53 protein-coding genes, 1 tRNA gene, 1 pseudogene and 1 riboswitch (1 of these 56 running past the window's edge) are annotated in these 57,671 nt (G+C 59.3%); of the genes and pseudogenes, 34 read left to right on the top strand and 21 right to left on the bottom strand.

Annotation, left to right across the window (positions count from 1 at the left end):
• Positions 1-438: 438 nt before the first annotated feature.
• From FHT87_RS23215 to FHT87_RS23295, 17 genes are all read left to right on the top strand, one after another.
• Positions 439-777 carry a hypothetical protein gene (locus FHT87_RS23215; protein ID WP_183735112.1) on the top strand — a complete coding sequence of 113 codons (339 nt, stop codon included), beginning with the start codon at positions 439-441 and terminating at the stop codon, positions 775-777.
• A 135-nt stretch (positions 778-912) separates the two neighbouring features.
• Positions 913-1,119 (top strand): hypothetical protein, encoded by a 207-nt coding sequence (locus tag FHT87_RS23220; RefSeq protein ID WP_183735113.1) that lies wholly within the window; start codon positions 913-915, stop codon positions 1,117-1,119.
• 165 nt (positions 1,120-1,284) lie between these two features.
• Positions 1,285-2,091 carry a pseudouridine synthase gene (locus FHT87_RS23225; protein ID WP_183805095.1) on the top strand — a complete coding sequence of 269 codons (807 nt, stop codon included), beginning with the start codon at positions 1,285-1,287 and terminating at the stop codon, positions 2,089-2,091.
• Positions 2,092-2,102: 11 nt separating this feature from the next.
• Positions 2,103-2,786 carry a phosphoribosyltransferase gene (locus FHT87_RS23230; protein WP_183805403.1) on the top strand — a complete coding sequence of 228 codons (684 nt, stop codon included), beginning with the start codon at positions 2,103-2,105 and terminating at the stop codon, positions 2,784-2,786.
• 108 nt (positions 2,787-2,894) lie between these two features.
• Positions 2,895-4,637, top strand: coding sequence for an SLC13 family permease (locus FHT87_RS23235; protein ID WP_183805097.1), 1,743 nt, complete (start codon positions 2,895-2,897; stop codon positions 4,635-4,637).
• Positions 4,638-4,715: 78 nt separating this feature from the next.
• Positions 4,716-5,660: a phosphoribosylaminoimidazolesuccinocarboxamide synthase gene (locus FHT87_RS23240; RefSeq protein ID WP_183805099.1), complete on the top strand. Its 945-nt coding sequence runs from the start codon at positions 4,716-4,718 to the stop codon at positions 5,658-5,660.
• Positions 5,661-5,854: 194 nt separating this feature from the next.
• On the top strand, positions 5,855-6,457 hold the full coding sequence (locus tag FHT87_RS23245) for a TetR family transcriptional regulator (RefSeq protein ID WP_183735117.1): 603 nt from the start codon (positions 5,855-5,857) through the stop codon (positions 6,455-6,457).
• A 151-nt stretch (positions 6,458-6,608) separates the two neighbouring features.
• Positions 6,609-7,814 carry an efflux RND transporter periplasmic adaptor subunit gene (locus FHT87_RS23250; RefSeq protein ID WP_183805101.1) on the top strand — a complete coding sequence of 402 codons (1,206 nt, stop codon included), beginning with the start codon at positions 6,609-6,611 and terminating at the stop codon, positions 7,812-7,814.
• A 50-nt stretch (positions 7,815-7,864) separates the two neighbouring features.
• Positions 7,865-10,975 carry an efflux RND transporter permease subunit gene (locus tag FHT87_RS23255; protein ID WP_183805103.1) on the top strand — a complete coding sequence of 1,037 codons (3,111 nt, stop codon included), beginning with the start codon at positions 7,865-7,867 and terminating at the stop codon, positions 10,973-10,975.
• A 154-nt stretch (positions 10,976-11,129) separates the two neighbouring features.
• On the top strand, positions 11,130-12,557 hold the full coding sequence (locus FHT87_RS23260; RefSeq protein WP_183805105.1) for an efflux transporter outer membrane subunit: 1,428 nt from the start codon (positions 11,130-11,132) through the stop codon (positions 12,555-12,557).
• A gap of 167 nt (positions 12,558-12,724) precedes the next feature.
• Positions 12,725-13,768, top strand: a complete 1,044-nt coding sequence (locus tag FHT87_RS23265; RefSeq protein ID WP_183735121.1) for a LacI family DNA-binding transcriptional regulator — start codon at positions 12,725-12,727, stop codon at positions 13,766-13,768.
• A 1-nt stretch (position 13,769) separates the two neighbouring features.
• Complete coding sequence (locus FHT87_RS23270; protein ID WP_183805107.1) at positions 13,770-14,792, top strand: ABC transporter substrate-binding protein; 1,023 nt, start codon at positions 13,770-13,772, stop codon at positions 14,790-14,792.
• 65 nt (positions 14,793-14,857) lie between these two features.
• Positions 14,858-15,685: an ABC transporter permease gene (locus FHT87_RS23275; protein WP_183735123.1), complete on the top strand. Its 828-nt coding sequence runs from the start codon at positions 14,858-14,860 to the stop codon at positions 15,683-15,685.
• A complete protein-coding gene (locus tag FHT87_RS23280) occupies positions 15,682-16,461 on the top strand; it encodes an ABC transporter permease (protein ID WP_183735124.1) in 780 nt (259 codons plus the stop codon). Before FHT87_RS23275 ends, FHT87_RS23280 begins: the two co-directional genes overlap by 4 nt.
• Positions 16,454-17,479, top strand: a complete 1,026-nt coding sequence (locus tag FHT87_RS23285; protein ID WP_183805108.1) for an ABC transporter ATP-binding protein — start codon at positions 16,454-16,456, stop codon at positions 17,477-17,479. Before FHT87_RS23280 ends, FHT87_RS23285 begins: the two co-directional genes overlap by 8 nt.
• Before the next feature lie 4 nt (positions 17,480-17,483).
• Entirely contained in the window at positions 17,484-18,404 is a 921-nt protein-coding gene (locus FHT87_RS23290) for a nucleoside hydrolase (RefSeq protein ID WP_183735126.1), read from the top strand.
• Positions 18,401-20,188 (top strand): adenine deaminase, encoded by a 1,788-nt coding sequence (locus FHT87_RS23295; RefSeq protein WP_183805110.1) that lies wholly within the window; start codon positions 18,401-18,403, stop codon positions 20,186-20,188. The genes FHT87_RS23290 and FHT87_RS23295 overlap by 4 nt, the downstream gene beginning before the upstream one ends.
• Positions 20,189-20,194: 6 nt before the next feature.
• On the opposite strand, the gene FHT87_RS23300 is transcribed toward FHT87_RS23295, so the two are convergent.
• From FHT87_RS23300 to FHT87_RS23330, 7 genes are all read right to left on the bottom strand, one after another.
• Entirely contained in the window at positions 20,195-21,370 is a 1,176-nt protein-coding gene (locus FHT87_RS23300) for a M20 aminoacylase family protein (RefSeq protein ID WP_183805112.1), read from the bottom strand.
• A gap of 93 nt (positions 21,371-21,463) precedes the next feature.
• The gene (locus tag FHT87_RS23305; RefSeq protein ID WP_183735129.1) at positions 21,464-22,969 is read right to left on the bottom strand and encodes a tripartite tricarboxylate transporter permease; all 1,506 of its coding nucleotides are present in this window, start codon (positions 22,967-22,969) and stop codon (positions 21,464-21,466) included.
• Between the two features lie 9 nt (positions 22,970-22,978).
• Complete coding sequence (locus FHT87_RS23310) at positions 22,979-23,440, bottom strand: tripartite tricarboxylate transporter TctB family protein (protein ID WP_183735130.1); 462 nt, start codon at positions 23,438-23,440, stop codon at positions 22,979-22,981.
• Between the two features lie 97 nt (positions 23,441-23,537).
• A complete protein-coding gene (locus FHT87_RS23315) occupies positions 23,538-24,521 on the bottom strand; it encodes a tripartite tricarboxylate transporter substrate-binding protein (protein ID WP_183735131.1) in 984 nt (327 codons plus the stop codon).
• Between the two features lie 167 nt (positions 24,522-24,688).
• Positions 24,689-24,841 carry a hypothetical protein gene (locus tag FHT87_RS23320; RefSeq protein WP_183805427.1) on the bottom strand — a complete coding sequence of 51 codons (153 nt, stop codon included), beginning with the start codon at positions 24,839-24,841 and terminating at the stop codon, positions 24,689-24,691.
• 48 nt (positions 24,842-24,889) lie between these two features.
• A complete protein-coding gene (locus tag FHT87_RS23325) occupies positions 24,890-26,245 on the bottom strand; it encodes a sigma-54 dependent transcriptional regulator (RefSeq protein ID WP_183805114.1) in 1,356 nt (451 codons plus the stop codon).
• Complete coding sequence (locus FHT87_RS23330; protein WP_246699671.1) at positions 26,242-27,975, bottom strand: sensor histidine kinase; 1,734 nt, start codon at positions 27,973-27,975, stop codon at positions 26,242-26,244. The genes FHT87_RS23325 and FHT87_RS23330 overlap by 4 nt, the downstream gene beginning before the upstream one ends.
• Before the next feature lie 251 nt (positions 27,976-28,226).
• Between FHT87_RS23330 and FHT87_RS23335 the strand changes: the two genes are divergently transcribed.
• Entirely contained in the window at positions 28,227-28,889 is a 663-nt protein-coding gene (locus FHT87_RS23335; RefSeq protein ID WP_183735133.1) for a sulfite oxidase-like oxidoreductase, read from the top strand.
• Here FHT87_RS23335 and FHT87_RS23340 read toward each other — a convergent pair.
• From FHT87_RS23340 to FHT87_RS23350, 3 genes are all read right to left on the bottom strand, one after another.
• The gene (locus FHT87_RS23340) at positions 28,874-29,479 is read right to left on the bottom strand and encodes a hypothetical protein (protein ID WP_183805118.1); all 606 of its coding nucleotides are present in this window, start codon (positions 29,477-29,479) and stop codon (positions 28,874-28,876) included. The two genes, FHT87_RS23335 and FHT87_RS23340, sit on opposite strands and share 16 nt — an antisense overlap.
• A gap of 87 nt (positions 29,480-29,566) precedes the next feature.
• Positions 29,567-30,301, bottom strand: coding sequence for a CbtA family protein (locus FHT87_RS23345; RefSeq protein ID WP_183805120.1), 735 nt, complete (start codon positions 30,299-30,301; stop codon positions 29,567-29,569).
• Between the two features lie 13 nt (positions 30,302-30,314).
• Positions 30,315-30,524: a CbtB-domain containing protein gene (locus FHT87_RS23350; protein WP_183735136.1), complete on the bottom strand. Its 210-nt coding sequence runs from the start codon at positions 30,522-30,524 to the stop codon at positions 30,315-30,317.
• A 50-nt stretch (positions 30,525-30,574) separates the two neighbouring features.
• Positions 30,575-30,649: riboswitch (cobalamin riboswitch) on the bottom strand.
• 106 nt (positions 30,650-30,755) lie between these two features.
• Here FHT87_RS23350 and FHT87_RS23355 point away from each other — a divergent pair.
• Complete coding sequence (locus tag FHT87_RS23355) at positions 30,756-31,301, top strand: histidine phosphatase family protein (RefSeq protein WP_183805121.1); 546 nt, start codon at positions 30,756-30,758, stop codon at positions 31,299-31,301.
• Between the two features lie 337 nt (positions 31,302-31,638).
• On the opposite strand, the gene FHT87_RS23360 is transcribed toward FHT87_RS23355, so the two are convergent.
• Entirely contained in the window at positions 31,639-31,992 is a 354-nt protein-coding gene (locus FHT87_RS23360; RefSeq protein ID WP_183735138.1) for a hypothetical protein, read from the bottom strand.
• A gap of 414 nt (positions 31,993-32,406) precedes the next feature.
• Between FHT87_RS23360 and FHT87_RS23365 the strand changes: the two genes are divergently transcribed.
• From FHT87_RS23365 to FHT87_RS23375, 3 genes are all read left to right on the top strand, one after another.
• Complete coding sequence (locus FHT87_RS23365) at positions 32,407-33,978, top strand: bifunctional diguanylate cyclase/phosphodiesterase (RefSeq protein ID WP_183805124.1); 1,572 nt, start codon at positions 32,407-32,409, stop codon at positions 33,976-33,978.
• Between the two features lie 178 nt (positions 33,979-34,156).
• Positions 34,157-35,332 carry an acetate/propionate family kinase gene (locus FHT87_RS23370; protein WP_183805126.1) on the top strand — a complete coding sequence of 392 codons (1,176 nt, stop codon included), beginning with the start codon at positions 34,157-34,159 and terminating at the stop codon, positions 35,330-35,332.
• 72 nt (positions 35,333-35,404) lie between these two features.
• Complete coding sequence (locus tag FHT87_RS23375; protein WP_183805128.1) at positions 35,405-37,792, top strand: phosphoketolase family protein; 2,388 nt, start codon at positions 35,405-35,407, stop codon at positions 37,790-37,792.
• A gap of 77 nt (positions 37,793-37,869) precedes the next feature.
• Here FHT87_RS23375 and FHT87_RS23380 read toward each other — a convergent pair whose 3' ends face one another.
• Positions 37,870-38,262 carry a hypothetical protein gene (locus FHT87_RS23380; protein WP_246699669.1) on the bottom strand — a complete coding sequence of 131 codons (393 nt, stop codon included), beginning with the start codon at positions 38,260-38,262 and terminating at the stop codon, positions 37,870-37,872.
• 339 nt (positions 38,263-38,601) lie between these two features.
• On the opposite strand from FHT87_RS23380, the gene FHT87_RS23385 reads away from it, so the two are divergent.
• Entirely contained in the window at positions 38,602-38,790 is a 189-nt protein-coding gene (locus FHT87_RS23385) for a hypothetical protein (RefSeq protein WP_183805428.1), read from the top strand.
• 7 nt (positions 38,791-38,797) lie between these two features.
• Here FHT87_RS23385 and FHT87_RS23390 read toward each other — a convergent pair whose 3' ends face one another.
• Together FHT87_RS23390 and FHT87_RS23395 are read right to left on the bottom strand one after the other, a co-directional pair.
• On the bottom strand, positions 38,798-39,235 hold the full coding sequence (locus tag FHT87_RS23390; protein WP_183805130.1) for a universal stress protein: 438 nt from the start codon (positions 39,233-39,235) through the stop codon (positions 38,798-38,800).
• A gap of 121 nt (positions 39,236-39,356) precedes the next feature.
• Positions 39,357-39,608: a hypothetical protein gene (locus tag FHT87_RS23395; RefSeq protein WP_183805132.1), complete on the bottom strand. Its 252-nt coding sequence runs from the start codon at positions 39,606-39,608 to the stop codon at positions 39,357-39,359.
• Between the two features lie 205 nt (positions 39,609-39,813).
• Here FHT87_RS23395 and FHT87_RS23400 point away from each other — a divergent pair, with 205 nt between their 5' ends.
• The gene (locus tag FHT87_RS23400; protein ID WP_183735144.1) at positions 39,814-40,077 is read left to right on the top strand and encodes a DUF982 domain-containing protein; all 264 of its coding nucleotides are present in this window, start codon (positions 39,814-39,816) and stop codon (positions 40,075-40,077) included.
• A gap of 967 nt (positions 40,078-41,044) precedes the next feature.
• Here the strand turns inward: FHT87_RS23400 and FHT87_RS31285 are convergent.
• A pseudogene (locus tag FHT87_RS31285) lies at positions 41,045-41,299 on the bottom strand (flagellin); the annotation flags it as partial.
• A 517-nt stretch (positions 41,300-41,816) separates the two neighbouring features.
• Here FHT87_RS31285 and FHT87_RS23410 point away from each other — a divergent pair.
• Positions 41,817-42,326 (top strand): hypothetical protein, encoded by a 510-nt coding sequence (locus FHT87_RS23410; protein ID WP_183805134.1) that lies wholly within the window; start codon positions 41,817-41,819, stop codon positions 42,324-42,326.
• Between the two features lie 164 nt (positions 42,327-42,490).
• Positions 42,491-42,664 (top strand): hypothetical protein, encoded by a 174-nt coding sequence (locus tag FHT87_RS23415; RefSeq protein WP_183805136.1) that lies wholly within the window; start codon positions 42,491-42,493, stop codon positions 42,662-42,664.
• Between the two features lie 24 nt (positions 42,665-42,688).
• Here the strand turns inward: FHT87_RS23415 and FHT87_RS23420 are convergent, their stop codons facing one another.
• Positions 42,689-44,152, bottom strand: a complete 1,464-nt coding sequence (locus FHT87_RS23420) for a P-loop NTPase fold protein (protein WP_183805138.1) — start codon at positions 44,150-44,152, stop codon at positions 42,689-42,691.
• A 296-nt stretch (positions 44,153-44,448) separates the two neighbouring features.
• Between FHT87_RS23420 and FHT87_RS23425 the strand changes: the two genes are divergently transcribed.
• From FHT87_RS23425 to FHT87_RS23440, 4 genes are all read left to right on the top strand, one after another.
• Entirely contained in the window at positions 44,449-44,880 is a 432-nt protein-coding gene (locus FHT87_RS23425) for a type II toxin-antitoxin system antitoxin SocA domain-containing protein (protein WP_183805139.1), read from the top strand.
• Complete coding sequence (locus tag FHT87_RS23430; protein ID WP_183805140.1) at positions 44,880-45,329, top strand: hypothetical protein; 450 nt, start codon at positions 44,880-44,882, stop codon at positions 45,327-45,329. Before FHT87_RS23425 ends, FHT87_RS23430 begins: the two co-directional genes overlap by 1 nt.
• Before the next feature lie 204 nt (positions 45,330-45,533).
• On the top strand, positions 45,534-45,809 hold the full coding sequence (locus FHT87_RS23435) for a hypothetical protein (RefSeq protein WP_183805141.1): 276 nt from the start codon (positions 45,534-45,536) through the stop codon (positions 45,807-45,809).
• 159 nt (positions 45,810-45,968) lie between these two features.
• The gene (locus tag FHT87_RS23440) at positions 45,969-47,351 is read left to right on the top strand and encodes a hypothetical protein (RefSeq protein WP_183805142.1); all 1,383 of its coding nucleotides are present in this window, start codon (positions 45,969-45,971) and stop codon (positions 47,349-47,351) included.
• A 163-nt stretch (positions 47,352-47,514) separates the two neighbouring features.
• Here the strand turns inward: FHT87_RS23440 and FHT87_RS23445 are convergent.
• Both FHT87_RS23445 and mnmA read right to left on the bottom strand, forming a co-directional pair.
• Positions 47,515-47,591 (bottom strand) — tRNA-Met (locus tag FHT87_RS23445).
• Positions 47,592-47,715: 124 nt separating this feature from the next.
• Complete coding sequence (gene mnmA / locus FHT87_RS23450) at positions 47,716-48,924, bottom strand: tRNA 2-thiouridine(34) synthase MnmA (RefSeq protein WP_183805143.1); 1,209 nt, start codon at positions 48,922-48,924, stop codon at positions 47,716-47,718.
• A gap of 268 nt (positions 48,925-49,192) precedes the next feature.
• Between mnmA and FHT87_RS23455 the strand changes: the two genes are divergently transcribed.
• Entirely contained in the window at positions 49,193-50,149 is a 957-nt protein-coding gene (locus FHT87_RS23455) for a DMT family transporter (protein WP_183805144.1), read from the top strand.
• A gap of 327 nt (positions 50,150-50,476) precedes the next feature.
• On the opposite strand, the gene FHT87_RS23460 is transcribed toward FHT87_RS23455, so the two are convergent.
• Positions 50,477-51,601: a TDT family transporter gene (locus FHT87_RS23460; protein ID WP_183805145.1), complete on the bottom strand. Its 1,125-nt coding sequence runs from the start codon at positions 51,599-51,601 to the stop codon at positions 50,477-50,479.
• Between the two features lie 106 nt (positions 51,602-51,707).
• On the opposite strand from FHT87_RS23460, the gene FHT87_RS23465 reads away from it, so the two are divergent.
• Together FHT87_RS23465 and FHT87_RS23470 are read left to right on the top strand one after the other, a co-directional pair.
• Entirely contained in the window at positions 51,708-52,586 is an 879-nt protein-coding gene (locus tag FHT87_RS23465) for a LysR family transcriptional regulator (RefSeq protein WP_183805146.1), read from the top strand.
• 305 nt (positions 52,587-52,891) lie between these two features.
• The gene (locus tag FHT87_RS23470; protein ID WP_183805148.1) at positions 52,892-53,890 is read left to right on the top strand and encodes a 2-hydroxyacid dehydrogenase; all 999 of its coding nucleotides are present in this window, start codon (positions 52,892-52,894) and stop codon (positions 53,888-53,890) included.
• A gap of 134 nt (positions 53,891-54,024) precedes the next feature.
• Here FHT87_RS23470 and FHT87_RS23475 read toward each other — a convergent pair whose 3' ends face one another.
• Positions 54,025-56,106: a bifunctional diguanylate cyclase/phosphodiesterase gene (locus FHT87_RS23475; protein ID WP_183805150.1), complete on the bottom strand. Its 2,082-nt coding sequence runs from the start codon at positions 56,104-56,106 to the stop codon at positions 54,025-54,027.
• Between the two features lie 273 nt (positions 56,107-56,379).
• Between FHT87_RS23475 and FHT87_RS23480 the strand changes: the two genes are divergently transcribed.
• Complete coding sequence (locus FHT87_RS23480) at positions 56,380-56,598, top strand: hypothetical protein (protein WP_183805152.1); 219 nt, start codon at positions 56,380-56,382, stop codon at positions 56,596-56,598.
• 92 nt (positions 56,599-56,690) lie between these two features.
• Here the strand turns inward: FHT87_RS23480 and serA are convergent, their stop codons facing one another.
• Positions 56,691-57,671 carry the 3' portion of a phosphoglycerate dehydrogenase gene (serA, locus tag FHT87_RS23485; RefSeq protein WP_183735154.1) on the bottom strand. Its footprint extends 615 nt past the window's final position, so the window shows 981 of its 1,596 coding nt (coding positions 616-1,596); its start codon lies beyond the right edge, outside the window; it ends in the stop codon at positions 56,691-56,693.

Consider the following 57,671-nt stretch of genomic DNA (forward strand, 5'->3'; position numbering starts at 1 on the left):
AACCAGCTACCCGCCAATCCGCTTGATTTCTTCAGAACGAGGAACTTCGTCGCCAGCAGCGCCGCCGCCCTCGTCAGTGACTGGGCTTATAATCCCACCCCACCAAAACAGTCAACACATCCAATCCAACTTTTTTGACATTTTTGTAACAGGTTGATTCGACAAAGGATTTTCCAGTAGAAAGTTATCCACAGGCCGCCCTTTGGGACAAAATTCCCGAACAATCTTTTACCAGGCGATAAAAAATCATCAGGAACCCCTTCAAAAAACGAGGAAAGGTCGCGAAAAACAGTGCCTTGGCCAATTTTATGGTTAACGCAGAATAAACGCCGGCCCCATCACCACCGTCAAACAACCGTCATATCGGATTGTCGCGAAAGACTCGGAACCTAACGCGGTTTTTCGTGTTTCCCTCCCCATTGAAGGAAGGAGACAGACATGGCCGCCAATACCGATGATCTCAGAACATCCGTCAGCAAGGACATTGCCGCCCTCCAGCAGGAGGTGTCCCGCCTGCAGAAGATGATTTCCGCGCAAGGCGCCGAGGCCTATTACGAAGTGCGCGACCGCGCGGGCAAGGCTTATGACGACGCTCTTCCTCGCGCAAAAAACGCTGTTGCTCAGATCCGGGCGGAAGGTGCAGCGGTTGCCGGCACCGCTCGCGAGCACCCTGCAGCAACCACGACAGCACTTCTTGTCGCCGGAGCGATCGGCTTCCTCGCTGGCTATATGTTGTCAGGTACGTCGCAACCTGAGCCCCGTCACTGGTGGCGTTAAGCTCCCCGACCTCCCGCTCTAACATTTTTACGCATCCAGCAGATCCGATTTTTGCAGGATGCGTAAATACTTATGTCTTAGAAAAACCAACTTTTAATGCGAGCGATAGGAACATAAAAATCAAGGGAGGACATCATGGACGACAAGAGAGAGAAGCTGATCGTCGAAGTGAGTGTCGATGGCGGCAACGGGCGTCACGCAGTCGGCATCATGAACATGCGCCAGGCCCTTGATCTGCCCGAAATGCCGAGCCTGGCCTATACACATCCGGACCCAGCGAAGGCTGCCGCCGGCGTCGTTATGAACCGGCAGGAACTCGCGGGCTTTATGGCTTGTTCTTGAGGCCACACAATATCGTCTCCTTCCCACTGCGCTTTGCCTGAAGCGTTGACTGTCTTTATCGGCATCCGAAAATCCCCTCCTCCCCAAAATTCAGCGCGCCATTGCTGGCATCAGCGCGCCGTTCATGCAAAGAACGGCTTTCGCAATCGCATCAGGATTGGCGCAGTGAAAGGGCGGCACCCCCCGCAGAAAACACGCGAACGCAACAGACCCGAGGCTGAGCCGACCGGCAAGCGGGTTACACTTCCACGTGCCCTTTCCAAGCTCGGCTATTGCTCCCGCACGCAGGCAGAGCGCCTGATTGCCGAAAGCCGTGTGGCCATCGGTGATCGTATCGTCACCGATCCATCGACATGGGTCGATCTTTCGACCACCATCATAAAGGTCGACGGCAGAAAAATCGCCGCCGAGGCGAGGATCTATCTGATGCTCAACAAGCCGCGCGGTCTCGTGACCACTCGTCACGATCCCGAGGGGCGGCCGACAGTCTATGATTGCCTGACCGATTTCGATGTTCCGCACCTCTCGCCCGTCGGTCGCCTTGATAAGGCAAGCGAAGGGCTTCTGCTCTTTACCAACGACACGGAGTTCGCGCAGGCACTGCTCGATCCGATCACTCATGTCCCCAAGTCCTACCACGTGCAAATCGACCGGATTGCCGACGACAACATGCTATCGGCCATGACATCAGGCCTTCGGCACGACGGTGAATTGCTGCGCGCCACATCTGCGCGAAAGCTGCGTGAGGGCGACCGCAACTCCTGGATCGAAGTGGAGTTGCAGGAAGGCCGCAACCGGCAAATCCGCCGGATGCTGGAAGCACTCGATATCGCCTGCCTGCGGCTCGTACGCGTGGCGATCGGCGGGCTGGAGCTCGGCGACCTGCCAAGGGGATCGGTCAGGGCGCTCAACGAGGCCGAACTGAAGGATCTTCGCCGGAAGGTCGGTGCCAGCAAGAAAATACGGGATTGAGAATGAACGAAATGATGCCGCATGATTTCTGGCAGCAAATCCATCCACCCGGCAGTTTCGAAACAGGTGGCGACGTCACATCCTTCTTCGTAGCGGAGCTGGAAGATGGCAGGCAATTGCGGCTGCCGATCCGCGTGCTCGCTGACGGCGAGCATGCCTTGGCCTCACTGATCATCAATCAGGCGAGCTTCGCGGTGCTGGATGCGCTCGCTGAAATCCTTGCAGCAAAGATAGAACCCTTCGGCATCGACGTGATCGCCGGCCTGCCGACACTCGGTCTGACACTTGCGGCGGCAGTGGCCCAGAAGCTCGGCCATCACCGTTATGTGCCGCTCGGTACCTCCCGCAAGTTCTGGTATCGCGAAGAACTGTCGGTCGCCCTCTCATCGATCACCACACCGGAGCAAGAGAAGCGCCTGTATGTCGATCCGCGCATGCTGCCTCTTCTGGAAGGCCGCCGTGTCGCGCTGATCGACGACGTTATATCGAGCGGAACCTCTGTTGCCGCCGGGCTCGGTCTGCTGGCAGGCTGCGGCATAGAACCCGTCGTCGTCGGTGCGGCCATGCTGCAATCAGACCGTTGGCGCGCGAAACTCGACACCGCGGGACCTCAATGGCAGGCACGCACGAAAGGCGTTTTCGCAACGCCTATTCTCGAGCGGACAGCCGAAGGAAAATGGTGCAGACCGGCCTGACCAACGGCAGGACCGCGCATGAGCACCATTCATTCTTTCATCTGAACGGACTATACAGCATCGGACGAAAAGCTACATTCCGCGTGTGATCGAACACAGGAACCGCCGATGACGCCTGAGCAAGCAGCCCTCCTGATCCTGCTGGTGGCGATGCTCTTCCTGTTCTCCCTCGATCGCTTGCGCATCGAAGTTGTCGCGATCGGCGGATTGCTTGCGGGCTATGTGCTCGGTCTTTACCCCGCCGACGGCATCTTTGCCGGCTTCGCAAGCCCCGTTGTCATCACCGTCGTGGAAATCCTGCTGGTCGTCCAGGTCCTGGCGCGCACCAAACTCTTTGACAGTCTCGCCGAACGCTTCGTCGCATCGGGTCTTTCGCATTTCCGGGTCATAGCTGGTGTCTCCGCCCTCAGCGGTTTCATCTCGATCTTCATGAACAATATCGGCGCCTTCGCGATTACCCTGCCGCTAGCGCTGCGGCTGAGCGCCGTCATCGGCATTCCGCGCCGGCAGCTCGTGATGCCGGTCTCCTTCGCCGCTCTTCTCGGCGGTCTCGTTTCGCTGATCGGCACGCCTGCCAATCTTCTCGTCAGTGATGCGCTTGAAAAAGCAACGGGCAGAGGTTTCCGCTTCTTCGATTTCACCTATGTCGGCCTGCCAGTCGCCATTCTGGGCATTCTCCTGATCACCCTGATCGCACAGCGTTTGTTTTCCGAGTCGGATGAATCCGCGACAGCGCCCCCTCCCCCTGCCCGTCGCATCGTCGTCGAGCGCAGCATTCCCGAACATTCGCCACTCGTCGGCGCAACACTTGCTCAATGTCCGGAACGTTTCGGCATTCAGCCGCATGCCCTCATCCGCGACAGGGCCTTCGTCTTCGGCCCGCTCGAACAGTCAGTCATCCAGCCGGGAGATGTTCTCCTGGCCCAAGGTGCGGATTCGATCTTCGCGAATCTGGCCACCTGCCAGGCGCTGGTGCCGGAAGCCCATCCGCATGGGTTGCAGCCGGATTTCGCCAGCATCGAAGCCGTCGTCATGCCGGAAAGCACCGTCGTCGGCTCGCGTATCGCATCGCTGGAGGTCTTCCGCAATCGCGGGGTCACTGTCTCGGCACTGTCGATGCGCTCTCCCCGTATTGAAGGACGTTTCGCCGATCTGCAGCTTTCGATCGGCGATATCCTGGTGCTGGAAGGCCCGCAAGCGGCAATCGCGGAGGCGCTCGAGGAGTGCGAATGCCTGCCGCTTGCCTCCGCAGCGCCCTCCCCGACATCGTCGGCCTCGTGGCGACCCTTCGCGATCTTTGCCTGCGGCGTCGTTGCCTCCGCCTTCGGTCTTCGCCCCGATATCGCCCTCGCCTTCGTGGTGCTGGCGCTCGCACTGCTCGGTTATCTCAACATTCGTCATGCGATGGCGGATCTCAACTGGCCGATCATCATCATGCTCGCGGCGATGATCCCGATCGGTCAGGCGGTGGTGACAACGGGCACGGCCGAGATCATTGCGGCATGGCTGAGCCTTGCCTTCCCGATCGGCCATCCCTTATGGGGCATCGCGCTGGTTCTGTTCCTCGCCATGGCGCTGACGCCCTTCGTCAACAATGCGACGGTCGCGATCGTTCTGGCTCCGATAGCGCTGGAGTTCGCGCGCGTCGGCCAGCATGCGCCGCAGGCCTATCTAATTGCGGTGGCGGCTGGCGCGTCGCAGGATTTCCTGACACCCTTTGGCCATCACAACAATACGCTGTCGATGAGCATCGGCAGCTATCGCTTCGGTGATTTCCTGCGCGCCGGCTGGCCGCTGACGCTCGCCGGCTATATAGTCACACTCATTCTCATTGCCCTCTTCTGGCTTTGAATGAGCCTTTGCTTGACTTCCCCGGCAATGAAACTAGAGCAGAGACAATCTAAGCCGATAGAAGGACAGCCAAGCGCCGTGCGTATTCTCTCCGAAGCCCATTTCCCGGAACTGCCGAACTACTACCGTGGCAAGGTGCGCGAGAATTACGATCTTCCGGATGGGCGGCGCATCATCATCAGCACTGATCGGCTGAGCGCTTTCGATCGTATCCTGACCTGCATTCCCTACAAGGGACAGGTGCTGACGCAGACAGCCCGCTACTGGTTCGAGGCGACGAAGGACATCTGCCCCAATCACGTCCTCGATTATCCCGATCCGAACGTCGTCATTGGCAAACGGCTCGATATTCTTCCGGTCGAGATCGTCGTGCGCGGCTATCTCGCCGGCACGACCGGCACGTCGATTCTCACACTCTATAAGAAGGGCGAGCGCGAAATGTACGGCATGCGCCTGCCCGACGGCATGCGCGACAACCAGATCCTCCCCGAACCGGTCATCACGCCGACCAGCAAAGAATTTGACGGCGGTCACGACGAGCCGCTGACGCCGGCTGAAATCGTCAGCCGCGGGCTATTGACTGGAGAACAGTGGGAAACGCTTTCCAAGTATGCGCTGGCGCTTTTCGCTCGCGGCCAGGAAATAGCGGCAAAACGCGGCCTGATTCTCGTCGACACCAAATATGAATTCGGCACGGACGAGGACGGCAACATCATGCTCGCCGACGAGATCCATACGCCCGACAGCAGCCGCTACTGGGTCGCAGAAACCTATCCCGCTGCTTTCGCAGCGGGCAATCGCCCGGAAAGCTTCGACAAGGACTTCGTGCGCGCCTGGGTAGTCGAACGCTGCGATCCCTACAAGGATGCAATTCCGGAAATTCCGGTCGCGTTGATCGAGCAGACCTCGGCCGTCTATATCAAAGCCTATGAGTGGATCACCGGTGAACGCTTCGTACCCGACGACCGCGGCGAAACGCCCGCCGCGCGTGTTCGCACAAATCTCGCGCCCTATTTCCCCTGAACCGCGTGACTACAGCGCCGCGCGTCTTTTCAGACGCGCAAAGGACGCTGTAGCACTTTGAATTACTGCATAATTCCCTAAATCGATCCCGATTTAGGGAATTATGCAGTAGGCTGCGAGTTGGCTTGCAGCCTTTCGGCCAAACGCGCTAGCATTGTAAAAAGGGGTGTCGGGCCAAGCCCGGCGGGGGACAAATGGCACGCAGGCCCAGACGCAAGGCCGAAGAGACCCGGGAGGATATCCTCTCGATGGCGGAGACGCTGTTTCGCCAGCGCGGCTTTGTGGCGGTTTCCATCGCCGATATCGCCGCCTCGCTGCACATGTCGCCGGCCAACGTCTTCAAGCATTTCCATTCGAAGGCGGTCCTCGTCGATGCGATTGCCGAGCGCCATCTCGGCAATGCTACGGAGCGCTTCGCCGCCGTCGACACAAGCCTGCCGCCGAAGGAGCAGTTGCTGAGCTTCGTTCTGCGCCTGCTCGACAGCCATCTGCAGGACATCCAGCAGAACCCCTACATCTTCGAAATGGTGATCTCTACTATCGATGCCAAGCTCGACGCGGGCCATCGCTATCGCGAGCGGATAGAGCAGAAACTGGGCGAGATCATCCGTGAAGGTGTAGCCGAAGGCAATTACCATTGCGACAATACGGACGCGGCAGCCCGCACCGTTGCAGACGTTCTCGCCTGTGTTCTGCATCCCATTCTCATTGCCAAGGACGACAAAAACACGCTTGTCCATCGTGCGGAAAAAATCGTGTGTTTCGTGGATGCCGCACTGCAAAATAACCCTTGCTAAGTGACGATTGCTGAATTACGTCACTTCATAAAGCTTTTCTTAATATCGGATAACGGCACCTGTTTCCGGGTCAATCATCACTCCTATATAGAGCGGCGCCTCCTAGGGCCGGCGATTGAACCGCTACTGCCAACCGCACAGGAAATTCAGCATGATCAGGCGCGCCCTCATCGTCTCCTCGGCCCTCCTGCTCGTTATGGGCCTCGCCGCCTGCAACGACAGCGGCAGCAAGCCCGCCGGCAATGCGGGCGCAGGCGGTGCCGCCCCGGTCGGTGTGGTCACGCTGAAGAAGGACACCTATCCGATCACCACGATCCTGCCCGGCCGCGCCGAAGCCTTCCAGGTGGCCGATATCCGCCCGCAGGTGAACGGTATCATCCGCGAGATCGCCTTTAAGGAAGGCGGTGAGGTCAAGAAGGGCGACCTGCTCTATCAGATCGACGATGCGGCCTATCGCGCCGCTGTCGAGCAGGCCCAGGCGGCCATCTCCAAGGCTCAGGCAAGCGTGCCGAGCGCCCAGAGCAATTTCGACCGCTACCAGCGGCTTGTCGGCAGCGGCGCGACGCAGATCGAGTTTGAGACCGCCCGCACGGCGCTGGCCCAGGCAAATGCCGAAGTCGAAGCGGCTAAGGCTGCGCTGACATCAGCGCAGATCGACCTTGACCATACGAAGATCACCGCGCCCTTCGACGGCATTATCGACCAGACCGCCTATAATGTCGGCAACCTCGTTGCCGCCAACCAGTCGACCGCGCTGACCACCATCCGCCAGCTTGATCCGATCTATATTTCGCTGACGGAATCGAGCACCAACCTTTTGAAGCTGCGCGATGCGATCGCTACCGGGGAGGTCAAGGGCGAGGACAACAATGTCGTGTTCCGCCTGATCCTCGAGGACGGCCGTGAATATAATCAGAAGGGCAAGCTCGACATGTCGAAGCAGGTCGTCAGCGAAACGACCGGCACCTTCATCATCCGCGTCGTCTTCCCGAATCCGGACCGCGTCGTCCTGCCGGGCATGTATGTGCGCGCCACGGTCGAGCTCGGTGCCGAGACCGGATATTCCCTGCCGCAGCTTTCGACGACGCGCGATGCCAACGGCCGCCTGACCGCACAGTTCATCTCCGCCGAGGGCAAGGTCGAGACCCGCGTCTTCCAGAACGCTACGCCCTCCAACAATTCCTGGCTCGTAACCGACGGCGTGAAGGACGGCGATCAGCTGATCGTCAGCGGCCTCCAGTCGATTGTATCAGGCATGCCGGTGAAGCCGGTTCCAATGAAGATCAACGACAACGGCGTGGTTGTCCCTGCCGATCAGCCCGTGGCCGGAAGCGAACAAAAGCCCGCAGCAAAGTGATGCGCAGGCGCTTTCGTATCGTCACCGTCCCAGCCGTACAGGAATAACCGATGGCCAAGTTTTTCATCCGACGACCGATCTTCGCCTGGGTCATTGCGATCACCATCATGCTCGCCGGTCTGCTCGGCATCTTCACACTGTCGATATCCCAATATCCCGACATTGCGCCGACCACGGTCCGCATCAACGCCAGCTATCGCGGTGCCAGCGCCGAGACGGTCGAAAAATCAGTGACCACCCTCATCGAAGACGGCATGACCGGTCTCGATGACCTGACCTACATGACCTCGACCTCATCGACGGGCTCGGCCAGCATCTCGCTGACTTTCGGAACGAGCATCAATCCTGACATCGCGCAGGTGCAGGTGCAGAACAAGCTGCAGCTCGTCCAGTCGCAGCTGCCGGGCGACGTCATCGATGCCGGCATCAGCGTCACGCGCTCCACCTCGAGCATTCTTCTCGTCGGCTCGCTGGTCTCGACGGACGGCAAGCGCACTTCCGTCGACCTCGGCAATATCATGTCGACCTCGATCGAGGACCAGATCCAGCGTCTGGAAGGCGTGGGCAGCATCAATGTGTTCGGCTCCGGCTACGCCATGCGCGTCTGGCTGGATCCGTTCAAGCTGCAGAAATACCAGCTCACCCCCGGCGATGTGACCTCGGCCATCCAGGCACAGAACACCCAGGTTTCCGTTGGCTCGCTCGGCGCCCAGCCGGCCGTCCCGGGCCAGCAGATCAACGTCACTATCACTGCGCAAAGCCAGCTCACCACGGTTGCTGATTTCGAACACATCATCCTGAAGGTCGAAAAAGACGGTTCGACCGTCCGCCTCAGCGATGTCGCCCGCGTCGAGATCGGCCAAGAAAGCTATGGCGGCAGCTCTCGCTACAACGGCCTGCCATCGTCTGGTTTCGCCATCAACCTCGCAATCGGCGCGAACGCCATCGATACCGCCGCCCGTGTCCGCACCGCGCTCGAAACGATCGGCCGCGGCTTGCCGGAAGGCGTCGAGATCACCTATCCCTACGACACGACCCCCTTCGTCGAACTGTCGATCGAAAAGGTCGTGCATACGCTGATCGAGGCGATCGTGCTCGTCTTCGTGGTTCTGCTCATATTCCTGCAGAACCTGCGTGCGACATTGATCCCGACCATCGCCGTTCCCGTCGTACTTCTGGGCACGTTCGGCATCCTCGCGGTAACAGGCTACTCAATCAATACGCTGACCATGTTCGCCATGGTGCTGGCGATCGGCCTTCTCGTCGACGATGCCATCGTCGTCGTCGAAAACGTCGAACGCATCATGTCGGAGGAAAAGCTCTCGCCGCTGGAGGCGACCGAGAAGTCGATGGGCGAAATCACCGGCGCCATCGTCGGCATCGCTCTCGTGCTGACCGCCGTCTTCATCCCCATGGCCTTCTTCGGCGGCTCGACCGGCATCATCTATCGCCAGTTCTCCATCACGATCGTGTCGGCCATGCTGCTGTCTGCCCTCGTCGCCATCGTGCTGACGCCTGCGCTCTGCGCCACGATGTTGAAGCCGGTCAACGAGCACAAGAAACATCGCATCGGCGACTGGTTCAACCGGAACTTCACCCGCTCGACCAACGGCTACGTCCGCACCATCGGCTACCTCTTGAAGCGGCCGGTCCGTGTCATGCTGGTTTTCCTGCTGGTCGGCGTCGGCTGCGCGTATCTCTTCACCCGCCTGCCGAGCTCGTTCCTGCCTCAGGAAGACCAAGGCGTGCTCCTGACCATCGTCACCACGCCGCCTGGGTCCACCACGCAGCAGACGCAGGCCGTCGTTGAAAAGGTCGAAAAATACTACCGTGAAAACGAGAAGGATGCGGTGGAATCCGTCTTCGGCGCGCTCGGTTTCGGCTTCAACGGTTCGGGTCAGAACAGTGCCATCGTCTTCACCAAACTCAAGGACTTCTCGCTGCGCACTGATCCCAACCTCAGCGCGCAGTCGGTGGTCAGCCGGGCTCTCAAGAACTTCTTTGCGATCCGCGAGGCGCAGGTCTTTGCGCTGCTGCCGCCCGCGATCCAGGGTCTCGGCGTGTCAAGCGGCTTCTCCATGTATCTGGTGGACACCGGCGGCCACGGCAATCAAGCCCTGACGGCCGCTTCCAAGCGGTTGATCCAGATGGCTGGCGCCACCGGCAAGGTCGTGGCACTCCGCTCGAACAACAAGGAAGTCGAGCCGCAGATGAAGATCCTGATCGATCAGGAGAAGATCGGCGCCATGGGTGTCGACCTTGCCTCGGTCAATTCCATGCTGTCGATCATCTTCACCGGCCGCGACGTCAACGATTTTACGCTGAACGGCGAGATCAAGCCGGTCTATGTGCAGGGCGACGGACCCTTCCGCATGCAGCCGACTGATCTGAACCACTGGTATGCCCGCAACAACGCCGGCGAGATGGTGCCTTTCTCCGCCTTCACCACCACCCAATGGGTCGACGGCGCGCCGTCTCTTGCCCGCTTCAACGCCGTCAGCGCCATTCCGCTGGATGGCGGCGCGGCACCAGGCGTCTCCTCGGGTGAGGCCATGAATGAGATGGAAGCCCTGACCGAACAGCTCGGCGGCGGCTATACGGTTGCCTGGCAGGGTATCTCCTATCAGGAGCGCCTCTCGGGCTCGCAGGCGCCGATGCTCTACGCGATTTCGGTTCTCGTCGTCTTCCTCTGCCTGGCCGCGCTCTACGAAAGCTGGTCGATCCCATTCTCGGTCATCATGGCAGTTCCGGTCGGCGTGCTCGGGGCACTCACCGCGGCAACGCTCTTCGTGCAGGCGAACGACGTCTACTTCAAGGTAGGCTTGCTCACGACCATCGGCCTTGCGGCGAAGAACGCGATCCTGATCGTGGAATTCGCCAAAGACCGGATGGAAACAGGACTGGGCCTCTTCGAGGCGACGCTGGAGGCAGCAAGGCTGCGCCTGCGTCCCATCATCATGACTTCTCTGGCATTTATCCTCGGCGTCGTGCCGCTGGCGATCGCAACGGGCGCGGGTTCCGCTGCCCAGAACGCGATCGGCATCGGCGTCCTCGGGGGCATGCTTTCTGCGACGATGCTGGGCATTTTCTTCGTGCCGAGCTTCTTCGTCGTCATCCGCCGCATCTTCGCCACACGGCAAAAAAATGAGGCGGCAGTGTGATATAAATGCACTGTGAGAAAGCTTTTCAGATTGCTACATTGCGCCCGGACTGCTTCGGCATGATGTTTGGCGTAGAGAACGAGGCGCGTTAGCCGATAGTGAAGCATGACGCTTCGGACAAGAATTGACTTGCTCGAGTTACAGGATGAAATGCATGGTACCCCTTCGTTATGCCACACCGGCGCTATTATTATTGCTTTCGGGCTGCGTAGTAGGCCCTGATCACGTACCTCCTGAAATGTCGCTTCCTGGAAAATTCAGCGAAGGCAGCCCAAAGAGCATCGGCGATGTCGCCACCGCCGCATGGTGGACGGCCTACAACGATAAGAAGCTCAACAGCCTTGTTCAGACCGGCCTCGACCAGAACCTTACGATTCAGCAGGCCATCGAACGCATCAATTCCGCCTCTGCCAATGTGACGATCGCCGGCGCCGGCGCCCTGCCTGCCCTCGATGTCGGCGCCTCCCAGACCGCCAGCGGCCAGACGGGCGAATTGCGCACCCAGTTCGATACCCGACACACCAGCGCCGGCCAGCTTTCGCTCTCCTGGCTGCTCGATCTGTTCGGCCTCTACAGGCGCAGCAAGGAAGCCGCCCTCGCTTCGCTTGACTCGGCTTACGCGGGTGCCGATGTTGCTAGGCTGTCCTACATCCAGGACATTGTCTCGACTTATATCGATCTGCGCTTCTTCCAGCAGCGTCTGGCACTTTCGAAAGCCAACCTGAAGTCTCGTCAGGAAACCTACGACCTCACCAAGTTCCAGCTGGATGCAGGTGCCGCCTCCCGCCTAGACGTTGTGCAGGCAGAAGGTCTCGTTCAATCGACGCTCGCAGAAATCCCTGGCCTTGAAACCAACATCCGCGTTTCGGCCCATCATATCGCCACCCTTGTCGGCCAGCCGGCCGGTTCGATGGTCGATGAACTGCTCCGTGGCTCCGGTCAGCCGACCTTCCGCGGCGGCATCAATTCGGGCATTCCTGCCGACTTGATCCGCAACCGTCCGGATATTCGCCAGGCAGAGCGTAACCTTGCGGCCGCCACCGCTCAGATCGGTGTCGCAGAGGCTCAGCTCTATCCGTCGATCTCGCTGTCCGGTTCGATCTCGCCGAGCTACATCAACCAGCGCGGCCTTCATGGCGCTCTCGGTGCATGGTCCTTCGGCCCAACCCTGAACCTGCCGATCCTCGACGGCGGCAGTCTGCGCGCCAATGTCAACGTTTCGAAGTCTGATGCAGCCGCATCCTATCTCGCTTGGAAGCAGACCGTCCTGACGGCTGTCGAGCAGGTCGAGAACGCCCTGTCCGCCGTCCGCCGTGACGCCGAGACGGTCAATGCGCTGCGCGCACAGGTCCGCACGACACAAGAAACCCTCGAACTTTCGACAGCGTCTTACAAGGACGGCGCCTCCTCGCTGCTCGACGTCCTCGACGCCCAGCGTCAGGTCTCCCTTGCTCAGGCAAGCCTTGCTGCTGCCGTTCAGCAGATGGCGAAGGATTATGCCGCGCTCAACATCGCAACTGGCGGCGGCTTTGCCCCCGGCGGCAAGACGACTGCACCTGTCAAGGTCGCCAAGGGCACGTGAAATCGTCGCCCATTGCTTGTTCAGGCCCCGCGGTTTTCCGCGGGGCTTTTTGTTTGCGCGAAAGCCGCCGGGACAGATATTCGCCCACTGAGTAAATTTGGATTCGACAAGCCCTAAGCGCTACGCTATGCAATTGCTTAAACGATTAAGCGCAGCACCTCGAAATCATGGCTTCACAACGCCCGGGTCCCAATCTCAGCAGGATAGCGACGTCGCTCGGCGTCTCCGTTGCTACGGTCTCGAATGCGCTCTCCGGCAAGGGCCGAGTTTCCAATGCTCTGATCGAGAGAATTCGGACGCATGCTGCCGAACTCGGCTATGTGCCGAGCCAAGCCGGACGGGCGCTGCGCACGGGCCGCAGCGGCGTGCTAGGCCTCGTCCTGCCTGATATCGCCAATCCGCTCTTCCCGAAGATTGCGCAGGCCATCGAATTTGCCGCCTCCGCCGCCGGTTATGGGGTACTGATCGCAGACTCCCGCGGCGACATCACGGCGCAGACCGAGGCAATCAACCGGCTGGTGGAACGTGGTGTCGACGGCATGGTGGTCGTGCCTCGCCGTGCCACCCGCATTTCCGCCGCAAGCTGCCCGGTCGCGGTCATCGATACTGCCTCCACGCCCGGCAATACGGTCGCCGCCGACCATTGGCAGGGCGGCAGGGAGATCGCTGCCCATCTCGCCGGCCTCGGCCACAAGCAGATCCTGATCATCGGCAACAATCAGGAATCCAATGTCCAGAACGACCGAGCCGGCGGCATCAGGGCCGGCCTGCAGCCCGGCATGCGTTCCGAAATGCTGTGGATCGAACGCCTGGAGAACGAAACGGGCGCCGGCTGCCGGTTGGGCCTTGCGGAAAAGACGCGTCAGGGCTTCACCGCCTTTGCGGCCCTTTCCGACCTGCAGGCCCTGCGGGCGCTGACCGAACTACAGCAGGAGGGCATCAGCGTTCCGACCGATGTCAGTGTCACCGGCTTCGATGATCTCATCTGGTCGCCTGTCGTCACGCCGTCGCTGACGACGGTGAGGATGGACATGGACACCATCGCCGAAATCGCCATCTCCGCGCTGGTCGACAGAATAAACGAAAGCGGCACTCGGGAGGGCGTGCTGGTCACGGCGGAGACCGAACGCGTGCCCATGCAACTCGTCATCCGCCAGTCATCCGGGCTCGCGAACCCGGCACCAAAAACCTCAGAGATGGAGAACCTGTAGAATGAAGAAAGCCCTCATTGCATCGGTGGCGCTGGCCGCGCTTTTCCCCCTTGGCGTCGCGGCACAGGAACGGACGCTGACCATTTCCGTCTATGCCTTTGCGCAGGACGATTACAAGACGATCGTCTACGACCCCTTCGAAGCCAAGTGCGGCTGCAAGCTCGTTGTCGAAACCGGCAACAGCGTCGAGCGCCTCGCCAAGATGGAAGCCAACAAAGCCAATCCGGTGGTCGATCTTGCCGCCGTCTCCATGGCTGACGGCCTTGCCGCCACCCGCGCCGGCCTGATCGACAAGGTCGATACCTCCAAGCTCGAAAATTTTTCCAAGCTCTATGATATCGCCAAGGATCCGAACGCCGACGGCATGAGCGTCGGTTACACTTTCTACGCCACCTCGATAGTCTACCGTTCCGACAAGATGAAGATCGAGTCCTGGGCCGATCTCTTGAAGCCGGAATATGTCGGCCATGTTGCCTTCCCGAACGTCACGACCAATCAAGGCCCGCCGGCGCTCTATATGCTGGGCCTCGCGCTCGGCAAGGACGCGGCCGACCTCAAGGCACCGATCGAAGCGCTTGGCGAAAAGAAGGGCGAGATCGTCACCTTCTACGAAAAGTCTTCCCAGCTCGTGCAGCTCATGCAGCAGGAAGAAATCTGGGCCGCTCCGATCGGCCGCTTCTCCTGGGCAGGCTTCACCAAACTCAATGTTCCCGTCGCCTGGGCAACGCCGAAGGAGGGCCAGACCGGCGGCATGAACGTGCTGGTCATGACCAAGGGATCGAAGAACCACGATCTCGCGCTGCAGTTCATGGATTTCTGGCTGTCGACCGAAGTCCAGACCAAGCTCGCCGAAAAACTGATCGACAGCCCGGCGAACAAGGAAGTGAAGGTCTCCGACGAGGTCGCCAACAACATCACCTATGGCGAAGATACCGCCAAGAGCCTGAAGCTCATCCCCGCCGCAGCCGCTCTCGACAATCGCAATGGCTGGCTGAAGCAATGGAACGAAAAGGTCGGCCAGTAAGCCGCTGCCGATAACGGTCCCGGCGCCGGCCGGGACCGACCCTTCCTCCGCTCGAAAGGCGTTTCATGTTCCAGAACCGCGCTGAAGCACTGGCACTTGCCCTGCCGGCAGCGATCTTCGCAGCCGTGGTCTTTCTGCTGCCTGTCGCGATCCTGCTCTCCGAAGGTTTTCGCAGCGGCGGCGCGTGGACGCTTACTGCCTATACCGATTTCTTCTCCGAAACGCTGAACCGCACCGTCTTCTTCCGCACCTTCCGGCTTGGCCTCGAGGTGACGGCGGTTTCAGCCATCATCGGCTACGCCGCCGCCTTTGCGATCGTCAATCTGCCGCCGAACGGCAAGGGCCGCATGATCGGCCTCGTCACCCTGCCGCTGATGATTTCGCCGGTTGCGCGTACCTACGCCTGGATCGTCATCCTTGGCCGCACCGGCATCGTCAATGAAGCCATCACAGGTCTCGGCTTGAGCGCGGAACCTTTGCGCCTGCTCTTTACCGAGACCGCCGTCTTCATCGGCCTGCTGCAGCTCTTCCTGCCACTGATGATACTGTCACTCATCAGCGCGCTCGAGAATATGCCGAAGGATGCCATTCCTGCCGCACGCGTCCTCGGCGCCAACTGGTTTCAGGTCTTCTGGAAGGTCATCCTGCCACTGACGAAGGAAGGTCTCGTCGTCGGCGGCACGTTGGTCTTCACCGGCTCGCTGACCGCCTATATCACGCCCGCCATCCTTGGCGGTTCCAAGGTGCTGATGCTGGAAACGCTGTTGTACCAGCAGGTGTCTGTCGCCAACAATTTCGTTTCGGCGAGCGTCATCGCCTTCATCCTGATCGTCATGAGCTTCGCCGCCAATATCTTGCTGAAACGGCTCGCAACCGCGAGGAACCGCCGATGAGCATCCGCCTCCTCTCACCGGTTGTGCTGTTCCTATTGCTGGTCTTCCTGATCGGCCCCTTCCTGATCATCATTGCCGCCTCGCTTTCGGCCGGAGATACGCTGGCCTTCCCGCCGCAGGGCCTGTCGCTGCGCTGGGTCGCCAAGGTCTTCACCATCGACAGCTTCCGCGACAGCTTCGCCATGTCGATGTTTCTTGCCGTCTTCGGCACACTGGCGGCGCTCGTCCTCGGCGTTCCCGCCGCCTATGCGCTGTCGCGCTATAGGCTTCCGGGTTCCGAAACGGTGAGAACCATCGTCTCGCTGCCGATCATCGTGCCCGGCATCATCGTCGGTCTGGCGCTGCTGCGTTACCTGGTGGTTCCCTTCGGCTTCAACATCACGCTGGCGCTCTTCTTTGCCCATACCGCGCTGGTACTGCCCTATGCCGTGCGTGTGGTGTCCGCGAGCCTCGGGAACCTGCGCTCCGATATCGAGGAAGCAGCGGTCTTGCTCGGTTCCTCGCGGTTCGGCGCCTTCTTCCGGGTCGTCATGCCGAATATCCGCGGCGGCATTCTCGCCGCCTTCATCCTCGGCTTCGTCACCAGCTTCAATCAGGTGCCGGTGTCGCTCTTCCTCTCCGGTCCGGGCGTGCGCACGCTGCCGATCGACATGCTGGGTTACATGGAAACCACCTACGATCCGTCCATTGCCGCGCTCTCGGCGCTGCTCGCCTTCCTTTCGATCGGCATCGTCTTCCTCGCTGAACGCTTCCTGGGATTCTCTCGCTATGTCTGACGCATACCTTCAACTCGACAAGCTGACGCTCGCCTATGGCGATACGGTTGCGGTGAAGGACCTTGACCTATCGATTGCCAAAGGCGAACTGGTGGCACTCCTCGGCCCCTCCGGCTGCGGCAAGACAACGACCATGCGCGCGATTGCCGGCCTGCTGAATCCGGTCTCCGGCCGCATCAATCTCGATGGTGCGGATATCACCCGTGTGTCCGCCAACAAGCGCGCCGTCGGCCTTGTCTTCCAGTCCTATGCGCTTTTCCCGCATCTGAGCGTCTATGAGAACGTCGCCTTCGGTCTCCGCCTGAAGAGGCTGCGCGGCCAGGATCTCGACAACAAGGTCAATGCCGGCATCAAATCCGTCGGCCTCGCGAAATTCGCCGGCCGCAAGCCCGGCGAGCTCTCCGGCGGCCAGCAGCAACGCGTAGCACTGGCCCGCTCCATGGTCATGGAACCGAAGGTGCTGCTGCTCGACGAGCCGCTCTCCAATCTCGACGCCCGACTGCGTCTGGAAATGCGTGCCGAGTTGCAACGCGTCCAGAAGGAAACGGGCGTGACGATGATCTTCGTCACCCACGACCAGGCGGAAGCCCTTGCCCTTGCCGATCGCATCATCGTCATGCTGAACGGCGGTATCGAGCAGATCGGCACACCTGAGGACATCTATAACAAGCCGGTTTCCTCCTTCGTCGCTGATTTCGTCGGCTTCGAGAATGTCTTTGCGCTGAGGGACAGAAAGCTTGCGATGCCGAACGGCCTAGTCGCGCTTTCCGCACCTGCCCCTGAAGATGCGGCGGGCCTGGCATGGCGACCCCGCGCGGTTGTCCTTGGTTCCGGCCCGTTCCAGGGTAGCGTGCGTGGCACGTCTTTTGCCGGCAACAGCCGCGAATACTTGCTGGACAGCGCGCTTGGCCCGATCAAGGCGGAAGTCGACGCTGCCCTGCCGCAGCACGAACTCGGCAGCACGATCGCCTTCGACCTGCCGGTTGCAGCCGCCGCAAGCCTCAAGCGTTTCGGGTGAGATCATGGGTGTTTGGATCGACACGGACATGGGTTTCGACGACATCGCCGCCATCATGGTGGTGATGAACGCCGAGCACGACATCGATGGCGTCTCGTTGGTCTTCGGCAATGCGCCGCTGCCGCAGGTACGCACCAATGCAGCGGGTGCTGCAAAGGCCTTCGGCTGGAAATTTCCGATTCACACCGGCCGGGATATGCCCGTGCTCGGCAAACTTGAGACCGCGCAGGCGATCCTCGGCGAAAGCGGTATTCCAACGACGGGAAAACACCTGCCGCCGACCCCGATCCTGCCAGACAGCGATGCCTTCCTTGCCCTCTGCCGCTGGCTGGAGCTGGAAGGCCCGCATCGCATCCTGGCGCTTGGTCCGCTGACGAATATCGCCGCGCTGGCGCTCGCCCGGCCCGATCTGGCAACCCGCATCACCGAACTCGTCTGGATGGGCGGCGGCGTCACCTCGGGCAACCACACGGCCTCTGCAGAATTCAATGCGCTCGCCGATCCGGAAGCGCTGGCGATCGTCATCGCCCACAAGCTGCCGCTACGCATGGTCGATCTCGATCTCTGCCGCAAGGTGCTTGCCAAGGCTGAGGATGCCGATCCAGTGCGCGCTGCCGGCGGCGCAAATGCCGAACTGATCGCCGACATGTTCGCTGGCTATATCAGGATCGGCACCAGCCGCGGTCGCCCCGCCATGGCGATCTACGACCCTTCGGCTGCCGTCGCCTTCGTCGCTCCGCAGGTGGTGAGCTTCCGCCCTGCCCGCATCGATGTGGAATTACAGGGACAGCACACGCGTGGGCGTACGATCGTTGAAACCCGTGCCACCCATGCAACGTTCAATGCACAGTTCGCTGCCGACATCGACGCCGATATGGCGCGTGTCATCATTCTCGCCGCCCTGGTCAACGAGGCCCGCAAATGACCGCCAACTTGCGCCAGGAACCCGCCGATCTCAACGAACCGGCCTTCCGCGCCCGCGCCGTCGCTGCGGCCCGCGGCGACAGCCCCTTCGATATGCTCGTTACCGGCGGCCGTATCCTCGATGCCGTGACCGGCCTGACCCGCGAGGCCGATATCGGCCTCGTCGGTGCTTTGATTGCGAGCGTGCACGCGCCAGCAAGCCGCACCGATGCCGCTGATGTAATCGACGCGACCGGTAGCATCATCTCTCCCGGCCTTATCGATACGCATATGCATATCGAAAGCTCGATGGTCACGCCGGCCGAATATGCTGAAGCCGTGTTGCCGCGCGGCGTCACGACGATCGTCTGGGACCCGCACGAGTTCGGCAATGTCCATGGCCTTGACGGCGTGCGCTGGGCGATCGAAGCTTCGCGCAATCTGCCGCTGCGCATGATCCTGCTTGCTCCCTCCTGCGTTCCCTCTGCCCCTGGGCTTGAACTGGCCGGCGCGGATTTCGATGCCAACCTCATCACCGAGCTGCTGCGCTCTCCGGTGATCGGCGGTGTCGCTGAGGTCATGAACATGCGAGGCGTCATCGACAGCGACCCGCGCATGACAGCAATCGTCAATGCCGGCCTAACCTCCGGCAAGCTCGTCTGCGGCCATGCCCGCGGGCTGGAGGGTGACGACCTCAATGCCTTCATGGCCGCTGGTGTCACCTCCGATCACGAACTTACCTCGGGCGCTGACCTCCTGCAGAAGCTCGCAGCCGGGATGACGATCGAGCTGCGTGGCTCTCATGATCATCTGCTGAAGGAATTCGTCGATGCGCTTGATGGCATCGGCCACCTTCCGCCGACCGTCACGCTGTGCACTGACGACGTCTTCCCCGATGAGCTCTACCAGAATGGCGGCCTCGATGATGTGGTGCGCCGCCTCGTGCGTTACGGCATGCGCCCGGAATGGGCGCTGCGTGCGGCAACCTTCAACGCCGCCCAGCGGCTGAAGCGCTCCGATCTTGGCCTGATCGCTCCTGGCCGCCGCGCCGATCTCGTGCTGTTCGAGGATATGAGCGAATTCAAAGCCCGCGCCGTCATCGCCAATGGCCGCCTGGTTGCCGAAGATGGCGCAGTGAAGGATCCGATCCAGCCACTCGATGCCGGTCCGCTGATGCAGTCGGTCAAGCTCGCACCGTTTGCCGACGATGATTTCCGCATTCCCGCGAAAGGAAGCAAGGTACGCCTCGCAACGATCGACCGCCCGCGCTTTACCCAGTGGGGCGAAGCCGAGGCAGATATTCGCGACGGTTTCGTCGTGCCGCCGACCGGCAGCGCCATGCTCGCGGTCGCACATCGCCACGGACTGGCAGATGGCAAGCCGCGTGTCGGCTTCCTGACCGGTTGGGGTGAATGGCACGGCGCCTTCTGCACCACCGTCTCGCATGACAGCCACAACCTCACCGTCTTCGGTGGAAATGCGCGAGACATGGCGCTTGCAGCAAACGCCGTCATCGAAGTCGGCGGCGGCATGGCCGTGGTAAAGGACGGCCGCGTCGAAGTCCTCTTGCCCCTGCCGCTCTCCGGCCTCGTAACCGATGCCTCCCTGCAGGAAACCGCCAACAGCTTCACCGCCATCCGCAAGGCCATGGAAAAGATCGTCGGCTGGAAGCCGCCCTATCTGGTCTTCAAGGCCTGCTTCGGCGCGACGCTTGCCTGCAATATCGGCCCGCACCAGACCGACCGCGGCATTGCCGACGTCATCACGGGCAAGGTGATGGAAAGCCCGATATTGGAGACCTTTTGACGCAGCTTACGCCTCAGCCTTGAGTTCCCGCTCCACCAGCGACACCCAATAAGCCGCACCATATCCGAGCGCCTCGTCATTGAAGTCGTAGGCAGTGTTGTGATGCAGCGCTCCATCGACAGCCGGACCGTTGCCGAGCCAGACATAACAGCCTGGAGCATTCTGCCCGAAGAACGCGAAATCGTCGCCGGCGGTGGATGGCGGAAAGCTCGTACGCACCTTCTCGCCAAAGACCGCCTGCGCAGCACCGAGCGCCCGTGCAGTCGCATCCGCATCATTGACGACGGGCGGAATACGGCGTTCGAATTCATAGTCTACCGAAATACCGAACATCGCGGCCGTACCCTGCGCCAGGCGGCCAATTTCCGTTTCGAGCCGGTCCCGCACTTCGGGCGAATAGGCGCGCGCCGTTCCGCCGATCTCGACGATATCAGGAATGACGTTCAATGCCTTGGGATTACCGGCCTGTATCGAACAGGCGCTGACGACAGCCGGCTGAAGCGGATCGACGACGCGCCCGACGATCGTCTGAAGAGACGACAGGAAAGTGCCGGCAGCCGTGATCGGATCGCGGCCGAGATGCGGCTTTGCGCCATGCGTGCCAGTGCCTCGGAAGGTAATCCGCCAGCTATCGGATGAGGCAAGCTGCGGCCCCCCGACGACAGCGATCTCATCAACGGCAAGCCCGGGCATATTGTGCAGCCCATAAACGGCATCGCAGGGAAACTGCTTGAACAGCCCCTCCTCCACCATACGCCTCGCCCCGCCGCGGCCCTCCTCGGCCGGCTGAAAGATGAAATGAACCGTGCCGGAAAACCCGCGCGTTTCGGCGAGATAGCGCGCCGCGCCGAGCAGCATCGTCGTATGCCCGTCATGACCACAAGCATGCATCTTGCCCGGCACTGTCGATTTATAAGGCCGCTCCGCTGTCTCCGGCATGGCGAGAGCGTCCATGTCTGCCCTCAGCCCGATCGTGCGCGTGCCATTGCCGATCTGCAGCGTGCCGACGACACCGGTACTGCCGAGGCCGCGATGCACCTTGATACCGGCCTCCTTCAGAAGCTTGGCGACGACATCGCTGGTGCGCTCCTCTTCGAAGCCGAGTTCGGGGTGGGCATGGAGGTCTCGGCGGAGGGAGGTCAGAAAGGGCAGATCGTTGCTGATCCGGGCGGGAATGCTCATGAGCCTGGATATCCTGTAAAACGAAAACGGGCGCCCGACGGCGCCCGCATCAGATCACTCTTTTTTCAACAAACGGGCCGTCAGCGCAAGCCCTCACGCCTCTTCGACGAAGACCTCTTCACGCTTGCGCTTGACGCTCGGCAGGAAGACGATGATCAGCACCGCCACGGCGATCGCCAGCAGAATGGCACTGATCGGCCGTGTGACGAAGGTCATCGCATCGCCGCGTGACAGGATCATGGCCCGTCGCAGGTTTTCCTCCAGCAGCGGCCCGAGTACGAAGCCGAGCAAGAGCGGCGCCGGCTCGCAGCGAAGCTTGGCGAGCACATAGCCGATGAGACCGAAGAAGGCTACGGCATAGAGGTCGTAAACGTTGGAATTGACGCTGTAGACCCCGATCGAGCAGAAGGCCATGATGACGGGGAATAGCACGTAATAGGGGACTGTCAGGAGTTTCACCCACAAGCCGATCAGCGGCAAGTTGAGGATGACGAGCATAAGGTTGCCGATCCACATGGAGGCGATGATACCCCAGAAAAGCGCCGGCTGCTCCGTCGCCACGTTCGGTCCTGGCACGATGCCCTGGATGATCATTGCACCGACCATCAGCGCCATGACCGGATTTGCCGGAATCCCGAGCGTCAGGAGTGGAATGAACGACGTCTGCGCACCGGCATTATTGGCCGATTCCGGCCCTGCAACGCCGGCGACCGCGCCGTGGCCGAACTCCTGCGGCCTCTTGGAGACACGCTTTTCCACCGTATAGGAGGCGAACGAGGCGAGGATCGCCCCGCCGCCCGGCAGGATGCCGAGCGCCGAGCCGATGACTGTGCCGCGAATGACCGGCGCGATCATCTCCTTGAACTCTTCCTTCGACGGCAGGAGCCCGGAGACTTTCGCCATCAGCACCGTACGGGTCTTCTCACCTTCCAGATTGCGCAGGATTTCCGCAATACCGAAGACGCCGACGGCAAGCGCCACGAAATTCAGGCCGTCGGCATATTCGCGTATGCCGAGCGTGAAACGCGGCGTACCGGTATAGATATCCGTGCCCACGAGGCCGAGCAGCAGTCCAAGCGCCACCATTGCCAGCGCCTTGACGACCGAGCCATGGGCCAGCGCGATCGAGGATACGAGACCGACGATCATCAGCGAGAAATATTCGGCCGAACCGAATTGCAGTGCAATCGCCGTCAGTGGCGGAGCAAAGACAGCCACGAGGAAGGTCGATACCGAGCCAGCGAAGAAGGAGCCGAGCGCGGCAATTGCAAGCGCCGCACCCGCCCTGCCCTTGCGCGCCATCTGATAGCCGTCGATGGCTGTCACTGCCGAGGAAGATTCACCGGGCATGTTGATGAGGATTGCCGTCGTCGAGCCGCCATATTGTGCGCCGTAATAGATGCCGGCGAGCATGATGAGCGAGGAGACCGGCTCGAGCTGGAAGGTGATCGGCAGCAGCATGGCGATCGTTGCCGTGGCGCCAATACCGGGCAGCACGCCGATCAGCGTGCCGAGCAGCACGCCGATCAGGCAGAAGAACAGGTTTTCCGGGCTTGCCGCGGTGTAGAAACCGAGAGCGAGATTGCTGAAGAGTTCCATACCCGCCTCCTAGAACCGGACCCAGGGGCCAAAACGTTCGAACGGCAGCCCGAGCGCATAGCTGAAGACCCCAACCGAAAAGACCGCCAGCAGCAGCGAAAGAACCAGCGCGAACAGCACGTTCATGCGACTGGATGCAAAGCAGGCGATGAAGGCCGTCAGGAAAATTGCCGGCGCAAAACCGAGCCCGCGAACTGTTAGTCCGAAAAAGACCGGCGCCGGCAGGATGAAGAGCATGCCGCGCCAGGCGAACGGCTCGATCGGCTCCCCCTGAACCCGCACCGCCTGCACGAGAATGATCAGGCCGAGCAGCACGAGGATGCCGGACAGGACGAGCGGGAAGTAGCCAGGTCCCATGCGCAGCGCTGTACCGATTTCGAGGTTCAGCGACTGATAGGCAAAGAAGGCACCGGTTGCGGCGAGCAAGGCGCCGCAGATGACATTGGTGGTGTCGAAACTGAGAGATTTCATGATGTCTCCTGGTGTTGGAGATGGAGCGTCGCGACGGACATCGAATTACGCAGACACCCTCCTCCCGATCGGGAGGAGGGTGTAGATGCGGTCGGGTTCAGTCCGCGTATTCGCCGGCAGCTTCGATGACGGGCTTCCAGCGGGCGATCTCGCTCTCAAGCTTCGCCTTGAGCGCTGCCGGCGTCGCATCGGCCTCTGAAGACGGAGCGGTGCCGAGCTCGGCAAAGCGGGCGGCGACGTTCTGGTCCTTCAGCGCGACCTGCAGCGCCTTCGACAAGCGCTCATTGATTTCGGCCGGCGTGCCCTTCGGCGTGTAAATGCCGTGCCAGATGCCAACCTCGAAGCCCGGCAGGCCGGCTTCGACGGCGGTCGGAATGTCCTTGAGCACATCGAGGCGGGCCGGCGATGTCACTGCATAGGCCTTGATCGTACCGCCCTTGATCTGCTTCGTCGTATTGGTCGTCTGGTCGCACATGATATCGACCTGGCCGCCGAGAAGGTCAGTCATGGCCGGGCCGGTTCCCTTGTAGGGAACGGTCGTGAGCGGTGTCTGGATGGCGCTCATGAACATCATGCCGCAAAGGTGGGATGCCGCACCGATACCGGCATTGGCGACGGTGACCTTGTCCTTGTTCGCCTTCACATAGTCGATCAGGCCCTTCAGATCGGCCGGTTCGAAATCCTTGCGGGCAACGATCGTCATCGGAACATCGGTGACGAGACCGACATAGTCGAAGGCGTTCAGCGTGTCATAGGCGAGCTTGCGGTAAAGCGTAGCGCTGGTCGCCATGCCGATATGGTGCAGCAGGATCGTGTAGCCGTCCGGATCGGCATCGGCGACTCGCCCAGCACCGAGCGTGCCGCCAGCCCCACCGACGTTTTCAACGACGATCTGTTGGCCGAGATCCTTCGACATGGATTCTGCAACGAGGCGCGCAACAGTATCGGTCGGTCCACCGGCGGAGAAAGGCACGACCATGGTGATGCTGCGTTCGGGATAGGTCTGCGCCGAAGCGGCGTGAGCGAGAAGCGAAACGGCAGCGGCGGCGGTCACGCCAAGCATGGCCTTCAGGATTTTCATCGTTTTCCTCCCTGATGAAAATGACTAGTCCCGCCGGCACATCCTCCGCACCGGCTCGGATGGCTCATTTGCACGCCTGCGACTGGCTGCCGCAATCGCGGCGCGAAGAAAGGAACGACGATTTTGCGACAGTGCGCCGCAGCATGGGTTGATTTGGAAACAATTGGTTAAAGCGATGGGTGGAAATCCACCCATCGTTGTCCTGACCGGTTGGGCGGCAGAACGACCTCGCCGGTTTCCAGCAGCGATTTGAGGCTGGAAAGAATTTGCGGCCACCCGCCGGATACGGCACCGATGAACTTGGAGCCCTCGACCGGCATCGAGAACACCCTGAAAACAGGCGATCACATTCAAAAATCGGAATTGGATCAGAGCTCGCGGCGCGTCTCGCCGGTCATCTCATTGGCCAGCAGCTTCTTGTCGAGACCGTATTTCTGCATCTTCTCATAAAGCGTTTTGCGCGAAATGCCGAGCGATTCATAGACCGGCTTCAGGCTGCCGCCATGGGCGACAAGCGCAGTTGCAATCACGCCGCGCTCGAATTCGGCGACACGTTCGGCAAGCCCCGCAGCCTCGGCCTGCCTGCCGCCCCCGTCGAGGCCAAGTACGAAACGGTCAGCGGCATTGCGCAATTCACGGACATTGCCTGGCCACTCGCGCTGCCCGATGTCGGAAATCACATCCGGCGGCACGGCCATCTCATCCTTGCCGTAGCGTGCTGCCGCCTCCCTGACGAGTTGCATGAAAAGCAGTGGGATGTCTGCCCGGCGTTGCGAAAGCGACGGCACGTGAAGGGTCGCGACATTCAGGCGATAGAGAAGATCGGCGCGGAACCGTCCATCAGCGACCTCCGCTTCCAGATCGACCTTGCTTGTCGCGATGAATCGCACATCGAGCGGCACGATCTCGTTCGAACCGAGCCGCGAAATCACCCTCTCCTGCAGCACCCGCAGGAACTTCGCCTGCAGATCGACCGGCATGGAGCCGATCTCATCGAGAAGGATGGTGCCGCCGCGTCCATGTTCGAACTTGCCGTAACGAGGCCGCACCGCGCCCGGGAAGGCGCCGGCCTCGTGGCCGAAAAGCTCGCTTTCGATTAGGTTTGCCGGCAGTGCCGCACAATTGATGGCGATGAACGGTCGGCTCGCCCTTGCACTGATATCGTGCAGCGCACGCGCCACCACTTCCTTGCCGGCTCCTGTGTCACCGACAATAAGCGTGTCGGCATCGCTCGCCCCGATCGCACGGATGCGGTATCGCAGATCGACCATGATCTGGGTGCGCCCCGGCAGCCGCGCCTCGATATCATCGCGCTTGCCGGCAACTGCCTTCAGCAGCCGGTTTTCAAGCACGAGGCCGCGCCGCTCCATGGCGCGGCGGATGACGCCGGCAAGCATCTGCGGCGTAAACGGCTTCTCGATGAAGTCATAGGCACCCTCGCGCATCGCCTTGACGGCAAGCTGCACATCGCCATGGCCGGTGACGAGAATGACAGGCACTTCAGTATCGAGCTCCCGAATCTTCTGCATCAGCGTCATGCCGTCCATGCCGGGCATGCGAATATCGGTGACGACGACACCCGGAAAACTGTAGCCGATCAGCTCCAGCACATGATCCGCGTTCGAAAACGTCTCGACGCTGAAACCCGATAGTTCCAGCGCCTGCGCCGTCGAACGGCGCAGTTCCTCCTCGTCGTCGACGAGCAATATCTTCTGTTCGTTCATTCCGCCGCCTCCGGCACCATACCTGCCGCCGCCGAAAGCTCGATACGGAATACTGCCCCACCCTCCGGATGGTTGGAGACGGTCAGGCTGCCACCGAAATCCTTGATGATGTTGTAGGAGATGGAAAGCCCGAGCCCGAGCCCCTTGCCGACGCCTTTGGTAGTGAAGAAGGGATCGAAAATACGCTCCGTAATCGCCGGCGGCACGCCCGGCCCATGATCGCGTACGGTCAGGATCACCCTGCCCGTCTCTTCGGATGCCGAAACCTCGATACGCCGATCCTCCAACCCCTCGACCGCATCCGCCGCATTCGAGATCACATTGACCAGCACCTGCTGCAGACGCACCGAGCCGGCTTTGACCACCGGCGGCCGCGCCCCAAGATGCAGCCGGAGATCGGCATCAGCGGCCTTCAGCCGCCAGGCGATGATCTCCAGCGTGTCGCGGATCGCCTCGTCGAGCGGTACCGGACCGAGCTTCTCATTGGGCTTGCGCGCAAAATTGCGCAGGTGCCGGCTGATTGAGGCCATGCGGTCGATCAGCCCGCCGATGCGCTGGATATTATCCTGCGCTTCGGCAGTGCGGCCGCGCTCCAGCAGAACGGCGGCGCTGTCCGTATAAGTCTTGGCGGCGGCGAGCGGCTGGTTGAACTCATGCGAGAGCGCCGCCGACATCTGCCCAAGCCCGGCAAGCTTGCCCGCCTGAATGAGATCGGCCTGTGTCTGGCGCAGTTGCTGCTCTGTCAGACGCCGCTCGGCGATCTCCTCCTCGATGCGGCTGTTGACGCGAGCAAGGTCGGCCGTACGCTCATCGACCCGCCGCTCCAGCTCGTTCTGCGCCTCGGCCTGCAATTGCAGGCGCTCCGCAAGCCGCATGCGTCGCTGCCGCAGAACGGCGAATGTAAGCGCGGCAATACACAGAACAAGGAAGACCACAACCAGTGCCGTGCGGGCCTGCGTCCGGATGGAACTCGTGTCCATCAGCACGTTCACCGTCCAGTCTTCGGCCGGCATGTAATGCGAAAGGACGAGATATTCGCTCTGCCTGCGATCGCCGGCGAGCGTCATCAGGTCATGATCCTCGAAGCGATGGCGGATGACCGGCAGCTCGACGAGCTTGGCATTGGCATAACGCCGCGATGCCTCGGTACGCGCCACGCGATCTGCACTCAGGGGCAGAATCGCCCCGTAAAGCCAGTCCGGACTGTCAGACATGAAGATGATGCCCTCGGGATCGGAGACGAAGATACGGTACTCACCGCCGCTCCAGGAGGATTCGATCACATCGATATCCACCTTGAAGACGATGACGCCGCGGATTTCCCCTTCGACCCAGATCGGCGAAGAGAAATAATAGCCGCGCTTCAGCGAGGTCGTGCCGAGTGCGTAGAAGCGTGCATGATGCCCGCCGATCGCCTCCTGGAAATACGGTCGGTAGCTGAAGTTTTCACCGACGAAACTGCCGGGGTTGTCAAAATTGCTGGCGGCGATCGTCTCACCATCCGGCCGCACGACATAGATGTCGGAGGATTTCAGGAGCCCGTTGATTTCCTTTAGGTAGAGATTGGCATTGTCGCGCAGCGACCGATCATCCGGCCGGGTGACGAGATCCTTGATATCGTCGTGATCGGCGATCAGCGCAGGCAAGGCCTCGTAGCGGCTGAGATGGCCGCTAAGTGCGGAAACCGCAAGCCTGAGCGCCGTGCCCGCCTGCGCGGAGGCTTCACCCATATAGGCGCGCGTGGCGACCGCGCTCCCGTAATAGAAGAAAGCGAAAACAAGCAAGGGTGCAGCGCAGAGCGCCACAATGACACGATAGCGCGAAGACAGAGTCTTGCTCCTCCCTTTCCGCCTCCGCTCCCCGTGGAGGCATAAACCCGACGCTTCGAGTGTAATGAGCACGGTTAGGATTTCCAAGAGGCGCCGAAACTTGACACATGTCAGGCGCGGATGTCTGATTGCTGCACCGCAAGGAGACCCTCATGAGCGACGACCAGATCCCCGATGACAGCAAGCTCACGACGTCCAAGCGCCGCTGGGCGGCCGAGGGAAAATTTCTGACCGGTCGCATCAGCCGCCCGGAAACCGAGCGCCTGCCACCCGGCCAGCATCTGGTCAAAAACTGGCCGGTCCTCGACCTCGGCCAGCAACCGATCATTGCCATCGATAGCTGGCGCCTGGAGGTTGGCGGCCTCGTCGAGACACCGCTGGACCTGAATTGGGCGGCCTTTCAGGCACTGGAGCAGAGCGCGATGGTCAGTGACATCCACTGCGTCACCACTTGGTCGCGTTACGATAATAAATGGAAGGGTGTTTCGACCCGCGACCTGCTCGATCTCGCCATGCCGAAAGCGGAAGCCGGTTACGTCATGCTGACCAGCTATGATGGCTATACGACCAATCTGCCGCTTTCCGATTTCGCTGCCGAAGACGCCATTCTCGCCACCGCATGGGAGGGCTTGCCGCTGACCCGCGATCACGGCGGACCGATGCGCCTCGTCGTGCCGCACCTTTATTTCTGGAAAAGCGCCAAATGGCTGCGCCGCATCGATCTGCTGCCGGCCGACAAGGCCGGCTTCTGGGAAAAGAACGGCTACCATATGTATGGCGATCCGTGGCGCGAGCAGCGCTATTCGGAAGACTGAAGCCGAAGAGACCGCGTGACCGCAAAGACGCCTAAGGCGAGGATCGCTGCCAATCCGCTCAGCGAAGCCATGCTCGCCGGATGCAGCGGGATTTCACTCCAGCGCGGACCTACCACATCGGCGGTATTGAAACCTTCTCCACTGAAGCGGCAGGTTACCAGTGAAAGGCCGCGCCTGACCATGTCGGCATCGACGTCCGATGCAATCTCCCCTGCCGCAGCCGCCTCCTGCGGCATGTCGCGCAATGACATGAGCACCGCCTTTGTCGCGGCGAGATAGGCATGCGCGCATTCGTTGAACGGGCTCTCTTCATCCGTCACGCTGCCCGGTACCCCACCCCAGAGACAGTAGGAATACTGGATTTCGGCATAGTTCAGCACGCGCCGAAAAGGCTCGCTGGTATCCATTGCCCTTGAGGCGAGAGCCATAATGCGCGTGTGATAATCGGAAATGACCGCCATCTCGCCGTGAGAGATCTCAGGTACCGGCAGGCCGGCATGGCTGCCCTCGCCGCTGCGACTGTGCGCAGATGCAATGCCCGCGGTCAGCAGGGCAAGGCCGAAACAGATGGAATGCAACGCGATTTTCATAAGACGCCCCAACGTCTCGATACGGCTAACCGCGAGCCGACAGGCCCATGAGAAAAGAGGGAGCTGTCGAAACCCCTCCCTGCCATCCTATCGATAAGCCGAACGAAACCCGGTCCTCACCCCGAGGCGCCTCTCCGCCAGCGCGCCGAAGCCAAGGCCGAGCACCGACCAGAGGATCATGTGCATAGCGATCGTCGTCGTGCGAAAGCGCCACAGTAACATGGCCGAGAAATTCTCCGGCACTTCGTTGACCGGCGGCAGCAGATATTCCACGAGGCCTATGAAGACGATGAAGAGAACGCCGGCAATGATCGCCGCATTCCAGGCGCCGTAGTTCGACGTCAGCCGTCGCGCGAGAGCAATTGCTGCAACCATCGAGGCCATGGAAACGACGATCATCAGGAAGAACAGCTCGGTGCGAACGCTGATCGTATCCGAGTTGCCGACAGCCGGCGGATTGGCTGGATATTTGATTGCCGGAACAATGTCGATAGCGACGAAAGCAGCGGCCGCGATGACGGCAGAAGTGCCGCGTGCCGAAAGGCTGCTGAAGCGGCCCTGCACGAAAGCGAAGACAAGCGCGAATAGCCCGCCAACGGCGACACTATAAGCTATGACACCGGTAAAGAGGCCAGAGCCTGCCTGTGTGGCACGGCTGACGATTTCTGGTTCGGCTGCCGCGCCGGCTGCCTGCGATGTAGCCTCTTCAAAGGCAATGGCCGCATCGACGAGCGGCTCCCCGAAAAAACGCGCGAAGGCAAAAACCAAGATGCCAGCAATCAGGCCCGCGACCATACCGCGGAGCAGAAGATTTCCAACCATGTGAGGACCTCCCTTAGTGGCAGGGGAAGCCGAGAAGATGGCGGGCGTCGTGCACGAATTCGTGCACATACATGCCGTTGAAGAGCGCCATTGCGCCCTCTTCAGTACCGACGAAATAGATGGCGATGAGCATCAGCAGGCCGCCGAAGATTGCCCAAGGCAGGATCTGGCCTACGGGGATCGGCGCGGGTGACGCGATGGGCGCGAAAGTGGTGTCAGACATATATTCCTCCTGGAATGACGCGTTCAGTCGAAAATCGTGTGTGCAGTAGGGTCTGACTTCCAACGCGAAGAATTTCGACACGCTGGTCACAGTGGCGCGACCGCGCCGGACTTTCACCGGCTTCCAAACCCGCAACGTCACGGTTATATCTTTTCGTCAAAGAGACTGTCAACGAAACTTCATATGCGGGGCGGCGGCCATCCCGCCCTGTCTCCGGAGGGCGCGCGTAATATGACCACCCGGCTCACATGGATAAACCACGGCGCCACGGCGGCAAATCGCACCGCCTCCTTTCCGGTCGATGAGCCACTGGAGGAAAAGACCCTGGGCGAGGCCGCGATGCCGACACCAGGAAGGGCGGACAGGGTTTTTACGAGCCCGGCGTTGCGCGCCCGGCAGACGGCCGAGATGCTGGGTTTCGAAGCGACCGTTGCGCCGTCTCTGCGAGATTGCGACTACGGCCGCTGGGCCGGCAGGCCGCTCATGAGCCTTCACTCCGAAGAGCCCGAAAATCTTGCTCTCTGGATATCGGATCCCGAAGCCGCCCCCCACGAGGGCGAGAGCCTGCAACAGCTTGGCAGGCGCGTCACCGGCTGGATGAATGAGGAAATGCCGCTCGGCGGCCGTGTCATCGCGGTTACCCATGCAGCCGTCATCCGCGCTGCGATCCTGAATGTGCTGAAGGCACCGCCGGCCGCCTTCTGGACGATCGATATCCAGCCGCTCGGCATGGCGCGCATGACGCACGACGGCCGCCGTTGGTCGCTGCGTTTCTGAACATTCCTCGTAAATTAGTCCAGCCTTACACAAGCAAACGCGGTCATACATATTGGACCCGGAATTCCGGGCTCTACGTCCTTCCCCGAGGAGACGAAAAATGACCTATGACTGGAGTGGGGAGCGTACGCGGCGTCTGCGCATCGTGCGTGTCACAACTGTTGTCGCCGTTCTCGTCGGCGTAATGATCAGCCTACCATTGCTGATCAACGTCGCCTGAAAGTCAGAGTACGTCAAAGGCGGGCGCGCTGCGGCCGCTCGCCTTTCTCTTTGCCGATCTTATTGCTGGACCTGAGTGACCGAGACGAACGCGCTGAGCAGGCGAGGGGCCGGCGGATCAGTGTTTGCTGCCCTTTGGTATTGCGGTGTGGGTGATCGAGACCGGATCGCTGGCGGGAAAAGTGCCTTCCAGTCCCTCGTCCAGTTGCTCTTCCATCTCCTCCTCGTCACCCCGCGAACGAGCGTTTCCTAACCCGGCTGGTCGCTCGTTATCGCCCTCGCGGATTGGCGCGGTGGCGAAGCGCCTCATAACCTCTCTCGCCTTTTCCACCGCATTCAGCCGGTTCAATTGCTGGCCGCGATCACTCTTGATCTGCACGGAGACGACTTCGCCACCGTCGCCCACGAATTCAACCGTAAAACCGCCTTTGCTGCCATAGGCGGGGATGACCTGGGTGCCGACAAGTTGCATGGGATCGTCCTCTCTCGTGAACAGTCCCGGAAAACGGCTTGAGCAGCGCATTGGTTCCGCTCAGGACGGCCGGGTGCAATCAACTTTCAGCTCCAGTTCGGCCGGCACGTGCTTTGCCCCTTCCACGGCCGCGAAAAGGTCGGGAAAATCGAACGGCAGATCGCCGGGAGCCGTGACATCCGGGTGCATCCGTTAGAAGGCATAAAGCGGCTAGCGGACAAAGGTTTGAAATTGCTGGAAAAATTCGATGTCTCTTGCGCCATATCAAAGGCTGTACGGCACGAAAGGCGTGCTCGTTTTCGATGAAAGTGCGACCGAATGCGTAGCATGTTCTCCAACAATTCGCCTCCAGGTTTCAATAAACATTTCAGACTTTCATGATATTTCCGCCGCGGGATGGAGATGGAGAAGCTGATGCCAGAATTCTTCAGGACCAGGGCGGGAAGGCAATGTCTGACGATCATGGCGCTCGGTGCAGCGCTATGGATTTCAGGCGCCCTGCTGGATGTCGATAGCTGGCTCGTCAGCTTCATGAGCAACTTCGAGGACTACGGCGCCGACAAGTTTGTGCTCGCCCTCGGCATCGCCGGCGCGATGAGTTTCATCTATTCCGTGTTGCGCATTGCCGATCTTCGCAAGGAGATGCTGCTTCGCGATGCCGCCCAGGCCCGCGCCGACTGGATTGCCACCCACGACCATCTGACCAAGCTTCCGAACCGCTACGCCTTCGAACGTAAGATTCTGCCCAAGATTACCGACAAGGAGGGCAATATTCCCGACGAGGCAAGGAACAACGTCACGATCTTCTCCGTCGATCTCGATGGTTTCAAGAAAGTCAACGATCTCGTTGGCCACAAAGGCGGCGATGTCCTGCTGGTCGAAGTGGCCAAGCGCATCTGCGCGCTGGGTAATGCCGATTGCGTCTACCGCTTCGGTGGCGATGAATTCATCATCATCGCCCTCGGCATGACCGCGGCGCGGGAGGAATGGTTTGCCAAAGTGCTCATCCAGGCGGTCACACGCCCCATCCTGATCGACGGTTTTGCCGTCGAGGTCGGCGCCAGTGTAGGCTACGACCGCTGGAGCGAAGGCGCAGAGCCGCTGGAGGACGCTGCACACCGCGCCGACCTTGCCATGTATGAGGCAAAATCGCGCGGCCCCAATCATCAACTGGTCTTCGAACCGTCCATGCAGGACAAAGTAGCGGAACGCGCATCGCTGGAGACCAAGCTGCGTGGCGCCATTCAGAACAAGGCGATCAAGACCCACTACCAGCCGCTGATCGATCTCAGAAGCGGCAGCGTCTGCGGCTTCGAGGCACTGGCACGATGGACCGACGAAGACGGCATGAATATTCCGCCTCCGGTCTTCATCGGCATCGCCGAAGAAACCGGCATGATCACCGAACTGTTCGAAAACCTCCTCACCCAAGCCTGCAGCGATGCGCTTGCCTGGCCTGATCACGTCAGGCTTTCGTTCAACGTGTCGCCTGTGCAGATGGAGGACAAACTGCTTGCCTCGCGCATCCTCAAGGTGCTCGCGGCAAGTCGCCTGCCTGCCAGACGGCTGGAGGTGGAAATCACCGAAAACGCGCTGATCCAGGATCCGGCGATCGCCGCCCATATTCTCGATGAACTGCATGAGGCGGGCGTACAGATCGCGCTCGATGATTTCGGCACGGGCTATTCGAGCCTTGCGCAGCTTGCCCGTTACCGTTTCGACAAGATCAAGATCGACAAGAGCTTCATCGCCACCTGCCGGGAAGACGAGAAGCAGGAAAAAATCGTCCGCGCCATGCTTGCTCTCGGAAAAAGTCTCAACATCAAGACGACGGCGGAAGGTGTCGAGGAACATGCCCAGTTCGCCTATCTGCTGCAGCTTGGCTGCGACATCGGCCAGGGCTATCTCTTCGGCAAGGCGATGCCCGCCGCAGAGGCGGGCATCTTCATCGAAAGTCAAATTGCCAGCCTGGCCTCCACGGCCTGAACCTGAGCAATTCCAGCAGCAAAAGTGCGCGGCCAGCGACGCGTCATCCCTCGCCTGACGCCTTCCGGGGACTGGATCGACAACCAAAAATTGCTCGCCCGGACAGAAGAGGCTTCCCACCTGACGCGATGACGCTAAGTTCGTTCATCGTCACGATTGCCGGGGAGCATCAAGCAACATGCCGTCGACCGATCTTCTCCTGACCTTCAATGCCGGTTCCTCGACGGTGAAGATCGGCATCTTTTCCATTGAGGATGGCAAGGTGCGGCGCATCGGCAAGGGGGTGATCGATTTCCGCGCCGAACCCCTCGCCTTCAGTCTGAAGGAAGGTCCGCAGACCTTCGACATGCCGCTGAAGGCCGAACTCACCGATGACCTGCATGCCGTCATCGACGAGACGTTCGAACTGCTGTCGGAGCATTTCGACATCGGCAGCGTGCGCGCTGCCGGCCACCGCGTCGTTCACGGCGGCGACCACTTCACCGCAGCGACGGCGCTCGATGATACCGCGATCGAAGCGATTGACGCGCTTACGCCGCTGGCACCCCTTCATCAACCGCAGGCGCTTCGCTTCATCCGCGCGCTGAAGCACCTGAAACCGCATCTTGCCCAAACGGCCTCGTTCGATACCGCCTTTCATGCCACGCAGATCGACCTCGTCCGCCGCTTCGCCATCCCGCGCGCGCTTCACGACGAAGGTATCAAGCGCTACGGATTTCACGGCCTCTCCTACAAATTCATCGCTGGCGAGGTCGGCCGCAGGCTGTCGAATAAAGCGAAAATCGTCGCCGCCCATCTCGGCAGCGGCGCAAGCCTCTGCGCTCTGGAAAACGGTGTCAGCCGCGACTGCAGCATGGGGTTTTCCACGCTGGACGGCATACCCATGGCCACCCGGCCCGGCTGGCTCGATCCCGGCGTGATCCTGCATCTGCTGCAGCAAAAGAAGCAGTCCGTCGATCAGCTGGAAGACATGCTCTACCATCGCTCCGGCCTGCTTGGCGTCTCCGGCATCAACGCAGATACTCGCGACCTTCTCGAGGACGGAAGCCCGGAAGCGCGCGAGGCGCTCGACCTGTTCACGCTGCGCATCGCTGGCGAGATCGGCCGCATGTCGGTGACACTCGGCGGACTCGACGCCATCGTCTTTACCGCCGGGATCGGGGAGCACCAGCCGCAGATCCGCTCGGCGGTCATCCGGCATCTCGGCTGGCTCGGCCTTACGGTCGACGAAAAGGCAAATGCAGCCAATGGCTTCACGATCACGACACCCTCGAGCCGCATAACGGCGCATGTCATTGCTACGGACGAGGAACAGATCATCGCGCAGGAGGCACTCTCTATTCTTCGCTCCTGATGATCCAGATCAAGTGCGTGCCGACGCTGGCCGCTAGAATTGACGTTGAACAAGTTTAAACGGGAGAAATCCATGGAAAAGCATGTCTCGACTCCATCAGTTCTTTCAGACGCAGAACTCGCGCTCATCGACCGCTACTGGCGCGCCGCCAACTATCTCTCAGTCGGCCAAATTTATCTTCTTTCCAATCCTCTCCTGCGCCAGCCCCTGAAGCCCGAACATATCAAGCCCCGCCTGCTCGGCCACTGGGGCACGACACCTGGCCTCAACTTCATCTACGCGCATCTGAACCGTGTCATCCGCGCCCGCGATCTCGATATCATCTATATGTGCGGTCCCGGTCATGGTGGGCCGGGCATGGTCGCCAATACCTATCTGGAAGGCATCTATAGCGAGATCTATCCCGATATAACCGAGACGGAAGAGGGCATGCGCAAGCTTTTCCGCCAGTTCTCCTTCCCCGGTGGGATTCCGAGCCACGCGGCGCCGGAAACGCCCGGCTCCATCCATGAGGGCGGAGAGCTCGGCTATGCGCTCGTTCATGCCTATGGCGCGGCCTTCGACAATCCCGATCTGATCGTCGCCTGCGTCATCGGCGACGGCGAAGCCGAAACCGGCCCGCTGGCGGCAAGCTGGCATTCCAACAAGTTTCTGAACCCCGCCCACGACGGCGCCGTTCTGCCGATCCTGCATTTGAACGGCTATAAGATCGCCAACCCGACAGTTCTCGGTCGTGCCGGTGACGAGGATCTAATGCATCTCTTCGAAGGCTACGGCTACGAGCCTTTCTTCGTCGAAGGCCACGAACCGGCCAAAATGCATCAGCAGATGGCCGCGACCTTCGAGAAAGTCTTCGACCGTATCCGCGCCATCCAGAAGGAAGCTCGCGACGGCAAGGCGCCGCAGGCCTGCCCGCGCTGGCCGATGATCGTGCTGCGCAGCCCCAAGGGTTGGACTGGCCCGAAGGAAGTGGACGGCAAGAAGGTCGAAGGCTTCTGGCGCGCCCATCAAGTGCCGGTCTCCAATTGCCGGGAGAATGACGAACACCGGAAAATTCTCGAAGACTGGATGCGCAGTTACGATCCTGAAGACCTCTTCGATGCCTCCGGCACGCTGAAGCCGGAACTGCGGGCACTTGCCCCGTCGGGCGAGCGCCGCATGGGCGCCAATCCACATGCCAATGGCGGCATTCTGCGCAAGGAATTGATCGCACCCGATATCCGCGCCTATGAGGTGAAGGTGGAAAAGCGCGGCGATGCCATGGTGCAATCCACCGAAATCCTCGGCCACTACCTGCGTGATACGCTGACGCTCAACAAGGCCAATGCGAACTTCCGCATTTTCGGCCCCGACGAAACGGAATCAAACCGCCTTGGCAGCGTCTTCGAGGTCACCGACCGCGTCTGGATGGAGGAGATCGAACCTTATGATGTCGGCCTCTCCCGCGATGGCCGCGTCATGGAGGTTCTGAGCGAGCATCTTTGCCAGGGATGGCTGGAAGGCTACCTGCTGACGGGCCGGCACGGTCTCTTTTCCTGCTACGAGGCCTTCATCCACATCATCGACTCGATGTTCAACCAGCATGCCAAATGGTTGAAGGTCACCCGGGAGCTGGAGTGGAGGAAGCCGATCTCCTCGCTGAACTATCTCCTGACCTCGCATGTCTGGCGGCAGGACCATAACGGCTTTTCGCATCAGGACCCCGGCTTCGTCGATCTCGTCGCCAACAAGAAGGCCGATATCGTCCGCATCTACCTGCCGCCGGATGCCAACACCCTGCTCTGGGTCGGCGATCATTGCCTTAGGACTTATGACCGCATCAACGTCATCGTTGCCGGCAAACAGCCCGAACCGCAATGGCTGACCATGGATGAGGCGGTGAAGCATTGTGAGGCTGGTATCGGCATCTGGGACTGGGCGAGCCATGAGGACGATACGGTGGCGCCCGATGTCGTCATGGCCTGTGCCGGCGACGTGCCGACCATGGAAACGCTCGCCGCCGTCGATCTGCTGCACCAGCATGTCCCAGAACTGAAGATCCGCACGGTGAATGTCGTCGACCTGCTTGCCCTGCAATCGAAAGACCAGCATCCGCACGGCCTGACGGACGAGGTCTTCGACGCGATCTTCACGTCGGACAGGCCTGTGATCTTCGCCTATCACGGCTATCCTTACCTCATCCACCGGCTGACCTATAAACGCACCAACCACCGCAATATCCATGTGCGCGGCTTCATAGAGGAGGGCACGACGACCACGCCCTTCGACATGACCGTGCTCAACGAGCTCGACCGCTTCCACCTCGCGATCGAGGCGATCGAGCGCGTTCCGGGCCTGAAGGAAAAAGTCCCAGAAGTGCTGGAAAGCCTGAGAGCCAAACTCGTCGAGCATCATGCCTATGTCCGCGAATATGGTGAGGATATGCCCGACGTTCGCGACTGGAAATGGCCCGCGGCCTGAGAGGAAGTTAACCTGCATGAAAAGGGCCGCACGGAAACCGCGCGGCCCTTCCCCAGCCGTGATGCAGGGTCACAATATTATTGTCCGCTCTGCGTGCCGCTTGGCGTGGTCACGCCCGTCGGACCACCACCGCTACCGTCAGGTGTCGGATCGCGGTCGGTGGCTTCCGGAGGCTTGATGGAGCCGGTTGCCGGATTATTGTCGAATGTGCCCTGGCCCGAGGGCTGCGCGTTGATCGGGTCCTGGGTCGTGGACGCGGTCGAAGCCGGTTCGTTGGTCGTGCCTGGCCAGATGGCAAAACTCGCCGCAGCGATCAGAATGACCAGAATGCCAGCTGCCAACACACCCCAGAGCGAAACACTGCGCCGCTCATCGGCAAGCGTTTTTTCCTCTTCATAGGATGCCTGCCCGAGCGGCATGCCTGTATTCTCATCCACAATTCGGTTCTTGTCGTCACCATATTGGGTCATCGCTTGATCCTCCAATCTGTGCGAGAGAAACCAAATTGGCGGGAAGATGTTCCATCGAGCCCGCTCTACGCAGTCCATCCCTCCCGGCATCACATACCGGCCAAGGTCAACGCCTTTATCCAATTCTGCCTCGAACTCATCAGCGACTAAAGAAATTCCAGCAAAAGTTCTGCGTCCGGAATCACGTGAAAACAAAGAGATGGAGCGTTCCGTATTTCGGGGAAAATGGAAATGCTCATCGGTCTTCGAAAGTTGGTGACAACCTTTCAGCCCATGTTCCGAACCCACTGAAACGTAGGCTATGAAATTCCACAACTGGAAACACCGCCGAGGAAAGCCATGAAGGGTTTCGCCACCAGCCTCACTGCCTCCCGCCTGGAGGAAACGCTGGCCTTCTACATGACACCGGAGGCAGGCAGCCGCAACGAAGCCGACGACAACAGCGAGAAAAGCGGAGCGGTGTCCACCAAGACGGCAGATCACATCGCCGGGCGCACGACACCCCTCGCGGCGCTGACGGAAAACTGAGCCTTTTTTACTTTACGACCAGGACTGGAATACCCGCCTCGGAAAGAACCTCGGACGTCTGGCTACCGAGCATGAGCCGCGAGATTCCGCGGCGGCCGTGCGAAGAAATAACGATCAGGCCGCAACCCTGCTCCGCCGCCGTTTCGAGAATGGCCGTGGCCGGCGAAAGGTGCACCTTGCTGACGAAGTCGGCGACCACACCGACGCTCTTCGCCTTTTCCCCAATGATCTGCTCCAGATCCTCGATCTCTTTCCGACGACCCTCGTTGTAGCTGTCCATCGCTTCCGCCTGCACGATCCCCTGGAGCGCAAAACCGGTCAGCGGCACGATGACGCTCACGATTGTCACGGGAAGGTTGAGCGCCTTGGCAAGCGCAAGACCATGATCGACACCCCGAGCGGCGAGTTCCGAACCGTCGGTGGGCAGCAATATGCGATTGTACATAGGAGATCCGTTCTGCTGGCTGAAGTCAGATGAAGGGGGAATTCAATCGCAATCGTAATCCCGCGCCTTGACGCAGGTCAACGCCGAGCCCCCGTTCAAGAGGACTCCAGGACATGTCTCATCAATTCCAGAGGAAATCCTTGCTCGTGATCCGCGAAGCAAGCTTCAGCGTGCCGTCGGGCTGAACGACATAACGTTCGAATTCCCGATAACCGAACTCTCCGAGAAACGTGTGCTTGATGACAGTGCCGGGTTTATAAGGCGAATGGATAACCTTGCCGCCATAGGTCAAGCTGCCCGGGATCGGCCGGTCCTGCGTCGTCGTGCTGCAGCCGGCAGCCAGAAGAAGCATTGCGACAACTGCGTATTTCATTGCAGATCCCCGGTACAGTGCACCTATCGGTCGAAATTATAGCGTCTGCGCCGCTACGGCGCACTTATTGTTTTGCTTTCGAGGACAAGTTGTAGCGGAGGTCCGTTGTGGTCATGATGGCGCCTGCCTCAAAATAAACCGTCGCGTGCACTGGTACGTCTCTTGCATCGTTAACAATACGCCATCCCATCAGGAGTATTGTGTAATGGAATGGGACACCTCGATTGAATTTGATCCCGTGATCCTTCTCTTTAAGGATCCCGACAGGATCTTTTCCGTCAGGACGGCCATGGGAGCCGCCAACGCGCTCATAAACGAGTTCCCCTGCAATGACGGAGAGGCGTTTCTTGCTGCGATTGAAATCTGTCTGGACGTCGTGAAGGGCAACGCTGGACCGGAGCAACTCAGAGCGGCGATAATTCGTGCCGCAAACGAGGCTGGCGTTACGGCTATCGACGTGCTGAACTGACTGTTCAGCACGACAGCGCTCGCTACCTTTGGGTGCGGGCCTCCGCCTCCCACCATATCTGCGTTGTGTATTGCTTCCAACAATGTTTCGTACTCTAGCGTCTAGGCTCCGGCATCCCTCGTATTCCGGTGCCGGAGGTCGCTTTGAGGAAGGCTCTGATTGCCGGATCTGCTTCTCGTCGCGCTCACTGAGCCCTTATAAAAAACGGTGCGGTATCGGACTTTGGTCCGATTGTAGACCGCGGTCTGTCCGCTAGTTTCCACTCTGCTGTTCGTCCAGAGTCAGTACGAGGAGGGTGTCTCTCCCTGACCGGAGGCCACCCTTTTCAATTTCTTCTTGAGATTCCGCCAAATGCCCTTGGCAACTTCTTCGCCCTCAGGCAGCGCCCCCAACCATTTGATTGGTGGCGATAGGGTCCATGCTCTCAATTTCGTCTTTTCTGATTACGGGAGACGAGGGACGACCAATTGTCAATGTAGCCGTTGAGAGGATGAATACCTCTTGGCTAACCGCCCAATAGAGAGACGCCTGATGTTTGACACCAGTAACCGGAATAACTGGGATTTTACGGGTCAAGGGCTTTTGCAAAGGCGGGCGGTAAAAGCCGCGATGTAAGTCTTGACACGCCACTGCGAGAATTCGAGCCGATCCGATGGCAAAATAGCGCACCTTCAAAAAAATCACAAACGGGCTTTGAAAAGCCTTTTAAAGCCGCTCAACCCGCCTTCAAATGATTGATTTCATTGGAGCCTGGATTTGAAGTGCTGGTTTCTGGCGGACCCCCAAGCACTACTGAAACGGACCCGAAATCCAAATTGACGTTTGCCCTGCAGGGAAACCTCGGACAGACCTCGTCTTTCGCCCGAAATCCGGGCCTTTCAGCGGCTCGACCTCTTCGACGAGGTTTGCCCGGCTGCCAATACCCACCGCCCCCCATCAATCCTCTGACATCATCGTTTGACAGGTACTATCCTCGGAAGAGCGTGAGAATATTTTTGGGCGCGTTGTTCGCGATCGATAGCGATTGAACGGCAAGTTGCTGCTGCGTCTGCAGCGCCGTCAGCTTTGAAGATTCCTCTTCCATATCTGCATCCACCAACCGACCAATGCCCGTCGTCGTATCTTCCATCAGCCCTTTGGTGAACTCTTCCTGCATCTCGAGGCGTTTCTGCATCGAGCCGACCGAAGCGGCGCCCGCTTGAACAGCCTGCATTCGCACTTCGAAATACTGGATCAGACTGTCGTATTCCTGCTGCCGTTTGAATACGCCCACATGGGCCATGTAGCTTTCCCCATCATGCAGAAAATAGTCGCTCTGCATTTCCTGCACTGTGCCGCTGGTGCTGTCGTAATAGGTCAGCGAATTGTTGGCGTAGCCAAAGGGAAGCAGTTCATCCAGCAGCCCGAATTCTTCGTGGCCCACGGTCGTCCAGAAACCGTCGCGTCCGCTCGTTCGCGAGACGACGGTCAGCGATTTTAAGGAAGTGAGCCGCACGCAGATCAGTGAAGCGCCGGCCTTTGAGAAGGTGAACGAGCACGGCGAATTCACCAGTGGGACGATGGGCGACAGCGCCGAAAAGTTCAAACTTGAGACTTTCGGCAGGATCATCGGCATTACCCGGCAGGCGATCGTCAATGATGATCTGAGTGCTTTTGACCGCATTCCGCGCGCATTCGGCGTCCAGGCTGCACAGCTTGAAAGCGACCTCGTTTGGGGTCAAATCCTGCTCAATGCGAATATGGGCGACGGCACCGCCCTGTTCCATGCGAACCACGGCAACTTGCTGACTGCGGGCACGATCGGCGAAATCACAGTTGCTGAAGCCCGGAAAAAGATGGGCCTACAAACCGGACTTGACGGAAAAACGGCGCTCAATCTATCACCCGAGTACCTTATCGTGCCCAAGGCTCTTGAGGTGGCAGCGCTCAAGTTCGTGACGAGCATCACGCCGGCCAAGACCGCCGATGCAGTCCCGAGCGAAATCCGCAATTTGACGGTCATCGCCGAGCCGCGTCTTGACCTCGGCGTCGCGCGCTACGGGATCGCCGGCAGCGCCACCGCCTATTACTTCGCGACGTCGCCGACGTTCGTCGATGTCGTCGAGCTTGCCTATCTCGAAGGAGCACGGGGCGTCTATACCGAGACACGCGCCGGCTTCGAAATTGACGGCATCGAGATAAAGGCCCGCCTCGACGTAGCCGCAAAGGTCATCGATTGGCGCGGTCTTTCCAAGAACGCTGGCGCTTGATCAGGGACAGAAGGCCGGCGCGCAATGGCCGGCCTTTCCCCTCCCCCTGGATAGGGATCGTTATCGCCTCGGATGGGGGTACGGGACCGCTGCCCCCCGACTTTTAAGCGTTTTTCGAAATTTGAAACTTGCGTTTTGGTTGGGTTGAAAGGGGAGAATTCTAAGTGCCGAAAATCTGTGTCAAACCCGGCTGGCAGAAGGTCAAAGGCTCGACCAAATATGAGAAAATCACCAAGCCGACGAAGCAACGAAATGCAGTGAAGCAGATTGCCGATCCCGAGGTCGGGCAACAGCGGAACCGTGACATGCGTCCGGCAAAACGTGACACCTATGCGTGACAGTGTGACGTCGGCAATGTCACGCTACGCCGCGGTAGACTTAACGGCTAAACGCCCTGCGTTCGCCACAAGATCGATCAAATCTGCTTGGATGCTTCGAGAATTTCGGTCAACGAATTTGCCGTTCCATTCCGGCATAAAGGTTTGGCGAACATATCGCTCCGTGGGAGCATCATTATTCGCTTCCTGCGCGCTCATCACCTTCTCCATAGATGTGAAGCGGTCGGTTGCGACCGAGAAAGCTTGATTGATCATTACTCGACGATCAATAGTTTGGCGGTAATCTTGTACGGTATCTCCTATGAACCAACCTTTAGGGATATCACGTTGGGCAACGACCAAGTCGACTGTGCCCGTGCGGTAGAATGACACGCAGAGCGGGAACAAAATAACCATATCTAGCGGAATTGGATGCTGCCACGCCGACACTGCAACATCAACCATCTCCAGAATTTGCTCGATCGCCCTTAGATCAAGCTCATATGCGTCACATGCCGATGACAGAAACTCCACCAAATCGTCCAACGGAACGCGGACTTTTCGTTTTTCAATCGAGGCACTGAGTTCCTCGATTTGACGCTTCACCGACACTTCTTTGAAAATGTACGTTCGATCGAAGAACCTCTTGAGATAAATAAAGCCGTCAAACCCCGCGCCATAGGTTCCGATGATACTGTATTGGAGCTGCTGAGAATTCGTTGCGAAGATGAATGCCACTCCGTCAACCTCGAACAGATGCTTTATCCGTTCAAGGAGATGAACGGCGTACGATGGGCGGCAGCGGTCGAGTTCGTCGATAAGAATAAAAAAGGGAGCTTTCTTTCCCGATTGATCTAAGATTTGAACAGCTTCAGCCAGCCTTTTGCGGAAAGACTTGACGGCTCTATCCGCCTTTTTGAACTGATCGATCATTTTTTGAAGCGTGCGATCAAATAGCTTTTCGATTTCAGCTTTGCCCGTTTCGAGCGAGCTTTCGACCACCGCTTCCGCTAAATCAGTGGCAAATGACGGGTCCGGGTCATCTGATAGAAGATCGTCGGAAGTGATATCGGCATGTTTTTTCCCTATTGACCTTAAAACGCCGGCTCCAATTTTCATCGCAATTGGACCGCCGTTCTCGACCACCGCTGTCCATGCCTTCTTAAGCCCGCTGTCCTCTCGCACGTACGGGGCAAATGCGCGATCAATCGCGGCCATAATCGCCACATATGGATCGCTCGCGTGATCGTCCTGCCACGCATTGACGTAAGCCACCACGTGGCCTTGAAGTTCGGCTTGTTTGCCAAATCGTTCTAGAAAGAAAGATTTGCCGGCGCCCCATCGAGCGTCAACGTTCAGTGCATATGAGCTTCGCCTATTTTGTCGCTTACGTTTGGCCACTTCGCCAACAATAAAATTATACAGGAAGTCCGCGTCCTGGCGCCTACCAAGACGATCCGCCTCCCATACCTGGTCTATATTTTTGGCTTCCAAATTTTCACCCTGCAATCGATCAATCCGAACTATGATGAATTTGCGCCCGCAAGTATGCAACTCCCTCACGGCGTAATGCACCGAGTAATTGCAACCGCAGAGACGAGGCGCTGGCATTGGGCAATCGGTCCCCAACCGCGCGGCGCGTCCTGCACGCGTCACCGATAAAAATTGAAAATTCAACTTTCCTCAGGCAGAAATCGCAACGCCTGTAGACGCCAGCCCTGCGTAAGATCGGGGTGAAACTTTACGTTAGTTGGGTATTATCCTACTTGTGCAGTGATAAGCTAAAACCTTTGAGAGGATTTTCTATGCCCCGCGCTGTTGACGTGGCGACTTATATTCTCGACAGGCAAGGCGAGATGTCAGCCATGAAGTTGCAGAAGCTTGTCTACTATTGCCAAGCCTGGTCACTGGTCTGGGATGACCGTCAGCTTTTCGACGATCGAATTGAGGCTTGGGCTAATGGCCCTGTCTGCCCGAACCTGTACGAAATCCATCGAGGCAATTTCCTGGTAAAGCCAGGCGATTTCAGGGGAGATAAGCGGAAGCTTGATGTTGTGGCGAGAGACACCATCAAAAACGTGCTGAAGTTCTACGCCGAAAAAGATGCGCATTGGCTAAGCGATCTCACTCATTCGGAGCGCCCTTGGCGCGAGGCTAGACGTGGCGTTGCTCCCGGTGATCGTTCCAATGCTGAGATAACTCACGCTGCGATGGCGGAGTATTACGGCTCGCTTTAATGTCAGGAAAAAACAAAAAGAAGAAGGTTCCCTCCATTGAGAAGGAGCCATCTCCCAGCAAAACCGTTAAGTTTGCTACGGATCCCGATGTTCGCGGGAAGCCGATCTCTTGGCGTTTTTCGAGCGTTGACAGGGGTGGACCGTACTCTTGGGCAGCACTCGAAGACCCAGCCACATATAAAGCGGTAATACAGAAGCTTTCTGAAATCGAAACGCTGTCGGAGACCGACCTTCGACAGCAAGGATCGCATCCCATCGAACTCCACAAGCTTTCAGGCGAAGCGCAACAACGCCTTCGCGAAATTCATCATGATGACATCGACAGTATCTTCTCGATCCGCCTGATGGGTGCGGTCCGCGTGCATTGCATTCATCATTTGAATGTGATGCGGGTTCTTTGGTACGACCCTGAACATCAGGTCTGCCCGGCACCTTTAAAAAATACCTGATCCCTTCCCGATCGCACCGGCGCGCGGATTGCTGAACTCCTCGAAACCGAGATATCGAAGCCTGATGCAGTATATTTGCCGCAGCCAGAAGTAGGAATAAATCCGACTTCAGGGCTGCATTGTTGGATTAAATCAACTGTTGCGAGCATCGTAAAAATGCTTACCTTGTCGAACCGTCGCCATTCCGGCGGCGGGAGATAAACAATGAAATCTATTTCGCTTTCCGCATTTGAGAGTTTCACCGGCCTCGAAGATTTCAACCTGACCGCCGACATTGAAGAGATCGGCCCAACCATCCGGGCGGCATCTCTTCTGTGCGCAAAGAATGGCGCCGAGCTTGCCGGTGTTGCCGGTCACCTGAAGGAAGATGCCGAGATAGGCGTCGAGTTGCGCGACGCCCTCATCGGCGCACGGCGCCAAGCGCTTTGCGACATGGTCGAAAATGCGGAACTTCGGCTTTTGACCGCGCTGTCAGCGTAAGCGGGAGCTCGGATGCGCTGCAAGCGGGGCAGTTATCTTGCTGCCCCGCGCGGTCGATCTGCCGGTATAGAATAATTCCTGTTGGAAAGAAGTCGTATCGCCTACTCGATCAACCTCAAAAGCAGTACAAAATCGCAACGAATGATTGCGGGGTAGGCAATGAGCGGAGCATATAACGACCGGAAAATTGACGAATTCGAGAATATTCTAAAACGGACGGCCCGCGGACTTCCGCTAGCGATGGTCCATTTCTGCGCCGTCAAGATAAATGAGAAATTCCAGGTCATTCAGGCACGATTGTTCTTGGAGGGCGGCACTCCGCCCGAAACTTCCTTCTATGAAAGTCGGACTGTAGTCGCAGGTCGGTTTAGCTTGCCGGAGACAGGCCTTTCGCCGATCGACTTCATACGCTCCGTTCACAAGGGGGACTTTGTCACACCGAAAGGGACATTAGCATTCGCTGCGAATAACGGCGGAGCGCGACCAATAAACATCCAACCTTTTCATCCCGCCGCCAATCAAGGCCGGCTGGCAGTCCTCACAATCAGTGGCGCGACGATGGGCGAACTTTGCTCTCGGCCATTGATAGATTGGGAACTGCGGGGCGCGGACGAACCCTATGACAGTCTTGATGAATTGCTACTTCAATTCCGACTTGGCACGCCTGGCCAGGAGACAGCATTCGACGCCGTCATACAACCGGTCTTGGAAGTCGATTTCGCGTGCGCCATCAACGGCGAAGACGCAGAAATCGGAGTTGTTACGTCAGCGGGAACTCCGCACGAGCTCGTGAAGCTCGGTTATCGGGTCTTCAACAACAAAAGAGAAATAACTGCGAGAGGAAGCTTCGCGGGTAATGCGCTCAATTGGCATGAAGACGTTGGACTAGATAGGGGCCGCGGCCACCTGAATGTTGCCGTCGGATCGATCATTCAGTGCTTCGCATCTTTCGATGGCGAAGCACTCCATCATGGTTACATCGTTGATCCGAAACATGGACAAAATGATCGTAGATCAACTTTTGAGGTGTCAGATCCCGGTCTTCAGGTGATGACTGAATTGCTGCTTCGAACAAGCGCTAAAGGAGGTCAAAGCCGCGATACGGAGGGGGCGGTGGCTTGGCTTCTGTGGCTATTGGGCTTCAATCCCAACTGGATCGGCTTCTTATCCAAGCTTCAAGAAGCGCCTGACCTAATCGCTACAACGCCTCGGGGCGATTACGTTGTAGTTGAAGTCACGATGGGAATGCTGAAAACCGAGAACAAGCTTGCGACCCTCATCGGTCGAGCAGCACGAGTTAAAGAGACGCTGACGGCAAGCGGATACGGACATATTCGAGTGTTGCCGCTCATTGTCACGACGCTACCCCGAGACCAGGTAGTTGCTGAGATTGAGCCTGCAGAAAAATCGGGAGCTCGCGTTTGTACGCGCGAAACGTTAGTTGATGCGATCGAGCGTACCGTTTTGCTCCCTGATGCCAATCGAATTTTCGATGAAGCCTATGCTGAGATTACCGCCGCCCTAGCGCCAAAGACCGAATGAGGTAGCGGCATTCTGTGTCGCACTTCATGTCGCATGGACCAGCGCGCATTTTCACGAACCCATTGGAAATGCGTAGAAATTTCCGGAACTGCGATGCAACATGACGCGACGAAGAAAAAGCGGCCTATCTTTCGATAAGCCGCTGTTTTCATTATGAAACTTTTGGTAGCGGAGGAGGGATTTGAACCCCCGACACAAGGATTATGATTCCTCTGCTCTGACCTACTGAGCTACTCCGCCACTGGTCAAACGATACCGTTCGCGAAGCGCTTCCGGTTCGTGGGATGTGCGGCTTATAAGGTGCGCTTCCGCTTTGTGTCAAGCACATGATGGAGAAAAACGGTGGCTTTCCGCAGCCCTGTTCTTAGCCGTTTCCGGCCATGGCATGATGGGAAAGCAGAGCCTTCAGAGAGGCTTCCGCAGCCGGCTCGCGCTCGGAACGCTCGATGAAGCCGCCGCCGAAGACGCGGGCGTCGTCGCCGGGCGCCGAATAAAGCGCACAGGCCTGCCCGGGCGCAATGCCAGCCTCGCCAACCGTCAGGTCGACATAGATGCCGCTCGCATCGATATGCAGCACGGCAGGCGCCGGCGCACGGGTGGAGCGCACCTTGGCATAGCAGGCAAAGCCTTCGCCTGAGGCTGCGACCTGAAGCGTCTCGTCACCCAGCCAGTTGACGTCGCGCAGGTAGACGCGATGCGTTTCCAACGCTTCCTTGGGGCCGACGATGACGCGGCGCGAACGGGCATCGAGATAAACGACATAGAGCGGCTCGCCGGTGGCGACGCCGATGCCGCGGCGCTGGCCGATCGTATAATGCAGGATACCCTCGTGCTGGCCGAGGATACGGCCGTCCAGATGCACGATATCGCCTGCCAAGGCCGAATTCGGCTTCAGCTTGGTGATGATATCGGAATATTTGCCCTGCGGCACGAAACAGATGTCCTGGCTGTCGGCCTTCTTGGCGACGACGAGACCCATCTCTTCGGCCAGCCTGCGGGTTTCCGACTTCGGCAATCCACCCAGCGGAAAGCGCAGATAGTCGATCTGCTCCTGGGTCGTGGCGAAGAGGAAATAGCTCTGGTCACGATCGGCATCGGCCGGGCGATAGAGCGCGCGGCGGCCGGGATTGCAGGAAGAAGGGTTCCGGCGCGAGCGGATATAGTGGCCGGTTGCCAGCGCATCGGCACCAAGCTCCTTAGCAGTCGCCAGAAGATCGGCGAACTTGACCGTCTGGTTGCAGGCAACGCAAGGGATCGGCGTTTCGCCGGCGACATAGCTTTCCGCGAAGGGATTGATGACGGTCTCGCGAAAACGCTTCTCGTAATCGAGCACATAATGCGGAATGCCAAGCGTTTCGCAAACGCGGCGCGCATCGTCGATATCCTGACCTGCGCAGCAGGAACCGGCGCGGTGGACCGCTGCGCCATGATCGTAAAGCTGCAGCGTGATGCCCAACACATCATAGCCCTGGCGTTTGAGAAGCCCGGCCACGACGGAACTGTCAACGCCGCCGGACATGGCGACGACGACACGGGTGTCTTCCGGCTTCTTGTCAAAATCCAGTGTGTTCACGGGTGCTGCCAAATTCTATGCTGTTTCGATCCGCCTTTTCTCACGTCGGAATGTGGCGGATTTCCTGTATGTCCGGCGGGATCGGCCGCCAGCTTGCATGGGCGACGGATATAGAAACTATTGCGTCTCCGCGCAAGGGCCGGCTTTTCGGGGCCTTGCCGGCGGCGTCATGCGCGGGTCACGCATTGCAGCTATTCGCAATCGACCTTTGATCGGCCACATTTCATCCCGTAGATGAAATGACCCACCTTTTTGTAGATTCGGATAAATGACAGCCGCCTCCACCACGCTTCGTGGCGTCCTTGTCGCATTTGCGGCCTATGCCGTCTTTGCCTTCAGCGATGCATCCATCAAGGCCCTGCACGGCACGGTTCCCTCCTTCCAGGTCGCCTTCACCGGTGCGATCCTCAGCCTTGCTGCGCTGCCTTTCATCAAAGGACGAGGAGATTCATGGCTCGACATTTTCAGGACGACGAACCGGCCGCTCTGGATGGTGCGCTTTGCGGCTGGCGCGACCGGTGCAATCGCCTCCATCATCACTTTCACCAAGCTGCCGATGGCGGAGGCTTTCTGCCTGCTGTTTCTGCTGCCGTCCTTCGTCACCATCCTCTCGGTCATCTTTTTGAAGGAAGATGTGCGCTGGCAGCGCTGGGCCGCCGTCATCGTCGGCTTCCTGGGTGTGCTCGTGGTTCTCAGGCCGGGTTTCCGCGAACTGTCCGTCGGCCATCTGGCGGCGACCATCGGCGCGATCGCCGCCGCCGTTGCCATCGTCATCCTTCGCAAACTCGGCCCGGCCGAAAAGCGCCTCTCGCTTTATGGCGCCTCGCTGCTCGGCACCCTTGTTGTCAGCGGCCTGCTCATGCTCTCGCAGGTAGTCGTGCCAAGCCCGCAGCAATGGCTGTTCCTTGCGAGCTACGGCCTGCTCGGCGCAGCCGGTAACGTGATGCTGATGACTGCCGCGCGGCTCGCCCCTGCAACGCTGGTCGCGACACCGCAATACAGCCAGATGATCTGGGCGATCGCCTTCGGTTATCTCTTCTTCAACGACAGCGTCGATCTGCCGATGGCTTTCGGCATCGTGCTCATCATCTGCTCGGGCCTGCTGACGCTGATCCGCGAACGCAAGCGCCAGGTCCCCTTGCCTGCAGCCGTTGCCTCCGGCGACGCACAGTCGCCGATCGCAACGACGCCAGTGGAAGGCGACGGAGAAGCCCCGACGCGATAGGCCTATTTCACTGCCTCGCGCCTGATGCGCAGACCCAGTTGGGGCGCAGCGCAGCATGGGAACGGAAAAGGCATCAAAAAAGACGCAGCCGGAACTGCGCCTTCAAGAAAGAGGTGGATATTACCGGCTCAGGCGCCGATCAATTTGTTGCAGGCAAGTGCGATACCCGGGTTGGCGATGATGGCCGCCATGAGCGCCAGCCCGATCATCGACAGTGTGTAGCGTTTCATGTGCATCCTCCTTTTCCAGCCCCGCAGAGAGTATGCAATGCTGACTGGCATTCTCAAAATAACGAATGATTGAGAAAGTTGTGTAGGCAATAGACCATCAGCCCTCTAGGCTGGGATCCACAAAGAGCGAACCATCATAGGCGCCGCAGCACGTGCGGAAGGCGACGACGATCCAGATTGCGGCAAGGGCTGCGACCAGAACTTCCCCGAAACCAGCAAGTGCCGGTAGCGGGAAAATGCTGGAAAGTCGCAGCGTCGCGACGGCATAGACACCGATCGGGAAAGTATACCCCCACCAGCCGAGATTGAAGGGCAAGCCCTGCCGCAGGTGGTTGATGGTGATCGCGACCGCCAAACCGAGCCACCAGAGGCCATAGCCCCATAACAGGACGGCACCCAGCAGAGCCGCACCCGAAATTGCCGGAGCCAATGCACCGAGCCCGCCCGCAGCGAGAGCTTGCTCACCATTGACGGAAAACAGAGCGAGACCAAGCGCACCGGTACCAACAGGGCCAAGCGCCAGGAAGCTCGTTGCCGCCATGCCGGCCGGCGGCAGCTTGTGCAGGGCCATACGCAGGAAGAGGATGATGAGAATGCCGAGAGCGAGTGGCACCGAGCAGGACCACAGCACGAAACTTGCAAAGAGCACCGGAAGCTGCGTGCCTTCGGCAAGATGCGGCACCAATAATCCGCCGCTGGCGGCTGTGACCTCCGAGGCGACGATCGGCAGAAGCCAGATGGCGCTCATATGCTCGATTGCATGCTGCTGACGCGTGAACATGACCAGCGGAATGGCAAGACCTGCCAGAACCGCCAGCCCCGCATCCGCCCACCACAGTTCCGATCCGATAGCAACGGCAGTGTCACCGACGAGAGCTGGCCCGAAGATCAGGAAGCCGTTGACGATGGTCGCAAGTCCCATCGGTATACAGCCAAAGAACATCGAGACCACCGGATGGTCGAAGGCCCTCAGTGCAGCGCCGGGATGCAGCAGCCACTTTCCCGCATATATGCAGCTCAGAACCGCAAACAGCCCAATATTCGCCAGCCACAACGCCTCACCCGCAGCATGGAGTGCCGGTGAACCAGGAAACTGGCCAAGACAGACGGCAAGGATACCGGTTCCCATCGTCGTCGCAAACCAGTTCGGCGTGAAGTGGCGCAGGACTCGCGCCCGATGACGAACAGCCGGGGCGGAGGGAGATAGATGAAGGACGGCCATGACGAATTCCTTTCGTTGGCCGCTTTCCTATCGCCGTAAAATAATCGATTCCAACGATTTATTTTTATCTATTTGTTCGATAAAATCGAATAATTCTGGAGGCGGCATGACACTGGAACAGCTTAGAATATTCATAGAAGTGGCAGCGCATCAGCACATCACAAAGGCCGCCAATCATCTGAACATGACCCAATCGGCCGTCAGCGCCGCAATTGCCGCCCTGGAGACACGCCACAGCGTCACACTGTTCGACCGCGTCGGCCGCTCGATCGTACTGAATCGGACCGGGCAATTGTTCCTCAGGGAAGCACAGGCCGTTCTCGCCAGTGCAAAAGCGGCGGAAGCGGCCCTCATGGACCTTTCCGGGCTCATGCATGGCGAGCTCACCATCATGGCCAGCCAGACGATCGGCGGCTATTGGTTGTCGCCGCGGCTTGCCGATTTCCGGCGGGATTATCCGGGGATCGAACTGGCAATCCGCATCGGCAACACGGCTGAAGTGTCTGATGCGGTTGCCAATGGCGAGGTGGAAGTGGGCCTTATCGAGTGGCCGAGCGAGAGGCGCGGCGTTTCGGCAAGACAGGTCGCGTTGGACGAGATGATCGTCGTCGTCGCCCCCGATCATCCCTGGTCGGACGGCAAACCGCACAGCCCGGCCGATTTTCCTCAGACGCAATGGGTCCTGCGCGAACAGGGGTCCGGCACCCGCCTCGCCTTCGAAAGCCTTCTGCAACAGGCCGGCCTTGATATCGATGCTCTTGATGTGGCGATGGTGCTGCCGGAAAACGAACCGCTCGTCGGCGTCGTCGAAGCTGGCATCGGCGCCACACTAATGTCGCGCAGCGTCGTTGCCATGAAGTTGCACAACGGTCTTCTCACCGAGGTGAATATGCCGCCCCTGCCCCGCCCCTTCTTCCTGCTGCGTCACGAAGAGCGCTATCGCAGCAAGGCGGCCGATGCTTTCGATATGATGATCTCAGGCTGACGCCCTTTCTGACTGCAAGCGCCGCACACGCCGATAGAGGCTACGCGATGCTACGGGCTTCATCATGTAATAGATGCTAGCGTCTAACCTGGTATACTTTTACCTGGGCGATAGTTGGAAGGCCTCCATGTTACTTGGCGTCCCCTTATTTTCCTCCTTCTCACAAGCTGTAGAAATCCGATGGCCTCGGTATCCACTTGCTTGACAACGAAGACGCTGGTTGGGCCTACACGCAAGCATTCTGGCAGTCCCACGCTTTTTCATTGAAGGCGGACGCAGTCTCAAGCACGACGATAGGATTACCCATGAAAATAGCCGTTTTCAGCGCTCATACCTACGACAAGGATTTCCTGGACGAAGCAAATCGGCGTGAACCGGCGCCCTTCGACCTGATTTACCAGGAAGCCAGTCTGTCCTTGCAGACGGTAGCCTTTGCGCAGGGCTGTGATGCCATATGCGTCTTCGTCAACGATGTCGTGAATGCACCCGTCCTTGAGGCGTTGTACAGGCTCGGTGTGAAGGGCGTTTTTCTCCGTTGCGCAGGCTTCAACAATGTCGATATCGCTGCCGCCCAAAAGCTTGGTCTCCTCGTCGCGCGTGTGCCCGCCTATGCTCCGGAGGCCGTCGCGGAACACACGGTAGCGCTGATCATGACGCTTAATCGACACACACATCGCGCCTATAACCGCGTTCGGGAAGGCAATTTCATGCTCAACGGCCTGTTGGGTATGACCCTTCACGGAAAGACTGTCGGCATCATCGGCACAGGCAAGATCGGCCTCGCTGTCGCAAAAATCATGAACGGTTTTGGCTGCCGTATTCTGGGGTTCGATCCAACGCCCTCCCCGGAATTTACAGCTATAGGCGAAATGGTGAATCTGGATAGCCTGCTGGCACGGTCTGATATCGTCACGCTCCACTGCCCGCTCTTTGAACACAACCGACACATGATCAACAGAGAGAAACTGGGTTTAATGAAACCTGGCGCAATGCTGATCAATACGTCCCGCGGAGCACTCATCGATACGCGCGCGGTCATTCTGGCACTGAAATCCCGTCGCTTGGGCGCTCTTGGTATTGATGTTTACGAAGAGGAGAGCACGCTTTTCTTTCACGATCGGTCGTCCGATATCATCGATGACGACGTCTTTCAGCGGCTGATGACTTTTCCCAATGTTCTGGTGACGGGGCATCAGGGCTTTTTTACCACCGAGGCCTTGCGCGAGATTGCAGACGTCACGTTTCAAAACCTGAATTGCCTGGTCAATGGGACAAGCTGTCCGAATGCCGTTCTGAAGGCATGAAGCCTCCTTCTGACACCAAACCTGAATTCGAACGAACCAGGAAGGGCCGATGTGACAGCATTCTTGGTTTGCTGGCAAATGAGCTTTCAATATAAATCAGGACCGCGTACCGAGGCTGATCCCATGTCACGATCTCAGGCTGACGCTGTCTTCAACTGTCGGCCGTAGATCAATGCTTCAGCCTCACGCTGCGGCATGGGCTTGCCGAAAAGATAGCCCTGCACCTCGCCGAAACCTTCGGCCCGCAGCTTCTGCAACTGCTCCTCGGTCTCGATGCCCTCGGCAAGAGTAACGGCATTGAAGCCGGAGCCAATACCGGCCACGGCCCGCACGATGGCCAGATTGCCGGGATCCGTCTCGATGCCGGACACAAAACTGCGGTCGAGCTTGATCTTGTCGAAGGTGAAGGCGCGCAGATAGCTGAGTGACGAATAGCCCGTACCGAAATCGTCGATCGCAATACGCACGCCGAGTTCTTTCAGCGCCCGAAGCAGCGGCAGGCTCTGCGCCACATCGGCCAGGAAGACAGATTCGGTGATCTCGATTTCCAGCCGCTCGGGACGCAGTCCCGCCTCATTGAGCGCACCGACGACGCCGGAAAGCAGACTTGCATGGCGGAACTGGCTGACAGAAAGATTGACCGCGATCTTCAGATGGTCCGGCCAGGAAGCTGCGACGCGGCAGGCCTGCCGCAAGACCCAGTCGCCGATCGGAACGATTAGTCCCGTCTCCTCCGCCAGCGGAATGAATTCCATCGGCGGCACAAGACCGCGCACCGGATGCCGCCAGCGGATCAGCGCCTCGAAACCGCCGATGCCATCATCCTCGAGCTGGACGATGGGCTGATAATAAAGTTCGAACTGCCCGTGTTCCAGCGCATCACGCAATTCGCCGGTCAGATGATGTCGACGCTCGGCCTCGAGCCGCATCGCAGGCTCATAGAGACGATAGGTCGAGCGGCCGCTTTCCTTGGCGGCATAGAGCGCAAGATCGGCATGACGCATCAGCACGTCAGCTTCGCCAGTATCGACAGGAGCCAGTGCAATGCCGATGCTGCAGGTGACGTGCTCCCGCGTGCCGTCAAGATCAAAAGCCCTGGCAAGTGACTTGAGCAGCAGGTCGGCGAAACGCTCTGCTCGATCTGGCTCGACAAGCTGCAGCACGACTGCGAATTCGTCCCCACCGAGACGAGCCACGAGGTCGCCTTCATCGGCGAGCGCCAACAGACGCTCCGCCACTTGGCAGAGAAGCGCATCACCTGCAGCATGGCCCTTGCTGTCATTGACCGTCTTGAAGTGGTCGACGTCGATGTAGAGCAGTGCCACCGGTTTTTCGATGGAAGCGGTAATGGCCTGCTTGTGGATATGCTTGGAGAAGGCGGCGCGGTTCGGCAGGCGCGTCAGCGAGTCATGCATGGCAAGATGCGCAAGCCTTGCTTCCACTGCGCGCTCCTCCGTCACGTCGTGCGAGATGCCGAGCAGATAACGTGGCTCCTTCCCTTCAGGCGCCGGCAGGGCACGCTTGACGGTGCGAAGGATCCGCTGACCGCCGTCGGCCCGCTCCATTGTCTCCTCGAAGCTGATCGTCTCGCCGGCGGCGAATGCCACATGATCCTGCTCATGAAAGATGGCGGTCTGCTCGGAGGGGAAAAAGTCCCGGTCCACATGTCCGATCACGTCGCCGGCACGAAAGCCCATGATCTCGCCGCACGCCTCGTTCAGCAGGATGTAGCGGCCATCTTCTTCCATATCCTTCACGAAGACGCCGATCGGCAGATTGTCGACGATGCTGTCCAGCAGCGAACGCGTATCGGTGATCTGGCGGTGGGCGGCATTCACCTCGGTGCGGTCCTGCACGATCGCCAGGATCGCAGTCCTTCCTTCAAAGCGTACTTCCCGGCCGTAAGTCAGAACCTCGATGGCCTCACCATTGGCCTTCAGATGCGTCCAGCGCTCGGCCTTCTCCATGTCGGTACGATCATGAACGGCGCTAAGCATCCGCTCCCGTTCGGCAGCGGGGCGGATATCGAGCACGGTCATGCCCTGATAATCCTCTGCGCTGTAGCCATAAAGCATAAGCGCAGCATCATTGACGATTAGGAAGCGAAGCGTATCCGGATCGTAAACCCACATTGGAGAGGGATGCGTCGCAAACAGCGAACGAAAATCGTCAACAAGAGCTTCGGACTGCTCGGATATCGTCTGAAACGAGGCCATTGAGAAATTCACGCGAAATTGGAACCAATATTGAAAGCAGTATAACCAGGAAAGTTAAATAAAATCACAATCATAGGCGGCTCAAACTTTGAGCTAACGCCTGTTAAACAAGCAGTGAGAGCCTTCGGCACCACTCATATCGCGATTTGGTTGAAAGCTTCCGCCGTTCAGACCAAAGCATGGTTTGGATGCGAATGCGTTCCCTCAGATGGAACCAATCCATCCCGCAATAGTTACTTATGATGAAATTGCAACCGCATCTGCAGGGAGGCGATGATGCGCGCATCGGCAATGACAGATCACGACAGAATCCGCGAATGGATCGAGGCACGCGGCGGCCATCCCGCCCGCATGAGAAGCGGTACGGTTCGCATCGATTTCGGCAAGCCGGCAAATGCTGTCGAAGATATTTCCTGGGACGAATTCTTCAGGCTTTTCGATGAGAGTCGGGACGCTTTCCTTCATCATGACAATGAAGCCAGCCGCCGCTGAACGTCATCAGTCGATAGCGCACCCAGGGTCCTACATAAAAACCCGACGCGGAGACCGCGCCGGGTTTTGCACATCTTCCTTGGGAGGAAAACTCAGTCGACGTTGAAGGCCAGCAGCTTTGCCTGACGGATCGCCGGATGCGCTGTCAACTTGTTCAGAACGGCATCGTCAACCGCAGCATCGACATAGAGCAGAGCGATGGCGTCGCCGCCCTGCTTGTCGCGGCCGAGCTGGAAGTTGGCAATGTTGACGTCCGCAGCACCCAGCGTCGTGCCGATGAAGCCGATCATGCCGGGAACGTCGGTATTGGCGATGTAGATCATATGGCTGCCGACATCGGCGTCGAGGTTGATGCCCTTGATCTGGATGAAGCGCGGCTTGCCGTCGGAGAAGACCGTGCCGGCAATCGAGCGCGTCATGGATTCCGTCGTCACGGTCAGCTTGATATAGCCGTCGAAGACGCCCGACTTGTCGCGCTTGACTTCGGAAAGGATAATACCTTTTTCCTTGATCATGATCGGCGCCGAAACCATGTTGACGTCGGCAACCTGCGAGCGGATCAGGCCTGCGAGAACCGCAGAGGTCAGCGCGCGGGTGTTCATGCTGGCCGTGACGCCGTCGTAGAGGATCTCGATCTCCTTGATCGGCTCTTCCGTGACCTGACCGACGAAGGCGCCGAGAACATCGGCGAGCTTGATGAACGGCTTCAGGATCGGCGCCTCCTCAGCCGTGATCGACGGCATGTTGATGGCGTTCGAAACCGCACCCTTGACGAGGTAGTCCGCCATCTGCTCGGCTACCTGCAGAGCGACGTTCTCCTGCGCTTCCGTGGTCGAAGCGCCGAGATGCGGCGTGCAAACGACGTTCGGCAGGCCGAAGAGCGGGCTTTCCTTGGCGGGTTCGACTTCGAAGACGTCGAAGGCAGCGCCGGCGACGTGGCCGGACCTGATGGCATCGGCAAGCGCTGCCTCATCGACGAGACCGCCGCGGGCGCAGTTGATGATGCGAACGCCGGGCTTCGTCTTGGCAAGCGCTTCCTTGTTCAGGATTCCGCGCGTCTTGTCCGTCATCGG

This window comes from Rhizobium sp. BK316 (assembly GCF_014193695.1).
In the GTDB taxonomy this organism is placed as follows: domain Bacteria; phylum Pseudomonadota; class Alphaproteobacteria; order Rhizobiales; family Rhizobiaceae; genus Rhizobium.

Coding starts and splice junctions, on each gene's coding strand:
- FHT87_RS23215 (WP_183735112.1), top strand. CDS start 439: ATGGCCGCCAATACCGATGATCTCAGAACATCCGTCAGCAAGGACATT.
- FHT87_RS23220 (WP_183735113.1), top strand. CDS start 913: ATGGACGACAAGAGAGAGAAGCTGATCGTCGAAGTGAGTGTCGATGGC.
- FHT87_RS23230 (WP_183805403.1), top strand. CDS start 2,103: ATGATGCCGCATGATTTCTGGCAGCAAATCCATCCACCCGGCAGTTTC.
- FHT87_RS23235 (WP_183805097.1), top strand. CDS start 2,895: ATGACGCCTGAGCAAGCAGCCCTCCTGATCCTGCTGGTGGCGATGCTC.
- FHT87_RS23245 (WP_183735117.1), top strand. CDS start 5,855: ATGGCACGCAGGCCCAGACGCAAGGCCGAAGAGACCCGGGAGGATATC.
- FHT87_RS23250 (WP_183805101.1), top strand. CDS start 6,609: ATGATCAGGCGCGCCCTCATCGTCTCCTCGGCCCTCCTGCTCGTTATG.
- FHT87_RS23255 (WP_183805103.1), top strand. CDS start 7,865: ATGGCCAAGTTTTTCATCCGACGACCGATCTTCGCCTGGGTCATTGCG.
- FHT87_RS23260 (WP_183805105.1), top strand. CDS start 11,130: ATGGTACCCCTTCGTTATGCCACACCGGCGCTATTATTATTGCTTTCG.
- FHT87_RS23265 (WP_183735121.1), top strand. CDS start 12,725: ATGGCTTCACAACGCCCGGGTCCCAATCTCAGCAGGATAGCGACGTCG.
- FHT87_RS23270 (WP_183805107.1), top strand. CDS start 13,770: ATGAAGAAAGCCCTCATTGCATCGGTGGCGCTGGCCGCGCTTTTCCCC.
- FHT87_RS23275 (WP_183735123.1), top strand. CDS start 14,858: ATGTTCCAGAACCGCGCTGAAGCACTGGCACTTGCCCTGCCGGCAGCG.
- FHT87_RS23280 (WP_183735124.1), top strand. CDS start 15,682: ATGAGCATCCGCCTCCTCTCACCGGTTGTGCTGTTCCTATTGCTGGTC.
- FHT87_RS23285 (WP_183805108.1), top strand. CDS start 16,454: ATGTCTGACGCATACCTTCAACTCGACAAGCTGACGCTCGCCTATGGC.
- FHT87_RS23290 (WP_183735126.1), top strand. CDS start 17,484: ATGGGTGTTTGGATCGACACGGACATGGGTTTCGACGACATCGCCGCC.
- FHT87_RS23295 (WP_183805110.1), top strand. CDS start 18,401: ATGACCGCCAACTTGCGCCAGGAACCCGCCGATCTCAACGAACCGGCC.
- FHT87_RS23300 (WP_183805112.1), bottom strand. CDS start 21,370: ATGAGCATTCCCGCCCGGATCAGCAACGATCTGCCCTTTCTGACCTCC.
- FHT87_RS23305 (WP_183735129.1), bottom strand. CDS start 22,969: ATGGAACTCTTCAGCAATCTCGCTCTCGGTTTCTACACCGCGGCAAGC.
- FHT87_RS23310 (WP_183735130.1), bottom strand. CDS start 23,440: ATGAAATCTCTCAGTTTCGACACCACCAATGTCATCTGCGGCGCCTTG.
- FHT87_RS23315 (WP_183735131.1), bottom strand. CDS start 24,521: ATGAAAATCCTGAAGGCCATGCTTGGCGTGACCGCCGCCGCTGCCGTT.
- FHT87_RS23320 (WP_183805427.1), bottom strand. CDS start 24,841: ATGCCGGTCGAGGGCTCCAAGTTCATCGGTGCCGTATCCGGCGGGTGG.
- FHT87_RS23325 (WP_183805114.1), bottom strand. CDS start 26,245: ATGAACGAACAGAAGATATTGCTCGTCGACGACGAGGAGGAACTGCGC.
- FHT87_RS23330 (WP_246699671.1), bottom strand. CDS start 27,975: ATGGGTGAAGCCTCCGCGCAGGCGGGCACGGCGCTCAGGCTTGCGGTT.
- FHT87_RS23335 (WP_183735133.1), top strand. CDS start 28,227: ATGAGCGACGACCAGATCCCCGATGACAGCAAGCTCACGACGTCCAAG.
- FHT87_RS23340 (WP_183805118.1), bottom strand. CDS start 29,479: ATGAAAATCGCGTTGCATTCCATCTGTTTCGGCCTTGCCCTGCTGACC.
- FHT87_RS23345 (WP_183805120.1), bottom strand. CDS start 30,301: ATGGTTGGAAATCTTCTGCTCCGCGGTATGGTCGCGGGCCTGATTGCT.
- FHT87_RS23350 (WP_183735136.1), bottom strand. CDS start 30,524: ATGTCTGACACCACTTTCGCGCCCATCGCGTCACCCGCGCCGATCCCC.
- FHT87_RS23355 (WP_183805121.1), top strand. CDS start 30,756: ATGACCACCCGGCTCACATGGATAAACCACGGCGCCACGGCGGCAAAT.
- FHT87_RS23360 (WP_183735138.1), bottom strand. CDS start 31,992: ATGCAACTTGTCGGCACCCAGGTCATCCCCGCCTATGGCAGCAAAGGC.
- FHT87_RS23365 (WP_183805124.1), top strand. CDS start 32,407: ATGCCAGAATTCTTCAGGACCAGGGCGGGAAGGCAATGTCTGACGATC.
- FHT87_RS23370 (WP_183805126.1), top strand. CDS start 34,157: ATGCCGTCGACCGATCTTCTCCTGACCTTCAATGCCGGTTCCTCGACG.
- FHT87_RS23375 (WP_183805128.1), top strand. CDS start 35,405: ATGGAAAAGCATGTCTCGACTCCATCAGTTCTTTCAGACGCAGAACTC.
- FHT87_RS23380 (WP_246699669.1), bottom strand. CDS start 38,262: ATGACCCAATATGGTGACGACAAGAACCGAATTGTGGATGAGAATACA.
- FHT87_RS23385 (WP_183805428.1), top strand. CDS start 38,602: ATGAAGGGTTTCGCCACCAGCCTCACTGCCTCCCGCCTGGAGGAAACG.
- FHT87_RS23390 (WP_183805130.1), bottom strand. CDS start 39,235: ATGTACAATCGCATATTGCTGCCCACCGACGGTTCGGAACTCGCCGCT.
- FHT87_RS23395 (WP_183805132.1), bottom strand. CDS start 39,608: ATGAAATACGCAGTTGTCGCAATGCTTCTTCTGGCTGCCGGCTGCAGC.
- FHT87_RS23400 (WP_183735144.1), top strand. CDS start 39,814: ATGGAATGGGACACCTCGATTGAATTTGATCCCGTGATCCTTCTCTTT.
- FHT87_RS23410 (WP_183805134.1), top strand. CDS start 41,817: ATGGGCGACGGCACCGCCCTGTTCCATGCGAACCACGGCAACTTGCTG.
- FHT87_RS23425 (WP_183805139.1), top strand. CDS start 44,449: ATGCCCCGCGCTGTTGACGTGGCGACTTATATTCTCGACAGGCAAGGC.
- FHT87_RS23430 (WP_183805140.1), top strand. CDS start 44,880: ATGTCAGGAAAAAACAAAAAGAAGAAGGTTCCCTCCATTGAGAAGGAG.
- FHT87_RS23435 (WP_183805141.1), top strand. CDS start 45,534: ATGAAATCTATTTCGCTTTCCGCATTTGAGAGTTTCACCGGCCTCGAA.
- FHT87_RS23440 (WP_183805142.1), top strand. CDS start 45,969: ATGAGCGGAGCATATAACGACCGGAAAATTGACGAATTCGAGAATATT.
- FHT87_RS23455 (WP_183805144.1), top strand. CDS start 49,193: ATGACAGCCGCCTCCACCACGCTTCGTGGCGTCCTTGTCGCATTTGCG.
- FHT87_RS23460 (WP_183805145.1), bottom strand. CDS start 51,601: ATGGCCGTCCTTCATCTATCTCCCTCCGCCCCGGCTGTTCGTCATCGG.
- FHT87_RS23465 (WP_183805146.1), top strand. CDS start 51,708: ATGACACTGGAACAGCTTAGAATATTCATAGAAGTGGCAGCGCATCAG.
- FHT87_RS23470 (WP_183805148.1), top strand. CDS start 52,892: ATGAAAATAGCCGTTTTCAGCGCTCATACCTACGACAAGGATTTCCTG.
- FHT87_RS23475 (WP_183805150.1), bottom strand. CDS start 56,106: ATGGCCTCGTTTCAGACGATATCCGAGCAGTCCGAAGCTCTTGTTGAC.
- FHT87_RS23480 (WP_183805152.1), top strand. CDS start 56,380: ATGATGCGCGCATCGGCAATGACAGATCACGACAGAATCCGCGAATGG.